Here is a 56359-nt window from a genome sequence, read left to right as displayed (position 1 = left end):
TCTCGGCCAGGTTGTCTTTTTTCGGGTCGCTGGCCACTTCATCAATCAGTACATCCGGCAGCAGCACGGCGAAGGGGTTGTCACCGATCAGCGGGCGGGCGCACAACACAGCGTGGCCCAGACCTTTGGCCTCACCCTGACGGACGTGCATGATGGTGACGTCTTTCGGGCAGATCTGTTGCACCTCTTCCAGCAGTTGACGCTTGACCCGCTTCTCGAGGGTCGCTTCCAGTTCGAAACTCTTGTCGAAGTGGTTTTCGATGGAGTTCTTGCTCGAGTGGGTGACCAGCACGATCTCTTTGATACCGGCGGCGATGGCTTCGCGCACTACGTACTGGATCAGCGGTTTGTCGACCACCGGCAACATCTCTTTCGGGATGGCCTTGGTGGCTGGCAGCATACGGGTACCCAGACCGGCTACCGGGAGCACGGCCTTACGAACAACAAGAGGAGTCTTTTTCATGGAAAACTATCCAGCGGGATTAAAGTGCGGCAATCATACCCCAAGAAAAATGGGGCAGCCACAGGCTGCCCCATTTGCAACTGATCCATTCGACTTTATTTGACTATTATCATGTCCCTGTTGGCTTCCAGCGTGGCCGGGCCAATGCCATTGACATCCGCCAGCTGATCGACCGAGGTGAACTTTCCCTGTTTTTCCCGATAGTCGACGATGGCTTGTGCCTTCTTGTCACCAATCCCTTTCAGGCTGGTGAGTTCGGCAAGGGTGGCGGTATTGATATTCAGCTTGCCGGACTCCTTGGCAACCGCGGTTGTGGTTGTTTGCTTGGGCGCTGCCTTATCTGCGGCCAACGCGGGTTGGCTGAACAGTGGCAAGCAGGTCAGCAGCATGACTGCAGAGAGCTTCTTCATCAGCATTTCCATTCCTCCATGATGTGGATATTGCCGAGTGGCACATTGATGAATAGCGTATCGAACGGGTCTTTTTCACTGTTATTTCTAACAGGTCAAATCCTCATGCCGATGGCGAAATATTTGCTATAAGCGCTTCACTATGAATGCCCTCATAAATCCAACCGTATGATCTTGAATCTATTTTAGATACATCTTTAAGGTGGCGGGCACGCTTTCCCGCGGCGCTACGCCCGAGACATTTCTGGCACATCACATGGCATTGTTCTGTGCAACACTGCGCTGATGGCATGTTTCACTGGTCTTCAAAAGAGAACCAATAGAAAAGGCTGCTCACCTGGGGTGAGCAGCCTTTGTGATCGGTTTTTTCAGACTAAAGCTGATTAGGCTTGTTCGTCAGCCTGGGCAGCCTGGATACCGGTCAGGGCGATGGTGTAGACGATGTCGTCAACCAGGGCGCCGCGGGAGAGGTCGTTGACCGGCTTGCGCATGCCTTGCAGCATCGGGCCGATGGAGACCAGGTCAGCGGAACGCTGCACCGCTTTGTAAGTGGTGTTACCCGTGTTCAGGTCAGGGAAGACGAACACGGTGGCTTTACCTGCAACCGGTGAGTTCGGTGCCTTGGACTTGGCCACGTTCTCCATGATGGCCGCGTCGTACTGCAGCGGGCCGTCGATGATGAGGTCGGGGCGCTTGGCCTTGGCCAGCTCGGTCGCTTCACGCACTTTCTCTACATCGGCACCGGCGCCAGAGGTACCGGTAGAGTAGGAGATCATGGCGACGCGCGGCTCGATGCCGAAAGCGGCAGCAGAGTCGGCGGACTGGATGGCGATCTCGGCCAGCTGCTCGGCAGTCGGATCCGGGTTGATCGCGCAGTCACCGTAGACCAGAACCTGGTCAGGCAGCAGCATGAAGAAGATGGAGGAGATCAGGGAAGAGCCCGGAGCGGTCTTGATGATCTGCATCGGCGGACGGATGGTGTTGGCAGTGGTGTGCACCGCGCCGGATACCAGGCCGTCAACTTCATTGCGCTCCAGCATCATGGTACCCAGTACCACGTTGTCTTCCAGCTGCTCGCGGGCAACCACTTCGGTCATGCCCTTGTTCTTGCGCAGCTCGACCAGACGCGGCACATAGCGCTCGCGCACAACGGCCGGATCGATGATTTCGACGCGATCGGTCAGTACCACACCCTGCTGTTCGGCAACGCGACGGATCTCTTCCGGATTACCCAGCAGTACCGGACGGGCAATGCCACGCTCGGCACAGATGGCGGCAGCCTTGATGGTGCGCGGCTCGTCGCCTTCCGGCAGCACGACACGCTTGTTGGCCTGACGGGCCAGCTCGGTCAGCTGATAACGGAATGCCGGCGGGCTCAGACGACGGGAACGGGTAGAGCTGACTGTCAGCGACTCGATCCAGTGCTTGTCGATGTGGCCAGCCACATAGTCCTGCACCAGCTCGATACGCTCGCGGTCATCTTCCGGAATATCGACGTTGAAGTTCTGCAGGCTGACGGCGGTCTGCCAGGTGTTGGTGCCGGTCATCATGATCGGCAGGCCGGTGGCCATGGCCTGTTGGCACAGCGCCATTACCTGCGGCTCCGGATGATAGTTACCGGTCAGCAGCAGGGCGCCCAGCTTGACGCCGTTCATGGCGGAGAGGCAGGCGGAGACGATGACGTCAGAGCGATCGCCGGAGGTGACCAGCAGGCTACCCGGACGGAAGTGCTCAACCATGTTGTGGATGGAGCGGGCGCAGAAGGTCACGGTCTGCAGGCGACGGCTGTCCAGCTCACCCTTGTGCAGGATCTTGGCAGCCAGATGCTTGGCAAGATCCTTGGCGCGCGGGGCGATCAGCTGGGTGTTCCAGGGGATGCAACCCAGGATGCGCAGCGGGCTCTTGCCGAATACTTGCAGCACTTCCAGGTTGTGAGCTGCGTCAGAAGCGTGGTGATGGGCTTCGAACATCTCGGTCAGGTCAGGGCGGGTTACGCCATGCTCGTCAACCGGCGCGCCAACCTTGTTGATCACGCAGCCAACGATACGGGGGTTGTTGACACCACCGAAGTTGGAGCAGGCCAGTTCGATGCGTTCTTTCAGCTTCTGGCTGGAGTCATGGCCCGGATGGGTCACGAATACCATGTCAGCGTCCAGCGCCTTGGCGACGTCGTAGTTCAGCTTGTTGGCAAAGGGCTGCTTGTCGGTCGGCACCATACCTTCGACAACCAGCACTTCGGCACCACTGGATTTCACGTGCTCTTCGAAGCGGGCAACGATCTCTTCCAGCAGGATGTCGGTGTTGCTGGAGCTGATCATGTTCTCGGCGTAGGAGAGGGTGAACGGCTCGGGCGGGTTGATGTTGGCAGCAGCGCGGATAACGGCGGTTGAGCGCTCGGCACCGGTTTCACCCGGACGCGGCTGGGCAACCGGTTTGAAGAAGCTGACATTGACACCGTGACGTTCCATGGCGCGAACAACGCCCAGACTCACGGAAGTTACGCCGACACCAGTGCCGACCGGGATAAGCATAATAGTGCGTGCCACTTTATACCCCTTGTTCATTTTTTGGGATCAGGAAAAGGCCGCCCTGGTGGGCGGCCTCGAGTTACTGCGTCAATTAAGCGCCGACCAGTTCCAGCGCGTCGTGGGCGATAACCCACTCTTCGTTGGTCGGGATTACCAGAGCCTTGGTAGAACCAGCCTTGGTGATCTCGCCACCCTTGCCGAAACGAGCCTTCAGGTTGGCGTCGTGATCGACGTCAAAGCCCAGCAGACCCAGCTTGTTCAGGGTGATTTCACGGATCGGGGCGGAGTTTTCACCGATACCACCGGTGAAAACAACGGCGTCCAGACGACCGTCCATGGCGGCAGCGTAGGCGCCGATGTACTTGGCCAGGCGATAGCAGTAAACGTCCATAGCACGCTTGGCTTCTTCTTTGCTGTCGTAGTTGTCTTCAACAAAACGGCAGTCGGAGGTGACTTCGGTCAGACCCTGCAGGCCGGACTCTTTGGTCAGCATGGTGTTGATATCAGCCACGCTCATGCCCAGCTTGTCGTGCAGGAAGAAGATGATGGCCGGGTCCAGATCACCGGAGCGGGTACCCATCACCAGGCCTTCCAGCGGGGTCAGACCCATGGAGGTATCAACAGATTTGCCGTTCTTGATGGCGCAGACGGAACCGCCGTTGCCCAGGTGGCAGTTGATGATGTTCAGTTCTTCAACCGGCTTGTTCAGCTGCTTGGCAGCCTCCAGGCTGATGTAGTAGTGGCTGGTGCCGTGAGCGCCGTAGCGACGGATGCCGTTCTCTTTGTAGAGCTTGTACGGCAGAGCGTACAGGAAGGCTTCTTCCGGCATGGTCTGGTGGAACGCGGTATCGAATACGGCCACGTTCTTGTCTGCCAGCGCCGGGAATACGCGGCGAGCTTCACGGATACCGATCAGGTGAGCCGGGTTGTGCAGCGGTGCGTACGGAACAGCAGCTTCGATGCCGGCGATCACGTCTTCGCAGATGACAACGGAAGAGGTGAAGCGCTCGCCACCGTGAACAACACGGTGACCGATGGCGATCAGGTTCTTGGACAGCTCCGGATTGAGCGGCAGGATCTTGTTGACGATGAAGTCCAGCGCTTCCTGGTGAGCGGCACCCGCGCCCAGATCGGCACTGCCTTTCTCGCCATTCAGTTTCCACTTGATGCGGGCGTCGTCGAGGTTGAAGCACTCGGCCAGGCCGGACAGCAGGTCATCACCGGTGGTTGCGTCAATGACGGCAAACTTCAGGGAAGAGCTGCCACAGTTAAGAACAAGAACCAGCTTACTCATGAATAAATCCTATCGCAGATTGGGTTGTGTAGGCGGATGCGTTGGACGCGGTGCGGCCAAAAACTTTCAACTTATCCTTATGAGGGTTGGCAATCTGTTGCTTGCCCCTTGTATAGTGATACAAGACCCGAAATCCAGACGTCCCTGACAGGTCAATAGCAAGAAGCTTTTGACGCAAAAATGGGCGTACAAAGGATAACCCGATTGTTGAAAAATAACAAAGTCATCCTCAACCTTTGTTACTTTGCATCAAATTTTGTCGAGGTTTTGCCGTTGGTACGTTCAAAAAGCGCTCGGAGGTAGTATGAGCATGAACATTTTTGGAACTAAGTTACAGCAAGGCCGCCATTATATGACGCTTTGGCCGCGCCGTCCCGAGCTCAATTCGATGTTTCCTGAAAATCGGGTGATCAAGGCGACCGAGTTCGCCCTCAAGGTGATCCCCGCGCTGGCGGTGTTGAGCGTGATGCTGCAGTTCCAGTTTGGCGAGCTGCACTACTGGCCTTCCGTCATCACTTCCGTGCTGTTTCTGCTCAGTTTGCCGTTGCAGGGTTACTACTGGCTCGGCCAGCGTGCCGACACCCGCTTGCCGCCGTCGCTGGCGAGCTGGTATCGGGAGATCAACGGCAAGATGAACGAGCAGGGTGGCCGTCGTCAGCTGGTTTCCCAGCCGCGCTATGAAGAGCTGGCCGATACCCTCAAGGCCGCCTTCCAGCAGCTCGATAAATCCTTTCTCTACGAATAACCCGTATCAGATGCAAAAAGGCGCCAGTGGCGCCTTTTTTGTTGCGGTCGGTGTGTGGATCAGGCCGCCAGTATCTTGCGGATCTCCTGGATGGAGAGCTTGTACTGACGAGGGCACTGACGCCATACAGTTAGCATCCGCTGGTATTTGTCGCGCATGGCGATGTCGCTGGATAGCTCATCGCACGGGCATTTTAGCTCGGGGAAGCGCTTGTCCACCTCCAGCAGGAAGCAGACGTAGTCGGCCAGCTCACGCTCCTGGCTGCGGCTGTAGCCGTTGAACTCCAGACGGCTGGCATTGATCTCGCCCTGATCGGCGGCATCCAGATTGCCCCATGAGATGGCCAGTGCGTGGTGCAGCTCCAGGGTGTCGATGACCTCCTGGCAGGTCGCCAGATCCAGATGGCCGAAGCTCTTCTCCAGCTCGAGGATCTGCAGGCAGTAGCCGCGCTCGATGATGGTGCTGGCGCGCTGGTAGATGTCCGCCTTCTCCGGGTTGAGTTTCGCCAGAATTTCGTACTGGTTGCTCAGGATCAAACGCTCAGTGTTGCTCATGTTCATGGGATATCTCGCTGGAAGATGATTCTGGGGTCACGTTAACCCATATATAAAATGAATTTTTTGATCTGGGCGGGGGAGTTGGTGAGAAAAATCCGCTGGCAAGGGGCGGCTGACCAGACAAAAAAGGCCTGCATAGCAGGCCTTTTAATGACGCAGGGGAGGATTATCCCTTGAGGAAATCCAGTACCACCTGATGGTGATCGCTGGTTTTGAACTTGTCGAAGTGGTGGGCAATCTTGCCCTCTTCGTCGATCAGGAAGCTCTGGCGGTGAATGCCGTCATACTCCTTGCCCATGAACTTCTTTGGGCCCCAGACGCCAAAGGCATCGGCGACGGCGTGGTCTTCATCGGCCAGCAGGGTGAAGTTGAGCAGGTCCCGCTCTTCGAACTTTTTCAGCCGTTTGGCCGGATCCGGGCTGATGCCAAGCACCACCACATTGAGGGCGGCCAACTCGGCGTTCACATCGCGCAGGCTGCAGGCCTGGGTGGTGCAGCCGGGGGTCATCGCCTTGGGATAGAAGTAGACCAGTACTTTTTTGCCGCGCAGGCCAGCAAGGCTGACCTGATTGCCATTCTGATCGGGCAGGGAGAAATCGGGGGCGGGGCTGCCAGCTTGTAATGGTTGCATGGGGTCTCCTCGGGTAAAACGCCCTCAGGCGTGTTTGCGATTGACGATAAACTCGAACGATTCGGCACCCAGTTGACGACAGAATTCGGCGAAGGCGGTTTGCGAACCTTCCACTTCACCCTCTCTGGCCAGATTGAGCTGAAAACTGATCTTCAGCAGGTTGAACGGCTGCTGCTCCAGGGTCATGGATTGCATCGCCTGAATGTTCCAGCCATGTTCGCTGAAGAACTGGGTGCACTGGCTTACGATGCCGGGCTCGTCGCGGATCAACAGATCGGCACTGGCGCGGACGTCATACTGCAGGGACTGGTGGCGCTCGGTGCGTTTCATCATGGTGATGAGATCCCACTCCTGACTACGCAGGGGCAGGCTGATTTCGAGTTGCATCATGCTGTTCCAGTCGCCCGAGAGCAGCATGATAAAGGTAAATTCATTGCCGAAGATGCCAAGGCGGCTGTCCACAATGTTGCAACCACAACCACTGACGTGGCGGGTCACTTCATTGACGATGCCAGGCCTGTCCGTGCCGATGGCCGTTACGACCAGGTAGTGAGTCATAAATCTTCTCTCGTCCGTTATTTCGTTGCGAAAGCCGCGCTGGCAAGCCAATCCTCCGGCCCTGATGACCACTCCCTGAGGGACGCTGCCGACTTTCGTCCATTACTTTTTGTTCCGGATGGTATCACGGCTTGCCCCCTCTCTCCCTTGTTTTTCAAAGGGGTCAGCTTTACCATTACGCCCCTGAAAATCGGGAGAAAAGTCCATGTTACGCGGTAGTATTGTTGCGCTCGTTACCCCCATGCTGGCTTCAGGTGAAGTCGATTGGGCCAGTCTGGCCAAGCTGGTCGACTATCATGTCAGCGCCGGGACCAGCGCCATTGTTGCGGTGGGCACCACAGGGGAATCGGTGACCCTGAGCGAGCAGGAGCATATCGCCGTCGTTGAAAAGACCGTTGAGTATGCCGCCGGACGTATTCCCGTCATCGCCGGTTGCGGCTCCAACAATACCGCTCACGCCATCGAACTGAGCAAACGCTTGGCCAAAACCGGGGTGGTGGCGGGTCTCTCGGTGACTCCTTACTACAACAAGCCCACTCAGGAAGGTCTCTATCGCCACTATTGTGCGATCGCCGAGGCTAGTGGTCTGCCCCAAATTCTTTATAATGTGCCCGGTCGCACCTGTTGCGATCTCAAACCGGAGACCGTGGCCCGTCTGGCCAAGGTTCCCGGCATTATCGGTTTGAAAGAGGCAACTGGCGATTTGAGCCGCACCCCGCTGCTGCGCGAGCTGTGCGGGCCGGAGTTTGCTCTCTACAGTGGCGACGATGCCACTGGTTGTGATTTTATGCTGCAAGGTGGCGATGGCGTGATTTCGGTCACCACCAATATTGCAGCGGCCCAGATGGCCGACATGTGTCGTGCTGCGCTGGCCGGTGATGCCGGGCAGGCGCATGACATCAACAATCTCTTGATGCCGTTGCACAAGACTCTGTTCTGCGAACCGAGCCCCACCCCGGTGAAATGGGCCTGTGCCCAACTGGGGTTGATTGCAACAGCCACCTTGCGCCTGCCGCTGGTTGACCTCACCCCCGAGGGCGAACAGCTGATGGCGCGAGCACTGACCACAGCGGAGTTGATGGCGAGTGTTTAAATCTAATGGAAAGGGAAATAGAGCCCGTCTGGTGCTGAGCGTTGCGACTGTGGCCGTCTTGGCCGGTTGCAGCACCCCCCAGGATCGCAAAATGGCCAACCGCGACTTCGGTTACGAAGATGCCCGCCTCGAGGGCCGCGCGTTCTTGATCCCCGCAGGATTGAGTGCCCCCACCTTCAACAGCCAGTACGATATTCCGCCGCTTCCCGAGAGCAGCCGTGAAGGTGCCCTCGGCGCCCAGGTCGATGTGCGCCCGCCAGCCCAGCTGCTGACCGTGGTACCGGGCAGTCAGGTGGTGCAGAGCGCAACCGAACCGACCGTTGCCTTCTATGCCCTGAGCACCAGCCAGAGCGTGGAGCGCGATACCTGGTCGTTCCTGATGAACTTCCTGGCCAAATACAAGGTCACCACCGAGAAGCTGGATCAGCAGGATGGCGTATTGCAGACCGGCTGGTTTGACAACACGGTCGCCCTCGATGGCTGGGGTGAAGATGACGAAGACTTCAAAATCCGTCAGCGTTACCAGTTCACCGTACGCAACGACGCCCAGCGCCACGCCGTCAACATGTCGGTCCGGGTGCTGGATCACGAAGAGACCATCGATGGCGAGACCAGTAACAAGCTGACCCCTGCCGATGCCCAGCGCTATGCTGCGCGAGTGCTGAACCAGTTCTCTCTCTATTACGACAGCCAGCTGAAAGCCCGCGAGCAGCACAAGTCCAACGATGGCATGGGTCTGCAACTGGGTCTGGACAACAACGAGCTGAGCGCCTGGATTGCCGAAGGCTCCTTTGATCAGGTGTGGCGTCGCCTCAATCAGGTACTGCCCGCTTACGGTTTCACCATCAAGGATACCCAGCAGTCACTGGGCTGGATCGACGTCGAGTACGAAGAGCCGGGTGCCGAGTTCTGGAAGGCGAAAGGGAGCGAGCCGTTCAAACTGGAGGAGGAGAAATACCGCTTCCAGCTTGGCGAAATGGCGGGAGGCAAGACCTCCATCACCCTGTTCGACAAGGACAAGAAGCCGGTATCGTCCGGGGTTATCTCCCAGATGTATATCAGCCTGTCCGAGGCGTTTGCCAAGGGGCTGGCCGATCAGGCAGCAGCAAAAGCAGAATAAATACAGGGGCCTTGTGCCCCTGTTTTGTTATCAAAATCCCCCTGAAAACGCGGGGATTCCGAGCGGTTTTCGATGATGCGAGCCCCCTTGCCAGCCCGTTGCAAACAGAGCGCGCAGGTGAGGGACTCGCGATGTTTACCCCCCACAAACAGGAAGTGTTATTAGCCATGAGTCTTGCAGATCAAGTATTGGCGGTGAATGACGATTTGCCGATCCGTACCGATAAACCTGTCCATTCCGGCAAAGTGCGCAGCGTCTACTGGTTGACCCCCGAAGACAGTGCCCGGCTCATAAAAGAGAAAGGCTATGATGTGCCGGCCGATGCGCCCCTCGCCCTCATGGTGATCAGCGATCGCATCTCGGCCTTCGATTGCATCTGGCAAGGTGTGGATGGCCTGAACGGCGTACCGGGCAAAGGGGCGGCGCTCAATGCCATCTCCAGCCACTGGTTCAAGCTGTTCAAGGAGAAGGGACTGGCTGACAGCCACATTCTGGATATTCCGCACCCCTTCGTCTGGATCGTGCAAAAAGCCCGTCCGGTGATGATCGAGGCGATTGCCCGCCAGTACATCACCGGCTCCATGTGGCGTGCCTACAAGGATGGCGAGCGCGAGTTCTGTGGCATCACCCTGCCGGAAGGGCTCAAAAAGGATCAGAAACTGCCGGAGATCCTTATCACCCCGTCCACCAAGGGTGTGCTGAAAGGGCTGGATGGCGTGCCGGAAGCTGATGACGTCAACGTTTCCCGTGCCGATATCGAGCGCCACTATAAGGGCTTCAACTTCAGCAAACCGGCTGACATCGACCGTTACGAAGTGCTGCTCAAAGAGGGCTTCAACGTCATCAGCGACGCGCTGGCCGCGCTGGATCAGATCTTCGTCGATACCAAGTTCGAGTTTGGTTACGTCCACGATGCCGCCGGCCACGAGAAGCTGATCTACATGGATGAAGTGGGCACCCCCGACAGCTCCCGTATCTGGGATGGCGCGGCCCTGCGCGACGGTCAGATTGTCGAGAAGTCCAAAGAGGGTTTCCGTCAGTGGCTGCTCAACCACTTCCCGGATCCGGACATCCTGCTCAACAAGAACCGCATGCCGGAACGTTTTGCCCTGGCCCGCGACAACAAGCTGCCGACCGAAGTGATGATGGATATCTCCAACACCTATGTCGGGATCGCCGAGAAGATCATCGGCCACAAGCTGGCGCGTTCTGCCAATCCCAAGCAGGAGATCATCGAGGTGCTGCGCGATCAGTACGGTCTGATCGACTAAGGGTTGCTCTCTTTTTTGTCGCCTAGAAACAAACGTTTGCTGGTGGCGAAAGATAGAAGCAAATAAACAGACGGGCCCCGCTATGGGGCCCATTTTTATTGCTGGTCTGGCGGCAAGCGAGCGGCGATCAGCCGTTCACTCTGAACACCTGACCGGTCTGGATGCCCAGCACCGACTTCTTGTAAGCCTGCGCTACCTTGGCGGCGGGCACCGGCACGAAGCCCGGGAAGAAGTTGGCGTATTTGTCCATCGACTCCGCCAGCACGGTCGGGCTTACCACGTTGATGCGCAGGCCCCTTGGCAGCTCGCAGGCGGCCGCTTTCACAAAGTGATCGATGGCGCCGTTGACTGTGCTGGCGCTCACCCCCCAGTTGATCGGCTCCTCGCTCAGAATACCGCTGATCAAAGTGATGGAACCCTTGTCAGTCAGATAGGGAATGGCGGCTCGGGTCAGGTTGATCTGGCCCATCAGCTTGCTCTCCAGTCCCACCTGCCACTGCTCGTCGGTCATCTCGGTCAGGCCGTTGAAGGCCACGCTGCCGCTGGCCACCACCAGCGCATCAAACTGGCCTACTTGGGCAAACAGCGCCTTGATGGAGGCGGGATCGCGCATGTCGACCGTGGCATCGCCACGGCTGTGGCCGACCCGGATCACCTGATGATCTTTGGCAAGCAGTTCACTGACCGCGGAGCCGACGGTGCCGGAGGCACCCACAATCACAATTTTCATCTGCATCACTCCTGGTTGGGATGTGTCGATTCTAGCGCAACAGAAAATGCGAAAAAGCGCGTAAAATAAACCCATTGTTTCCATATTGGAGCTAATGATGGATATCGCCCATCTGGCCAGCTTTTACGAGGTGGTGCTGCGCGGCAGTTTCTCGGCTGCGGCCGATACGCTGGGGGTCAGCAAGGGGATGCTGAGCCGCCATGTCAGCGCGCTGGAGACCTCCCTCAATGCACAACTGTTGCAGCGCACCACCCGCCGCCTCAGTCTGACCGAGGCGGGCAAGACCCTCTACCAGCAGGCGGGGGAGATCTTCGCGCTGGCTCGGCAGGCGGAGCAGGATATTCAGGCGCTGACCGAAGAGGATTGCGGACGACTGCGCTTTACCTGCCCGGTCAGCACCGGCGATCGCATGGTGAGCGAACTGCTGACCAGCTTTGCCGCGCTCTGCCCGGGAGTGGAGGTGGAACTCAATTTCACCAACCAGATGGTCGACATGAGTCAGGGGGAGAACGACATCGCCTTGCGCGCCATGAGCGAGGTGCCGGACAATCTGGTCGCGCTCCCCCTTGGCCGGCTTAAGGATGTGGTGGTGGCGAGCCCCGCGCTGGTGGCGCGAGAGGGGTATCCTGCCACTCCCTATGAGCTGAGCGGGCGCAGCTGCCTGTTGCAGGGGCACAATCCGGCCTGGGAGCAGTGGCACTTTATCCGTGAGGGGGAGGAGGCCCACATTCTGGTGCAGGGCAAGGTGCGGACCAACCATTACAGTACCGTGTTGCAATTGGCGCGTGCCGGTATGGGCTATGCCAAGTGCCCGCTGATGCTGGTGGAATCGCTGCTGACGGCAGGGGAGCTGGTGACCGTGCTAGATGAGTGGCAGAGCGGGCTGCATCAGCTTCATGTGCTGCATGCCCAGCAGCGGCGGGTGCCACGCAAGATCCGGCTGTTCAAGCAGGTGCTTGCCCAGTGGTTTGCCGAGCGACCCCACTACCTGCTCTGAGCGACGTTATTTTTCTGTCATCTTCGGCTGCTACCCTGCGCCCATCATCAGCATCAGGAAGATCAGCGGGAATGAAGATTAATAGAAGGTTGACCGGTTTTGTGCTGCTCTGTGCAGTCTTGGGGGCTGGCAGTGTGCAGGCCATGGTGGACGTGAAGGTTCCGGAGAATTTCCGCATTCTCGCGGTGAGCAACGGCACCTTGCTGGATGAGCAGCATGCCACCCTGGCTGATGGCGAGCAGCAACTGCTGGTGCGCTTCGAGGGGGTGATCCCCACTCGCAGCAGCAGCGAGAATGATCGGCAGGTACGCTCCGAGCCGCAGGTGGTGCGCTATCAGGGCAGTAATCAGCATTTGCAGCTGACGGCCAGCGTACCGGGAGACGAGCGGGGGATGCAGGCCTACGCCAAGGCTCCTGTGGTAGCGCTGCAGGAGAATGGCCGCGCGCTTGCCATCCAGCAGGATGTGCTGGTGACCAGCGGCATGCTGCTTGGGGTGGATTGGAACGGCAAACTGGCTGAATACAACCGCAGCGGCGGCAAGGCAGCGCTGACGGCCGTCGTTGTGACTACACAACCAACGGCTACGCTCTCCGGTGAGGCGCAACCTGTTGTGGCAGCCAGCGAGCTGGAAGGGCAGTTGCAGCAGCTGTTCCTCCAGGCCGATCCGGCCCTGCGCAAGCGCTTTATCAGTTGGGCCGTGCCGCAGCTTTAAGTTTTCCGCCCGTTGCAGTAACGTGGACACTCCTTTTTTCAGGCGCTCTGTTCATCGTACTCAACGAGGTTTTCATGTTTGAATTGCATTCACGCCTGCAGGCAGATACCCGGTGGCTCGGGGATCTGCCCCTCTGCCGTGTCTTGCTGGCCAAAGACAGCCAGTATCCTTGGCTCATTCTGGTACCGCGAGTAGCCAATCTGCGGGAAATTCACCATCTGGCGCCGGAGCAGCAGCAACAGCTGATGCAGGAGTCCTGCGCCGTCGCCGCCCTGATGGAGCAGGCCCTCAGCCCGGACAAGATCAACATCGGAGCGCTGGGCAATCTGGTGCCGCAACTCCACCTTCACCATGTCGCCCGCTTTGCGACGGATCGCGCCTGGCCAGGCCCCATCTGGGGCGCTCATCCGGTCGTGCCTTATGAGCCACAAGTTTTGGCCCAGCAGGCCGATATATGGCGTGCCCGGCTCGCCAAGCTGAGCGGTTTCACCCCTGTGGCTGCTGATAACGGAGTCAACTGAGAGGCGTGTCGCTATTTCAGTCTCCGGGCCGCGCCATCTGTTAGAGTTATGGTATAGATAAGCCCATTTTCGATGTTCAGGAAGGTCCCATGATAGTGACAAGATCCGATGACGATGCCGTATTGACCACAGAGGATGTGCTGCTCAGCCTGTGCAACTCGGTGACGGACGTTTTGAGTGCCGCGACCATGAGTCAGGTGCGGTTTTCCGGCATGGTGCAGCGGATCAGCAAGACCTGCCTCAAGCCGGATATCGGTTGTTTCGTGCTGTTCGATGGCGGTTTTTCCGGTCTGGTGGTGATCAACTTCTCCGCCGCCGCCGCCATGGAGCTGTACGAGAGCTACATGCTGAGCATGGGGCTCTCCAAGGAGGATCTCGCCATCTCCCACACCTCTGACGAGGTGAGCAACGTGATGGGCGAGCTGATGAACCAGATCGTCGGCAGCTTTACCGTCAAGGTGGGCCGGGATCTGCAGACCCACATCACCCAGAACCAGCCGAAGATGCTGGCCCTTAACAAGCAGGTGATGCTGAGCGTCGATACCAATCTCGACAGCCCGGAGTCCCGCCGCGTCACCTTCTTCACCGCCCGCAACAACATCTTCTATCTGGAGCTGGCGATGGACAAAACAGAGTTCATCCGCATCCACAATGAGGGGATGGAGCATGAAGAGCTGGATCCTGATGCGCTGATCGCCCAGGCCAAGCAGGATGCCGCCAAGCCGGCTCAGGCTGCGGCCCCGGTTGCCAACGATCACGACGATCTGCTCGATTCCCTGGGTATTTGAGGCAAACGCCGGATAGCAACAAGGCCACCTTCGGGTGGCCTTGTTGTATCGGTGCGTACAACCGTTATTAGAAGTTGTAGAGCAGGCCGGTGTTGAACATCACCGATTCAGAATCGTAGAAGTTGATGTCGGAATCGGACTTGGCGTAGCCAGCGGTAAAGGTTGCGGAGAGCGGTGCAATACCGAACAGGCGGTGCCAGAAGAAGGTACCGGTCAGGGCAAACTCGTCGGAGTCGGCGTTTTGGCCAAAGATCGGGTTGGCCTCATCATATTTGGTCTGGCCCAGATAGGCGTTGCTGACGAAAGACCACTGGGAAGCGCGCATGCCGTAGGTCAACTGGAGGCCATTGCTCTTGTAGCTCTGGGCGCTGCCATCCAGATCGGCTTGACGGTAGATAAAGGCTGGCTCCAGCATCTGACCGGGCGCCAGCTGCCATTTGTAGGAGAGGTCGAGGGCGTGGATTTTGCCGTTGCGATCCAGTTTGGCTGCTGTATCGGCGCCGTACTGGCTGCCGCTGCGCTCCTCATCCACCTCGATGTTGCGGGTGGTCAGGCTACCATTGAAGTTGCTACCCCAGATGCTGTCCCAGGCGAAGCGAACCCCTTTTGACTTGATATCGGTCGACTGACGGTCGACACCCACCGCGAAGGGATCGCTCCATTGCTCGGTCGGCATGGCATTAAAGACCACGGAGCCAGCTACGATGCCCTTGTCGCTCATTTCCTGACGGATACCGAGCTGCTGGGTGAAGTCGAAACGGATGGCATCCTGGATCAGGTTACCGAGGAAGACCTGGGTGCGTGTATCGGCAAAGGTGTAGCGGATATCGGCGTTGAGCAGCGGGGCAACGGCGGATCTGCTCTCGGCACTGCCCAGTCCGCTCAGGCGGCGGTTTTCATCATCACCACTATAAAAATTCGATTCGTAATTGATGACACTGACCCCGCCAAGCAGGAAACCGGACCAGCCAGACTCCTTGGGAATTTCACCCAAATCAGCATAAGCACTATTTGCGACCAGCAGGCCCAAGCCCAGCAAGGTGGTGTTGCGCATCGGATAACTCCTAAATTAAATGGTGGTGAATTTTTTCGGCCGGTGAGTATAAAGAAAAAACCTTAATGGCAACTGACTCAATATTGCCAATTATCCTAACCCACTCATTTCATTCGACGAATCGTTAATTAATTGTGCGAGATTAAGAAGAGTTCACTCGGTTGTGCTGGTATTCTGTACCGCGAATATCGGGGGAAAACAATAAGATGAAACAGATTAAATCCTGGGCGCAATATTATGTCGATCTGATGACCAAGCTGGGACTGGTGCGCTTCAGTATGTTCCTGGCGGCGGGCATTATCGTGCTGGCGGTCGCCATCCAGATGGGGGTGACCCTGTTCCTGCGCGGCAATATCGATGTGATCGACTTCGTTCGCTCGGTCTTCTTTGGCCTGCTGGTGACGCCCTGGGCGGTCTATTTTCTCTCCATCGTGGTGGATCAGTTGGAGGATTCCCGTCAGCGACTGAGCAGGATGGTGCGCAAGCTGCAAGATATGCGCGAGCGGGATCTGGAGCTCAATACCCAGCTGCAGGAGAACATCAGCCGCCTCAACGCCCAGATTGCCGAGACCAACCGGGCCGAGAGCCTGCGTCTGCAGGCCATCGAGGATCTCGAGAACGAGGTGTTCCAGCGAGAGAAAGCCCAGCTTCATCTGGGGGAGCGCACCGCTCTGCTGCGCTCCTTTATCGACTGCTCCCCCGATCTGGTCTACTACCGCAACGAGGATGAGCAGTTCTCCGGTTGCAACCGCGCCATGGAGGAGCTGACCGGCAAGGTGGAGGCCGAGCTGATCGGTCTGACCCCGTTCGATGTCTACAAGCAGGAGATCGCCAACAAGGTGGTGGAGACCGACAAGCAGGTTTTTGCCAGCAACGAGCCGCTCACCTACGAGCAGTGGCTGGAGTATCCCGATGGCCGTAAAGCCTACTTCGAGCTGCGCAAGGTGCCCTTCTTCGACCGCTTCGGCAAGCGACTCGGCCTGCTCGGCTTTGGCCGTGACATCACCGAGCGCAAGCAGTATCAGGACAAGCTGGAGAAGGCGAGCCGTGACAAGACCACCTTTATCTCCACCATCAGCCACGAGTTGCGCACCCCGCTCAACGGCATCGTGGGCTTAAGCCGGATGCTGATGGATACCCCCCTCGATCCCAAGCAGCATCAGCAGCTCAAGACCATTCACCTGAGTGCGGTGACCCTTGGCAATATCTTCAACGACATCATCGACTTGGACAAACTGGATCGCCGTCGTCTCGAAATTGCACCGACCCGTATCGACCTGCCTGCCTTCCTCGACGAGCTGGAGACCCTGTCGCGCATTCAGGCGGAGCAGAAGGGGCTCTATCTCCATTTCGATCGGGATGGCGACATGCCGCAATTTGTGATGGCTGACGGTACCCGCCTGCGTCAGGTGCTGTGGAATCTGGTGGGCAATGCGGTCAAGTTTACCGATGAGGGGGGCGTCACCGTGCGTTGCCTCTCCCATCCCGCCGACGTGCCGGGCAAGCTGGCCCTGCACTTCGAGGTGGAGGATACCGGTATCGGTATCCCTCGCGCCCAGCAGGAGAAGATCTTCGCCATGTACTATCAGGTGCAGGGCAAGAAACACGCCACCGGCACCGGCATTGGCCTCGCGGTCTCCCGTCAGCTGGTGCAGGCGATGGGCGGGCAGCTCTATGTGGACAGCGATCCGGGCGAAGGTTCCTGCTTTACCGCCGAGCTGGAGGTAGCTTGCGCCGAGCCTGTGTTGCCAGAGCAGGAGGAGGAGATGCCCCCCCTCGATATCCTGCTGGTGGAGGATGTGGAGCTTAACGTGACGGTGGCCTGCGCCCTGCTGGGCAAGCTGGGTCATCAGGTGCAGGTGGCACGGGACGGCACCCAGGCGTTGGCGATGGCCAACCCGGATGATTTCGACCTCATTTTGCTCGATATCCAGCTGCCGGACATGACCGGCTTCGATGTGGCGAAAACCCTGCTGGAGCGTTATGGCGACAGCCTGCCACCCATGGTGGCGCTCACCGCCAACTCCACCGGCGATCGCCAGTACTACCGGGATCACGGCATGCAGGATGTGATCAACAAGCCGCTTGGCTCCAAAGCGGTGCGGGAGGTGATTGGTCACCTGTTTGCCGATCTGGCCGAGGATGAAGCGGACGAGCAGGCTGATGCGGGCAATCAGGATGCCCTGCTGGATATCCCCTTCCTCACCGATTACGCCGATACCGTGGGCAAGCCGGTGCTGCTCTCCAGCGTCGATCTGTTCGAGAAGATGATGCCGGACTACATGGCAGTGCTCGACTCCAACATGATTGCCAAGGATCAAGCTGGGGTGGTGGAAGAGGCGCACAAGATAAAAGGGGCGGCAGGCTCCATTGGCCTGCGCCGTTTGCAGCAGACGGCTCAGCTGATCCAGAGCCCGGATCACCCCGCCTGGTGGGAGAACGTAGAGGACTGGATTGAGACGCTGCGCCGCGAATATCCCGGCGATATCGCCCGTCTGCGGCGCTGGTTGCTGTCTTGATGCTGGAGGTTGTCTTGAGTCTGATGGAAGTTGCTGGCAAGGAGCTGCGAGATGTATAGCCGTTTGATTACCCCCGCGCGCATCCACCCCTGGGGGGATGAGGAGCTGCTGGAGGCGACCGAGCAGGATCGCGCCCGTATCGTGCAGGCCGCGCCGGTGCGCCGGTTGCAGCAGAAGACCCAGGTCTTTCCGCTCGATGTGAAGGCCTCGGTGCGCAGTCGCCTCACCCACTCGCTGGAGGTGCAGGAGACCGGTCGCCAGATCAGCCGCCGCATTCTGGCTGCCTTGCCAGCAGGCACGGTCTGCGAGGGAGCCTTTATCAATCTGGTGGAGATGTCCTGCCTGCTCCATGACGTGGGTAACCCGCCGTTTGGCCACTTTGGCGAGCAGGTGATGAGCCAGTGGCTCGGCGAGATGCTCGATCCCCTCTATCAGCAGGCGCTGGCGCAGCCACCTTCAGCCCAGTGGGCTGAATTGCGTCAGGATCTGCAACTGTTTGATGGCAACGCCCAGAGTCTGCGGCTGGTGCACAGCTTGCACGAGCTCAACCTGACACTCGGACAACTGGCGGCGCTCTGCAAATACCCGCAGCAGCCCCAGCCCGGCGTGAGCTATGGTCAGCATCATGGCTGGAGCAGCAAGCGGGGCATCTTCTTTAGCGAGCAGCCGCTCTACCGGGCCCTCGGCCAGAGCCTGGGATTGGCCCCGGGCTGCCGTCATCCGCTGGTTTACATCATGGAGGCGGCCGATGACATCTCCTACTGCATCGCCGATCTGGAAGATGCGGTAGATCGGCGGATCCTGACTCAGGGTGAACTGCTGGCGGCGCTGCGAGCTGCTGACCAGAGTGACTACATGGGCACCTTACTGGATGACGCGCTTGCCAGTGGTCGGGGCTTTTTTCCCCATTTTCGCCAGCAACTGACCCGGGATCTGGTGGCGCTGGCGGCGCAGAGCTATGTCAGCGAACATCAGGCCATTTTGCAGGGCTCCTATCCGCAAGCGCTGCTGCACGGTCAGGAGCCGGCGGCGCGGGTGCTCGATATCCTCAAGCAGGTGGCCCGCGAGCTGGTCTTTATGCGCCCCGAAGTCGAGGCTCTCGAACTGGAAGGGTATGCGGCGCTGCGCGGGGTGCTGACCAGTTATGCCTGCCTGTTGTCGCTGCCAGCGCCACAGTTTACTCGCCTGCTGGCCGGGGAGGGGAGTCAGACGCTTTTCTTTGCGCGCCGCCTCTATCACCGCCTCTCGGCCCGCCATCTCAAGGCCTATCGATTGGCGATCGCCACCCCGGATCCGCGCTTTGCCTGCCAGAACGAGCAGGAGTGGTATTACCGGGTGCGGCTGCTGCTCGATTATGTCAGCGGCATGACGGATACCTACGTGCTGGAGGAGTACCGGCTGCTCTCGGGGATCTGATGCCCCAGGCTCCCCTTCGGGCAGCATAAAATGCCGTAAAAACGTTTAAAAAGGAGTCGCAAGAGGCTTGTTTTAAATTCGGATATTTTTTAGACTTCTGCAACCTGTTCAACTTTTACCCGGTAAGGAGACGAATATGCAACATCTGATGCTCAATATTGCATTCTCTCGCGGCACTGCGTGCGGCGTGAAATCTCGTGCTCTTTTACCGCGTGGCGTAAACAGGTAACCCCTGTCTTTTTATCACCCGCGGTTCGTCCCGCAGGGTGATATCCACTTTCTCCGGGAGAACCGCATGTTCAACTGGAGAATGTCATGTCTATCGAACTGGTTTTACTGCGCAGTGTTGAATCCCTGGTCCAGAGAAGGATTGCCCGGGTCGAGCGTCGTCTCGTGCAGGTCAATCTGTCGCCCGCCCTGCTCAGGGATATCGGGCTGGAAGGATATCAGGGTCAAATCGCCCTCGTTCGCGAGCGGGAGTATCAAACCGGCTTCCGCCTCGGGAATCGAATAACCTGATCGCGAAGGGGAGAATAAGATCCCCCTCGCTAGTGAAATGGCAGGCTGCATGCTTGCCATTTTTCCATCTTATGGTTGATTCCAGGTTCACATGTTGGTGACTCAGTATTATCCTCTCCGCCCTCTTTGTAACAGCTGTGATTGTTTTCTCGCCTTGCGTCGTCAGGATCTGCAAGATTAGAGGTGGCAGCCCTATCTGTTTTACTCATCAGGACAAGACCTTATGCCACTCCTTCGTCAGCTTTTTCTTCCCATGTTGCTGTTGTTTTCGGGCATGTTGGCTGTTGCGGCTCCCCAACCGCAAGATGAGAGCACAAGTAACGAGATTTCTGCACAAAAGGAGCTGCTGGTTGGGGTTCCCCGTGGCGGCTATCTCCCTTTCATCTATCAACTCCCCAACCTGCGTTATGCCGGTCCGCTCAAGGAGCTGGCCTCGCGCATTGCAGCCGAAATGGGCGTGTCATTGCGTTATATCCCCTACAACTCCTACGTGGATGCCCAGATTGCTCTCCAAGGCGGCCAGATCGATGCATTAATCGGAGTCGAACGTAATGCTCTTGAATTGAAGGGGATAAACCCTATTGGCAGTATCGGTTCTTATGCTCGCTCCATTTTAATGCATACCCCGGATCAGCGATTGACCCTGGAGCAGGCGCGCAAGTTACGCTGGGTCTGTATTCGCGGGTTTGGCAGTTGTAATGAATTGGCTCGTTTGGGGATCTCTGATGTAACTGAGCTGGAGAGCCGTACTGAGGCGACCTATATGGTCAAGCTGGGCGCTGTCGATGCATATCTTGATTTGGAACCCATTGTTTCCCTCAAGATGGAGAGAATGCCAGCGTCAATGGGGGTTGTCGCTCCAGGGTGGCTTTCTGGCAGCACGCTGACGATGGCGACCAGCTCCCGACAGCCAGAGCTGAGCGAGAAGCTTTGGCATGCATATCAACAGATACCCGTTGCAGACTCACGATTACGGTTGCATCAGAAAGATGAACGCGCCAACGCTGGCCTTTTGCTGGAACCAGATGAGGCTAGTTGGCTGAAGCAGAGAAACAAGGTGATCAAGTTCGCCGTTGCCCCCGGCTTTGCCGGCATCAGTGAAATCGATGACGAAGGTGAATTGCATGGCTATACGGCAGACCTGATGAAATTATTGAGTCTGCGCTCCGGGATCCGCTTTGAGCTGGCGTCGACAAATACCTGGCAGGAGTCACTAAAACTGCTGAAAGAGCACAAAGTGGACCTTATTCCCTTGATGACACCGCTCAAAGATCGTCAGTCTTTTGCCTCTTTTACCTCCTCCTATCTGAAGTTCGACAGCTATGTTGTAGCCAGACACGGTGCTCGCCCGCTGAAGTCGTTGGTCGAGCTGAAAGGGCGTCTGATTGGTGGTGTGACGGGCTCTTACGAAGCCTCTCTCATTCACGCGCTGGGCGCCAATATTATCGAAGTAGGCAAAGATGCCGATTTACTGACCTTGCTTGACACTGGGAGAGCCGAATATGTGCTGTTGACCATGACCAATCTGGGACAGCAGGCGATGAAGGGTTTCAATGATAAGTATCAGGTAGTGCTGAGCTCTCCCGAATTTTCCGTACCTATCAGTATGGCCGTCGACAATGCTCAGCCCGAGTTGCTCCGCATCATGGACAAGTTGCTGCTGACCATCACGGATGAGGAGTGGCAGCTGCTGGAGCGACGCTGGCTCAATGTGTCGGTCAATATCGAGTCTGATTACACCCTGATTTACAAGTGGTTGGCTATAGGGGGGGGCGCCTTGCTCGTCAGCGGTTTGCTGGTGATGCTCTGGGCTCGCAGTTTGCGTCGCCAGATTGCGCAGCGGAAAATCGCAGAGGACAAGCTGAACGAACAGTTGCTGTTTGTGCAGACCTTGCTCAACTCACTGCCAACCATGGTGGCGCTACGTGATAGCGAGCAGCGGATCACCTTGTGCAATCAGGCCTATCGCGATGCTTTCCTTGGTGCTGGCAGTAGCAGTGAGGAGCTGCAAAACATGCCAGAGACACTCAGAAACAGTGTGTTGGAAGAAGAGCGCCGGGTGTGGCAGACCGGACAGGATCTGGAGGGTGCAGGCAGTAACCTGCGAGCAGATGGCACGCCCTGCCATGTTATCTATGCCAAACGCCCTTATCGCGATCCCGATGGCAATATGCTGGGGGTGTTGACAGTACTGACCGATGTCAGCCGGATCAAGGAGGCGGAGGAGCGCGCCCGTCAGGCTGAAAATCGCCTTACCCAGATTACCGACAGCATGCCTGGGGTGGTCTATCAGTATTTGTGGCAAGGACCCGGCAAGGGGCGGTTTTTGTATGCCTCTCAGGGGGCCAGCGAGATCCTCGGGGCTTCCCGGCAGGACCTGTTCAATGCCGAATCGGGTGGTGAGGTGTTCGGCTTTACCGAAGAGGCGCTGCAGGATTTTGTCAGCAAGGTGGCCAATCATGCCGAGACTCTGGCGCCCCTCGATCTGGAGGTCAAGGTAGAGCGACCTGATGGAGATCGCTATCTGCAAGTGCGTGGCAACTTTGTCAGACAGGAGCAGCAGGCACTGATCCTTAACGGGGTGATTCAGGACATCACTGCCCTCAAGCAACAGGAATATGAGCTGCGCGAAGCTCGCGCCTATGCCGAGCAGGCGATGCAGGCTCGCAGCCGCTTTTTGGCAACCATGAGCCATGAGCTGCGCACTCCCATTTCAGGCATGCATGGCATGCTCGAATTGCTGCAAATGAGCGAGCTCAACGACGACCAGCGTTTTATGGTGCGCAATGTGGTCACCTCGACCAATAACCTGCTCTATCTGGTCAATGACATCCTCGATTTTTCCAAGATAGAAGCGGGTCAGTTGCAGTTGAATTACCAGAGCAGCCGCTTGCAAACGGTGGTCTGCGATGCCATTCGTGGCCACGCGGCACTGGCTCATAACAAGGGGCTCAATGTGGTGCTGGAGTGGGAGCATCATGTGCCGGATTGGGCCGACATCGATGGGGTGCGTATCGGTCAGGTCATCTCCAACCTGCTCAATAATGCGGTGAAGTTTACCGAACAAGGGGGGATTACTATCCAGGTCAGCTACCTGAGCGAGCAACTGACCATCAGTGTCAGTGACACCGGTATCGGGATCGCCGAAGAGAAGCAGGCGCTGCTGTTCACGCCTTTTGAGCAGGTGGAGTCAGATATCAACCGTCGTTTTGGTGGCACCGGCTTGGGGTTGGCAATCTGTGAGCAGCTGGTATGCAAAATGGGGGGGGCACTGACACTGACCAGCAAGGCAGGGGAGGGCTCCTGCTTCCGCTTCACCGTGCCGCTAACCAATCCGCAGTGGGATCCCCCAGCTCTGGCTGACACAGAATGGTGGTTTTTCAGCGATGACACCAACCTCGAAGCGGCCATGGTACGGCAGGGGGCCAAGCTCAGGTACTTGGGGGCCAATGAGCTCAGTCGCTCACTGGAAGGGTTGCTGTTGGCCGATCAACGGTGGCTTGAGCAAGCGCTGGGGGGGGAATGGCAAAGCTGGCTGCAACACTCTGCGCTGAAGGGGATCATAGCGTCACCCGATGAGGCGTTACGGGGTCGGATTGGTGAACAGAAATGGTGGCGCCTGGGTCTATCCCCTCTCTATCCGGATCTTCTGCTGGAGAGCTGCCACGAATTGCTACAGGAGCGGGTCACACCAATCCTCCCTGCGCTTGCAGAGAAGCTGGGTGGCAAAGTATTGGTGGCTGATGATCATCCGGTCAATCGTGCCTTGCTGGCACGGCAGTTGGCCATTCTTGGTATCGAGGCTCAGGTTGTGGAAGATGGCGAGAAGGCTCTGCGGGCCTGGCAGGGACAGCAATTCTCCCTGCTGTTGACTGATTGCCATATGCCGGTGATGGATGGTTATGCCCTGACCAAGGCGCTGCGGGCTGCGGGAGTGACGGCCCCCATCATAGGGGTAACGGCAGATACGTCGGAAGAGGCGAGTGATCGTATGGTAGAGGCTGGTATGAGTGACATGTTACTGAAGCCCTACCCACTGGATATCTTGCGCCAGATGCTGGCCCATTGGCTGGCAGAGAAGACGCCAACCAGAAGCGCGGTTGCGCCCGTTGTTGGGGCTACAGGCATGCAGGCTGAGCGCTGGTTAGCGTTGTTTGGTGACGAGCTGACCGCGCGAGCCATGGCGGTGGAGTATCTCGATTCCAACCGGCAGGATGGCGAGGCCATGATGGCCGCGCTGATTTGTCATGATGCCAGCGCTTTGGTAGAGACAGCCCACCGGATCAAGGGGGCTGCCCGAATGGTCGGGTTGGAGGAGCTTGCCAGCCAGGCTGCCATGCTGGAATCGGCAGCGCGATTGAAGCGGCTCGACGAGCTCGACGATCTGGTCAGCACAGTGCAGAGGTTGATGACGGCGATTGCCCACGACATTGGATTATGGCTCGATGAAAAAAGCACAACATGAGTTGGTCATCATGGTCGTGGAAGACCATGGATTTCAGCGCAAGGCGCTGCTGCACCAGATCCGCAGCCTGGGTTACCCGAATCTGCTGGAAGCGGTTGATGGTATCGAGGCGTTGGCGCTTAGCCAGCAACACAACGTCGATATCCTGTTTTGCGATCTGCGAATGCCCGGAATGGATGGCATGGCGCTGTTGCGCCGCCTGTCGCTAGGTGGTTTTCAGGGCGGCATTATCCTCTCCAGCGCACTTGAGGGGGATGTGGTGGAAGCTGTATTGCGTATGAGCACCGCTTATGGCTTGCAGGTGCTCGGTCGCATAGAGAAACCCTCAACGCCGCAGCAGCTCCAGCGGCTTATCCAGGCTTGGTCACCCCGGCAGGAACCCCTCAGGGAGGAAGAGGGGCACAGAATAGGACTCGATGAGTTGCGTCGGGCGATCGAACAAGATCAACTGCTGCCCTGGTATCAGCCCAAGGTGAGTTTTGCATCCGGCGAGTGGGTCGGGATGGAGGCGCTGGCCCGCTGGCAACACCCCGAGTTTGGCCTGATCCCGCCCGGGCGTTTTATTTCACTGGCGGAGCACAACGGGCTTATCGATCCGTTGACCGAGGTGATCATCAGCAAATCTCTGAGTGATGGCCATTTATGGGAGGAAACCGGGTTGTCACTCAATCTGTCGATGAACCTCTCCACCACCTCACTCATTGAAGGGGATCTTTGCAACTTATTGATTGATCAGTGCAAGCGCTGGAGTATCAATCCTGAGCTCATCACCCTGGAGGTGACCGAGAGCGCATTCGTACAGGATCTGGGCAAGTCTCTGGAGGTGCTGACCCGGCTAAGGATGCATGGTTTTGGCCTCTCCATCGATGATTTTGGTACCGGCTACTCCTCGATGCAGCAGCTGGCACTGTTGCCGTTCACCGAACTCAAGCTGGATCGCTCCTTTGTCGATCGCTGCCATGCCGATCCGTCACGTTTGGCTATCATCGAGTCCAGTATCGAGTTGGCCCGCAAGCTGGGGCTGAAGTCGGTGGCGGAAGGGGTAGAAGATGAGGCGACCTGGCGAGTGCTGGCCCAACTCGGTTGCGACCTTTGTCAGGGATTTTTCTCTGCCCGCCCGATGCCGCGCAGTGAATTGGCTAATTGGCACCGGACTTGGCAAGATAGATTGCCTACACTGATATCTATCTGATTCTGTTGGCTGGATCCCTCCGTTTGAACAAGGATGTTCATGAAAATCTCAAGCAAGTTGCTGCTCAGCTTCGGTTTTATCAACCTGCTGATCCTGCTCTCCTCCACGCTGGTCTATTACCGGCTGACCCAGATCAATCAGGCCCAACACACCCTGCTGGAGCAGGCGCTGCCCGCCCTGCAGCGGGATGAAACGAGCCAGAAGGCGCTGGTTGCCACCGTTTCTGCCTTGCGTGGCTATCTGATCCTCGGCAAGGATCCGGCTCAGGCTGCCCGTCTCAAGCAGGAGTGGGAGTCGGCCTGGCAGGCCATCGCCCATCAGGCCTTCAGTCCGGCGCTCGCCAAGTCTCTCGAGACCTTCAAAAGCAATCAGGATAAGGTGTGGACCATCGCCCAGAGTGAAGAGAATCTGCCCGCTCACACTCTGATGCTGCAGGAGGCGGGGCCGCTGGCGGAGGCTGCGCTCGATCAGCTGCAATCCTTTGCCAATGAAGAAGTTGGTACTCCGCAGGCTCAACTCTCCGGCGATCGCCGCATGCTGCTCAAACAGGTGGGGGATGCCTATAACAGCCTCGCCAACGCTCTCTCAGCCCTGCGGGATTTTCTCATCTCAGGTGACCCCGAATACCGCAGCAAGTATCAGGATTACTACCAGTTTCATCAGCAGCGTGTGGCTGAGGTTAAACAGCAAGCCGCGCTCTTTACTGACACCCAGCAGATCCTCTGGCTGCTGTTTGAAGAGATGGCGACCCCCTTCTCCGAGTTGGTGGGGCAGGTGATCGAGAAACGCCAGGCGCCGGATTGGGATCAGGCAAACTACCTGATGGCCACCGACATCGAGCCGATGCAGTCCAGCCTAAGCGAGCAGCTGGTCCAGCAGGTGGAGAAAACCCGTGCCGAGGTGGATCAGATTTCGGCGCAGATGACTGGAGCCGGGAGGGCCATCAACCAGACTCTGCTGTTGGCTACCGGCAGCGCCATCGTGCTTGGCATGGTGGTCGCATGGCTCTTTAGTCGCCGTCTGACCCGTGACATTGCCTGTCTGGTGACCCGGGCGGGGCAGGTTGCGGATGGTCGGCTGGCGGCCGAGTCCTTGCCAATCACAGGGCAGGATGAGTTGGGAGAATTGACTGGCTCCATCAACCGGATGTCTGCCCAGTTACATCATCTGGTCGGGGAGTTGCAGGGCGCAGTGGGGCAGGTCGAGGTGGCCTGTCTCGATGTGGGCAGCACCACCAGAGCCATAGTGGCGGATCTGACGGAGCAGGATCAGCGGGTCGATGCGGTGGCGGCGGCTATCGATCAGATGTCGGTGAGTGCTCGTGATGTGGCTGGCAACATTGCCTGTGTGGCGGATGGAGCCCATCAGGTGAAGCAGCAGACCCGTCAGGGAGAGGCCGCGCTGGCACGAATGAGCGATACCATGCAGCAGATTGCCGCCATGATTGAACAGGCCAACGAAGCCATGGGGCTGCTGGAGCATCAGAGTGAACAGGTGGGGCAGATCACCGAGGTGATCGCCACTATAGCCGAGCAGACCAATCTGCTGGCACTCAATGCGGCGATAGAAGCGGCGCGGGCAGGCGAGCAGGGGCGTGGTTTTGCGGTGGTGGCCGATGAGGTTCGCCAGCTGGCAACCCGCACCCATCAATCCACCGCCGAGATCAGCCAGACTATTGCGGCCATCTCCCAGCAGACTCGCCAGACGGTGAGTACCGTCAGCAGCGGTACCCGGTTGGTAGAGCAAGGCCGGGATGCTGTTGGATTGGTGACCGATACCCTGAGTGCCATGAACGAGCTGGTGCAGTCGCTGTCGGGCCAGCTGGAGGCCATTTCGGTGGCAACCGAGCAGCAGTCGCGGGTGGCCGCCGAGGTATCCGGGACGGTCGACGACATTGCCGCGCTCAGTCGGCAATCCTGTCAGCGTAGTCAGCAGGGGGAGGAGATCGTAGCCAGACTGGCTGGCGATACCGGCAAGCTGAAGGCGGTCATCGCCCGCTTTGATCGTGATGCGTGAGATGGCGGGAGCATCCCGCCATTGCTATTGCCATTCACCGGGCCGTCTGGCCCATGGGCTTAGTCCAGACGTCTGAAGGTGTGGTTGTCGAAGCTGCTGGTAGTCTCCCGGTTGAGCAGGCTGACCAGCAAAATCGCCCGTTTCTCTCCATCAGGCTCCATATAGATGGCTTCGAATCCAGCCAACGGCCCCTCTTCAATCAGCACCTTGTCGCCCGAGCAGGGCAGGCTGGCGTAGCTGGCTCTCGCCTCGTCGCTGTCATCGCGGCTCATCAGCTGATAGACCAGCTTGCTGCTGATGGGGGTCCATTCACTGCCAAAGTGGATGATCCGGCTGATGCCGCGGGTTGATTTCAGGGTGACCGGTGTTACCTCTTCCAAATCGACAAAGATAAACAGGTAGTTGGGGAACATGGGTTCCCGTACCGGAACTCGTTTGCCCCGGCGCAGCTTCTCGATCTCCACCATGGGGTAATAGGATTCGATACCCTGGGCATCGAGGTGGGCGCGGGCGCGGGCCTCTTCTTTTGGCTTGCAGTAGGCCAGATACCATTTTTTCATGTTATGAGTATGTTCGTGTTGCCGTGCTCGCGGATATGATAGCGGCGCCAATAAAAAAGGCCACGCATTGCGTGGCCTTTTTTGCCGAGTGAGCAATTACCAACCTTTTACCAGGCCGCCTTTGAACAGCTCGAGACCTTTCTTGTAGACATCATCGGTCTGGAAAGCTTGTACGAACTGTTTGACCTTCTCGTCATCCTTGTTGTTGTCACGGGCGACGATCAGGTTGACGTAGGGGGACTCTTTGTCCTCAACAAACAGGCCGTTCTCGGTCGGGGTCAGACCAATCTGACCGGCGAAGGTGTTGTTGATGATAGCCAAGTCCACGTCTTCCAGCGAGCGTGGCAGCTGGGCTGCTTCCAGCTCGACAATCTTGAAGTTGCGCGGGTTGCTGGCGATATCCAGCACGGTGGCTTCCAGACCGGCGCCATCCTTCAGGGTGATCAGACCCTGTTTGGCCAGCAGGATCAGGGAGCGACCCAGGTTGGTCGGATCGTTCGGTACCGCGATCTGGGCGCCATCTTGCAGTTCGCTCAGCGCCTTGATCTTCTTGGAGTAACCGGCAATCGGGTAGACGAAGGTGTTGCCAACCGGCACCAGCTTGAAGCCGCGATCACGCACTTGTGCATCCAGATAGGGTTTGTGCTGGAAAGCGTTGACGTCGATGCTGCCATCGTTCAGCGCTACGTTCGGGGTGACGTAGTCGGAGAAGTTGACCACCTCGACTGTCAGACCGTATTTCTCTTTGGCTACCTTGGCAGCCACTTCAACCAGTTCGGTCTCCGGGCCGGCAATAGCGCCCACTTTCAGAACCTTGCTCTCTTCTTTTTGACCGCAACCGGCCAGAACCAGACCAGCCAGCAGGGCAGCCGCAACGGATTTGATGCCAAATTTCATAAAACCTCCTGTCAGAAATCGACGATTAACGATGATCACATTTGTTGACCAGGCGCTCACCCGCGCTCTGGATAAGTTGAACCAGTACTACCAGGATAACCACGGTTACCAGCATGACGGTCGGGTCAAAGCGCTGATAACCATAACGAATACCCACATCCCCCAGACCACCGCCACCGATGGCCCCGGCCATGGCCGAGTAGTTCACCAGCGTGACGAGGGTGATGGTGACGCTGTTGAGGATGCCGGGCAGAGCCTCGGGCAGCAGCACCTTGGTGATGATTTGCAGCGGCTTGGCGCCCATCGCCTTGGCCGCTTCCAGCAGGCCGTCCGGCACTTCCATCAGGGCCCCTTCCACCAGACGGGCGATGAAGGGGATGCAACCGACAGTCAGCGGCACGATGGCAGCGATGGTGCCGATACTGGTGCCGACAATCAGCCGTGTTAGCGGAATGATGGCGACCAGCAGGATGATAAAGGGCACCGAGCGACCCACGTTGACCACCATACCCAGAGTACGGTTGAGCAAGGGGTTTGCCAGGATCTGGCCCGCCTTGGTCACATGCAGCGCCACGCCGAGTGGCAGGCCGAGCAGGCAGCCGAACAGGGCGGAGGCAAACACCATGATCAGGGTGTCGCCCAGGGCCGTGATGAGCAGATTAATCATGGCTTCGGACATAACCCATTACCTCCAGCTGAATGTGGTTGTCGATAAGGAACTGCTGAGTCGCCTCGCACTGGGCCTCATCCCCGAACAGCTCGGCCAGCAGGAAACCGAATTTGACGCCACCGGCGTACTCGATGTCTGCGCTCAGAATGCTGATGTCGATATTGAAACGGCGGCTCGCCTCGGAGATCAGCGGCGTATCGACCGTGCTGCCGGTAAAGCCAAGCTTCACCAGCGGGTAGCTGCCCGGCACCCGCTCACTGCTCATCCGATCCTGATACTCCTGCGGTACCTCCAGATGGATGGTGGAGTGGATGAAGTCACGGGCCAGCTGGGTCTTGGCGTTGCTGAAGAACCAGGCCACTTCGCCCTGTTCGATCAGACGGCCGTCGCTGATGATGGCCACTTCGTCACAGATCCCCTTCACCACGTCCATCTCGTGGGTGATGAGCAGGATGGTGAGCCCCAGCTTGACGTTGATCTCCTTGAGCAGGGTCAGGATCGAGCGGGTGGTCTGCGGGTCGAGGGCCGAGGTGGCCTCGTCACAGAGCAGTACCTTGGGGGCCGGTGCCAGTGCGCGGGCAATGGCGACGCGCTGTTTCTGACCGCCGGAAAGCTCGGACGGATAGGCGTGGGCACGGGCTTCCAGCCCGACCAGCGCCAGCAGCTCGGCAACCCGTTGCTGGATCTTCTCTTTGCTCCAGCCTGCCAGCTCCAGCGGAAAGGCGATGTTGGCAAACACGGTGCGGGAGGCAAGCAGGTTGAAGTGCTGGAAAATCATCCCGATCTGGCGGCGAGCCTGGGTCAGATCCCGTTCGCTCAGGGCGACCAGATCCTGGCCATCAACGATGACTTGACCCTCTGTCGGGCGCTCCAGCAGGTTGACACAACGAATGAGGGTACTCTTGCCGGCACCGGAGGCACCGATCACCCCGAAAATTTTGCCTTGGGGTACATGCAGACTCACATCACGCAGGGCGTGCACGGCGTCACTGCCTGTACCGTAGACTTTGTTGAGACCGATCAACTTAATCATGGATTCTTCCGTGCTAACAGCCTTAAAGCACAGGGCGCTACAGGCGGGGAAATTGGGCAGAGGTTCCACTGGGTTACTCTGTCATCATGGAGGATGATGCTAAGATGTCTGGATGGCCATGTCAACGCATGTTTTTACGTCTAGACGTCTAAAAAAGTGATAAGGATTTCTGTCAGGCGGATAACGATCAGGATGGTATTGTTGCTCTTCCAGATCCTGTTTCGTCCCTACGGGATATGACCGAATTAAAGATGGTTTATATCGGGTATATGATGGTTTTATTAGTGTGCCAGCCCGTTTCTGTTCACATCTGCTGTCGAGCTTAATGCTCCTCCATCGTTACACAAATTGCTGCACAAAGCGTTCCCTATTCTCGACCGGATCACCTGACCGTCACTTTGTCGGCGTCAACCTTGATGCAGCGCAAGGGGGGCTCGGATAGGGATTGGGTCGGTGGCGCCGTTTTTTTATACTGATGTTGTCGACAAACATGGAGGGCAGTGCGATGAGATTCCAACAGATCAAAGAGTTGCTGCACTATCTTGAGCAGGTTCATCACCAGCTCGGACTCTGTTACGGGCGTTTGACCAGTCAGGTGGACAGCGAACGCAGCCGGATGTTGCTGGTCTATCTGCAAGGGCGTGAGGATGCGGCCAGTGCCCATCTGCACGAATATACCGCTCAGCTGGGAGATGCGGTCAGGGAGACTTGGCTGAACCAGAGTTTCAGCGAGGATATGCTGCCTGCCATTACCCGCTTCGAGCTGCCGGCATCAGTCCAGACTCAGGATATCGTCACTCAGGTATGCCGCTGGGAAGAGCAGCTGGTGGGCGAGCTGAGTCATCTGGCCCGGGAGTGCCCGACACCAGCCACCACCGCTTTGCTCGAGAATCTGGCCGGGCTGGAGCAGACCCGCCTGACCCGACTGGTGCACGGAGTGCACCGACTCGACGACATGTAACGGGTGATAAGCACCAAACACGCAAGATGACCGCAAAACAAAAGGGCCCGGCAGCAGTGCCGGGCCCTTTCAATTGGTATCTGCTGACTTGCAGTGAGCGTCGGTCAGCCCTGCTGCTCGGCCGCGTAGAGGGCGGCCCCGATAATGCCCGCCTGATTGAGGCTGGCCGCCGGAATAAGCGGTGCCCGGGTCTCGATGCGATCGACAAACTTATCCAGCTTGGCTGCGCTGCCGCCCCCCAGAATGAAGAGGTCGGGGGAGAAGAGAAACTCAAGGCGCGCCAGATACTTGTTGAAGCGCTTGCCCCAGCGGTTCCAGGAGAGATCCTCCCGTTTGCGCGCCGCATCGGAGCAGTAGTGCTCGGCGACCATTCCTTCCAGCATCAGATGGCCCAGCTCGGTGTTGGGCAGCAGATGGCCGTTGACGAAGATGGCGGTGCCGATGCCGGTGCCGACCGTGATGAGGATGATGACCCCCTTGCGATCCTTGCCAGCGCCAAAGCGCATCTCGGCCAGACCGGCGGCATCGGCATCATTCAGCACATAGCAGGGCTTGCCGGTGACATCGGCAAACAGATGCTCGGCATCGGTTTCGATCCAGCTTTTGTCGATATTGGCGGCACTCTTGGCAACCCCGTTGTGAATAGTGGCAGGAAAACCGCAGCCCACCGGTCCTTTCCAGTCGAAGTGTTCGACCAGCGCCTTGAGGGTATGGGCGATGGCGGCCGGGGTGGCCGGTTGCGGTGTGGCAATGCGATGGCGCTCGCCAATCAATTCGCCGGTTTTGGTATCGACCAGACAGCCCTTGATCCCTGAGCCTCCAATATCCACTCCCAACATATGCATCTGTGTTGTCCTTGTTGTGTGCCGACCAGTTTGCAGTGACCACGCTGTTATGGGCACTGCAGGTCGGCAGAGCATGAAAAAAGTGCTGCAATCCGGCAAGGGGCAGATCACTTATGCGTGATCCGACAGACCTTTTTCGATGCAGCGGATCAGCAAACGGGTCTTCTTGTTCTCTTCATCCTGACGCCGGGCAAGGGTGGTCAGCGCCCATTCGATATGGTCGGCCACCATGGGCTCGGCGGTGGTCAGCCCCAGTTGCAGGGCCGCGATCACCTCGGGGGTCGCCGGGCCATTGCCAAGGGCGACTGCCAGATTGCGGCGCCAGCGTTGATAGCCGATGCGGCGGATCGGGCTCCCTTCGGTTTGTTTGAGGAAATCGCTCTCGCTCCAGCACCACAGCGCCAGCAGGGGCGGGCGGTGCAGGCTGGGGCGGGGGCTAAAATCGGGTTCCGGGCTGGCATCTGCGTAGCGATTCCAGGGGCAGATAAGCTGGCAGTCGTCGCAGCCGTAGATGCGGTTGCCCATCAAGGGCCTGAACTCTTCCGGAATAGGGCCGTCATTCTCGATGGTGAGATAGGAGATGCAGCGGCGGCCATCTACCACATAGGGGGCGACAATGGCGCCGGTCGGGCAGATGTTGATGCAGGCGACACACTTGCCGCACTGCTCCTTCTCCACTGGCTGGTCGAGCGGCAGCGGCAGGTTGAGCAACAGCTCACCGAGAAAGAAGAAGGAGCCGGCCGATTCGTTGAGCAGCAGTGAGTGTTTGCCAACCCAGCCTAGGCCCGCCTTGGCTGCCAGTGGCCGCTCGAGGATGGGGGCGGAGTCGACGAAGGGGCGCCACTCACCCAAGGTCTCTTCAGTGCCTTGAAACAGCTCGGCGCAGCGCGCTTCAATGCGATCACCCAGCTGTTTGAGCCGGTTGCGCAGCACCTTGTGGTAGTCACGGCCGAGGGCATAGCGGCTGATATAGCCGAGGGTCGGATCGCGCAGGGTGGCAGCAAAGCCCGCCTCGAACGGCAGGTAGTTCATCCGCACCGACAACACCCGCACCGTGCCCGGCAGCAGCTCGTGGGGGCGCGCCCGCATCATGCCGTGGCGCGCCATGTAATCCATGCTGCCGTGATAGCCCGCATCCAGCCAGGCCTGCAATCTAGGCTCTTCGATACGCAGGTCGGTGTCGGTGATGCCCGCCTGGTCAAATCCTAGCTCCCGTGCCCAGAGCTTGATATCGTGGGCCAGCTGGTGGAAGTCAGGAGCGCTCATGCGGCTTGGCCTGGCTGGCGTTTGCTGGCGTGGGTCGATTGATAAGAGGCGGGAGCCGTCATGGTAGAGATCATCAGGGGCGCGTTGGGTACAAAAGAGGGGGGCAGTTTACCACAGGGGCTGTGGCAGACTGAACAGATCCGCGCACTGGAGCTCAACTGGGCCGCGCGTGAGGGGCAACCTCTCTATGCCCTGATGGAGCGAGCAGGTGCTGCGTTGCGCACCTATGCCACCCTGCATTGGCCCGACAGTCGCTGCTGGTGGATCTTCGTCGGCCCCGGTAATAACGGCGGTGATGGCTATGTGCTGGCCCGCCTTGCCCGCCAGATTGGCATCGAGGTGGTGGTGATTGCCGCCAGAGCACCGGACCAACTGAAGGGGGATGCCAGACGGGCCGCCGATGAGTGGCTGGCGGCCGGTGGCCGGGTCTGGCTGGCCGAGCAGTTTGATAAGGACCAGCACTCCGCCCCGGATCTGGTGGTCGATGCCCTGCTTGGCACCGGCGTCAACACGCTCCTCTCGCCACTACTGACAAAGATCGTCGCAACAATCAATGGCTTGGCTGTGCCCGTGCTGGCGGTGGATCTCCCCTCCGGCCTCAACGGCGATACCGGCCGTGCCATGGGGGCCGTGGTGCAGGCCACTCGCACCCTCACCTTTATCGGTATCAAGCAGGGGATGCTCACCGGCGACGGGGTGGATTGTGTCGGCCAGCTCGACTGTGATCCCCTTGGCGTCACGCCTGATGACACTATGTTGCCCGCCGCCTGGCGTATCGATTATCCGCAGCTGAGCACACAGCTGACCCCGCGCCCGCGCGCTTCCCACAAGGGCTCTTATGGCAAGGTGCTGCTGGTGGGGGGAAATCGCGGCATGCAGGGGGCCATCGTGCTGGCGGCCCGCGCCTGCCTGCGGGCGGGGGCCGGGCTGGTGCGGGTGTGTCAGCATCCGGAGCATCCGCCGGTCAGCCTCTATCAACCCGAGCTGATGAGTCTCACTACCGCTGATGACGAGGGGTGGGCGTCGGTGCGGGTCATCGGCCCCGGCCTCGGTCAGGATGAGTGGGGAAGAGCACAAATCGCCCGTTATCTCACCGATCGGCTGCCACTGGTTTTGGACGCCGATGGATTGAATTGGCTGGCGCAATCTCCCCGCCATCAGGATAATTGGGTGCTCACGCCCCATCCCGGCGAAGCGGCGCGCCTGCTGGGATGCACCATTGCCGAGATTGAAACCGACCGGTTTGCCGCCGTGCAGGCGCTGCAGCGGCGTTATGGCGGTGTGGTGTTGTTAAAAGGGGCGGGAACACTTATTTATGACGGTGAGCGGGTAGCTCTCTGTTGTGAAGGCAATCCCGGCATGGCAAGTGGCGGCATGGGTGATCTGTTATCTGGTATAATCGCCGCCCTTTTGGCCCAGGGCTGGTCTGCCACCATGGCAAGCTGGCTGGGCGCCGTGATCCACGGCGAGGCTGCAGATCAGGCCGCCTCTGACGGCGAGCGGGGCATGCTGGCTTCAGATCTGCTGCCGCTGATCCGCAAACTGGTTAATCCCGACACCATTACAAGTTAAAAAGAAGAACATGGCAAAACAGTTGATGATGACACTGCCGGACGAGGCAGCAACAGTGGCACTGGGTGGCCGTCTGGCACAGGCTTGCCAGCAGGCGACCACAGTGTTTTTGCATGGCACGCTTGGCGCCGGTAAAACCACCCTGACCCGTGGCTGGGTGCAGGGCCTTGGCCATCAGGGCAAGGTAAAAAGCCCGACTTACACCCTGGTCGAACCCTACGAGCTCGATGGCTGGCAGGTCTACCATTTTGATCTCTATCGCCTGGCTGATCCGGAAGAGCTGGAATTCATGGGCATTCGGGACTATTTTGCCGCCAACACTCTCTGTCTGGTGGAGTGGTCCGAGAAGGGCGAGGGCTGGTTACCGGCTCCCGACCTGGAAATTACCCTCACCTATGTAGGCGAGCAGCGCGAGGTTCTGATAGAGGCTCGCACTGCTATTGGCGAAGCCATTCTGGAACGGTTGTCATCTACGTGCGCTTGATCCTTGTTATTGCTCTCTCTTTGATGGCGTTACCCTCTTGGGCGAATCAGCTCAAGAGTGTACGAATCTGGCCATCACCGGATAACACCCGGGTGGTGCTCGATATGAGCAGCGCCCCCAATTACAACTACTTCACCCTCACCGGCCCGGATCGGCTGGTAATCGATCTGAAAGGGGCGAGCAACGCCGCCAATCTGGCCCGGATCGAGAACAACAGCGAACTGGTGCGCAAGATCCGCCAGAGCACTCCGCTGGAGAAGGGGGGTCTGCGGCTGGTGATGGATCTCAGCTCCGCCATCAAGCCGGTGGTCTTCCCGCTGGCGCCAGCCGGACCCTATGGCCACCGTCTGGTCATCGACCTGCCTTATGAAGAGAAGCGCTCGGCGGCTGCGGTGCAAGCCACGCCTGTCGGTGGCAAGGGCAAGGGGGTGGTGATTGCTATCGACCCGGGCCACGGCGGGGAAGACCCGGGCTCCATCGGCCCGCGCCGCACCTACGAGAAGCGGGTCACGCTGGCGGTCTCCCAGAAGCTGGCGGCACTGATCGACCGCGAGCCGGGGATGCGCGCCGTGATGACTCGTCGTGGCGACTACTTCGTCGATCTCAACAAGCGCTCCGAGATTGCCCGCAAGGCCAAGGCGGATCTGCTGGTTTCTATCCATGCAGACAGTTTTCATAACTCGACCCCGCGCGGTGCCTCGGTCTGGGTCTTGTCGACCAACCGTGCCAACCGCGAGATGGGTAGCTGGCTGGAGAAGCAAGAGAAGCAGGGCGAGCTGCTGGGCGGTGTCGGCAAGGTGTTGGCGGAATCCGATCCCAACCCCTATCTGGCGCAGACCTTCCTCGACCTCTCCATGGACAAGTCCCGTGCCGAAGGGTATGACGTCAGCCGCCAGATCCTGCGTTCCATGGGTAAGGTTGCCCGACTGCACAAGAAGGCGCCGGAGCACGCCAGTCTGGCGGTACTGAAAGCGCCGGATATTCCCTCGGTGCTGGTGGAGACCGGTTTTATCTCCAACCATGCGGAGGAGAAGCTGCTGGCCACCGCCAGCTATCAGGACCAGCTGGCCCGCGCCATCTTCGAGGGGATCCGCAACTACTACCGCGCCCACCCGACCAAGGGGGCCATGCTGACCGGCAAGGGGCAGGTCAGTCAACCTGCTGCTACTCGCCCTGCACCGGTAGCCCGGCAGCCGGTGAGCCAGCCCAGGCAGACACAGTCGCAGCCGGTAGTGACCAACAAGATGCCCGCCACCGTCCGTGACGGCGGTGCTGGGAGCGGCTCTGGCGCCGGGGTGATCAAGCCTTACTCGGCGGCAGCGCAGGAGAGCGGTGCACCGGTCAGCAGTGTGGGGGACTATGACAAATCGCGGATGCTCCGCCATGTGGTCAAACGTGGCGAGAGTCTCTCTCGCCTTGCCGAGAAGCATGGAGTGAGTCAATCCACTTTGGTAGAGATCAACCAGCTGCGCAGCCGGGATATTCAGATTGGTCAGACCATCTATATTCCCCAGCAGGGGCAGAGCCGCGCTGCCGCCCCCGTTCGCAGTGATGACAAGTCGCAGATGATCCGCCATGTGGTCAAGCGGGGGGAGAGTCTCTCCCGCCTTGCCGAGAAGCATGGGGTGAGTCAGGCGCGACTGGTAGAGATCAACAAGCTCAAATCGCGGAATATTCAGGTAGGGCAGGTGCTCTACATTCCGCAAAACTGACGCGCGGGAGCGGGTGATACCGCTCTCGCTGTTAGCCAATACCATCAGCAAGATTGAAATTCAGGAGCAAGTGATGCCGATCCGTATATTGCCCCCTATCTTGGCCAACCAGATTCCGGTTGGTGGAGAGGTGGTGGAACGGCTCTCTATCCGCAAGATTGAAATTCAGGAGTAAATGATGCCGATCCGTATTTTGCCACCCATTCTGGCCAACCAGATTGCAGCCGGAGAGGTGGTGGAGCGGCCTTCTTCTGTGGTGAAAGAGCTGGTGGAAAACAGCCTGGATGCGGGGGCCGACCGGGTCGAGATCGACATCGACAAGGGGGGCGCCAAGCTGATCCGCATCCGTGACAACGGCTGCGGTGTCGCCAAAGATGAGCTGGTACTTGCGCTGTCGCGTCATGCAACCTCCAAGGTGGCCACGCTGGATGATCTGGAAGGGATCAACAGCCTCGGTTTTCGTGGCGAGGCGCTCGCCTCCATCAGCTCTGTCTCCCGTCTCACCTTCACCTCCCGCACCGCCGAGCAGTCCGAAGCCTGGCAAGCCCAGGCGGAAGGGCGCGAGATGAGCGTCACCATCAAGCCTGCGGCCCATCCGGTGGGCACCACGGTGGAGGTCGTGGATCTCTTCTTTAATACACCCGCGCGGCGCAAATTCATGCGCAGCGAAAAGACCGAGTTTGCCCATATTGACGAGCTGGTGCGCCGCATCGCGCTCTCCCGCTTCGATGCCACCCTGATCCTGCGCCACAATGGCAAGGTGGTGCGCCAGTACAAGGCCGCCAATACCGTGCCGGAGCAGGAGCGACGTCTCGCCGCCGTTTGCGGCACCCCCTTCATGCACCATGCGCTGGCGGTGGAGAGCGAGCATAGCGACGTGCGGTTGTGGGGCTGGCTGGCGACCCCGGAGGGGGCAAGACCGCAGAACGACCTGCAATACACCTATGTCAACGGCCGGATGATGCGCGACAAGCTCATCAACCACGCCATCCGTCAGGCCTATGACGAGTTGCTGCCTCCCGATCGCTTCGCTGCTTATGTGCTCTATATCGAGCTGGATCCCCGTCAGGTGGATGTCAACGTCCACCCGGCCAAGCATGAGGTGCGCTTCCATCAGGCGCGACTGATCCACGACTTTATCTTTCAGGCGCTGTTTACTGCGCTGCGCCGCGAAGGGGTGAGCACCGCTCATCAGGACACTCCGCTGGCCGAAACTCTGGTCGAGTTGCCGGTCAGTCCGCAGATTGAATATCCCGGTCAGGCGCCACGCCCGGAGTGGTACGGTGCCGAGCACAGCTACCGGGCACCTGCACAGGTGCGGGAGGGGGGCGCTGGGGCTGGCCGAGCCAGCAATTATCAAGCGCCCGAGCCCCCAAGTCGGGAGGCGATGCGCGGCATGGGCGCTCTGCTCACTACGCTGCCTATCGCAGCAGAGGCAGCTCCTGCGCAGCCCACTGATCCAGTGCCGTCACCCAAACAGGGGGGATGTCGCGCCCTGACACTGGTGGATCAGGCCTACCTGTTGATAGAGCGGGATAATCAGCTGGCGCTGCTCTCGCTGGTGCGCGCCGAGCGGGTGCTGCTGCGCCACTGGCTGCTGGAGACCTGGGGTCAGGGGCTGGCGGCCCAGCCACTGTTGCTGCCGGTCTCCTTCAAATTGCCGAAGAATTTGATCGCGCTGGTGACCGAGCAGGAACGTTTGCTGAAACGGATGGGGCTGGAGTTGAAAAGCGGGGGACGCGACACCATGATCCTGACTCGGGTGCCGGCTCTGCTGCGCCAGACCGATCTGGTTCGTCTGTTACCCGAATTGCTGCAAATTATCGAGGGCGGATCTGACAGTGATGCTGGTCAGCAGGCTGAAGTATTATGCCAATGGCTGGTGGAGCAGGGTATAAGCCGCGAGAAGATATACGATTTTTCAACTGCCAGTCGTCTGCTGACGGAACTTGTGACCGATTTCAGTGACCAACTGGCAGACATTCGCATGGTGCGCCCCCTTTCGCTGGCGACCGTGCTGGAGGAGTTTGAACATGGCGAGTGACTTGCCGACCGCAATTTTTCTGATGGGGCCGACGGCCTCCGGCAAGACGGATCTCGCCATTGAACTGTGTCAGGCACTGCCTTGCGACATCATCAGCGTCGATTCTGCACTGATCTATCGCGGCATGGATATCGGTACGGCCAAGCCGACTGCCGATGAGCTGGCGCGGGCCCCGCACCGGCTGATCAATATCCTCGATCCCGCTGTGAGCTATTCGGCAGCCGATTTTTGCAAGGATGCCCTGCGGGAGATGAAAGAGATCGCCGACCGTGGCCGCATTCCGCTGCTGGTGGGCGGTACCATGCTCTATTTTAAGGCGCTGCTGGAGGGATTGTCCCCATTGCCCTCCGCCGATCCCGCCATTCGAGCCGGGATTGAGGAAGAGGCTGCCCGCCTCGGTTGGCAGGCGCTGCACGATGAGCTGGTGCGCATTGACCCGGTGGCCGGTGCGCGGATCCACCCCAATGACCCGCAACGACTCTCCCGGGCGCTGGAGGTCTACCGCATCAGCGGCAAGACCCTTACCGAGCTGACGCAGGTGCAGGGGGAGGGCTTGCCCTATCGGGTGCAGCAGTTTGCCATCGCCCCGAGCGATCGCGCCGTGCTACATCAGCGGATCGAACTGCGCTTTGACAAGATGCTGCAAGGCGGCTTTGAACAGGAGGTTCGTGCGCTGATGGCGCGCGGCGATCTGCACCCAGATCTCCCCTCCATTCGCTGTGTGGGTTATCGCCAAATGTGGGACTACCTGTGCGGTGAAGTGGGGTATGATGAGATGCGTTATCGTGGCATTGTTGCCACACGCCAATTGGCAAAACGACAGTTGACCTGGTTGCGCGGCTGGCCCGATGTGACCTGGTTGGAATCCGGTGAGTCTGGCAATCTCGACCGCGTGCTTGCTCGCGCTGGTGCGGCTTGACACTCTCTGTATAATCAGGTTGTTATATTGATATTCGGTGTTTAAAAACAACAAACTATAAGGAAAAGAAAAATGGCTAAGGGGCAATCTCTCCAAGACCCGTTTTTGAATGCGCTGCGCCGTGAGCGGATTCCTGTTTCTATCTATTTGGTGAACGGCATCAAACTGCAAGGTCAGATCGAGTCTTTTGACCAGTTTGTTATCCTGCTGAAAAACACCGTGAGCCAGATGGTTTACAAGCACGCCATCTCGACTGTCGTACCGGCCCGTGCCGTCAATCATCACCAGCCCACTCCGGGTGGCGCGGCTGATGAACAGGGTGATGCCGAGGCGTGATATCCCTGGGCGAGTCGACTCGCCAACTCAGATTCATCATGATTCCTGTTAAGGAGCAAGCGCTTGTTTGACCGTTATGAAGCTGGCGAACAGGCCGTTCTGGTGCATGTCAACTTCAGTGATGAGGGTGAGCGGGAGGATCTGGAAGAGCTCAAGATGTTGGTGAGCTCGGCCGGAGTCAATGCGCTGGGGGTTATTACCACCAGTCGCAGTGCGCCCAGTGCCAAATTTTTTGTCGGCAGTGGCAAGGCTGAAGAGATCGCGTCCCAAGTCCAGATGCTGGATGCCGACGTCGTCATCTTCAACCATGCCCTGACCCCTGCCCAGGAGCGCAACCTGGAGCGTCTGTTCCAGTGCCGGGTGGTGGACCGAACCGGCCTGATCCTCGATATCTTTGCCCAGCGCGCCCGAACCCACGAAGGTAAACTGCAGGTCGAACTGGCCCAGTTGCGCCATCTTTCCACTCGTCTGGTGCGAGGCTGGACCCACCTTGAGCGTCAAAAGGGCGGGATCGGTCTGCGTGGCCCGGGTGAAACCCAGCTTGAGACTGACCGACGTCTGCTGCGGGAACGCATCAAGGCGATTTTGCGTCGGCTCGACAAGGTGGCCAAGCAGCGGGAGCAGGGACGCCGTGCCCGCAACCGCAACGAAGTGCCGACGGTGTCACTGGTTGGTTATACCAACGCCGGAAAGTCCACTTTGTTCAACCAACTTACAGCTGCCAGCGTGTATGCTGCCGACCAATTGTTCGCAACTCTGGATCCCACCCTGCGTAAACTGGTGATCCGGGATGTGGGTGATGTGATTTTGGCGGATACAGTTGGATTTATTCGACACTTGCCCCATGATCTGGTCGCGGCCTTCAAGGCGACCCTGCAGGAGACCCGTGAAGCGGATCTGCTGCTGCATGTGGTGGACTGTGCCGATGAGCAGATGCAGGAGAATATCGACTCCGTGCAGCAGGTATTGGCCGAGATTGAAGCCGATGACAGGCCCCAGCTGATGATCTGCAACAAGATAGACAAGCTGGCGGATCGTCCGGCAGGTCTGGAGCGAGATGACGAAGGGCGCCCGTTGCGCGTCTGGCTGTCGGCCCAGACTGGTGAAGGTTGTGAGCATCTGTTTACGGCGCTGACCGAATTGCTGGCTGGCTCCATGGTGCATCACACCCTGCAGTTGCCTCCTTCTGCCGCGAGATTGCGCAGTGCGCTCTATCAGCTGAAAGGGATTGAGCAGGAAGGTTTTAGCGAGGAGGGTGATTTCGTGCTGGAAGTCCGCTTGCAAGTGGCCGACTGGAACCGCCTCGTGAAACAGGAAGGTGAGAGTTTACAACGCTTTATCAGGCATTGATTCGTTGATGAAGATGAACCCTTAGGGGCTTCTCAACGTATGACGGCCCGATAGAGATGATATCCATCCGCATGTATTAATGGAGACGCTGATGGCTTGGAATGAGCCTGGTAACAACGGCAAAGACCGTGACCCTTGGGGGAATAACGGCAAGAATCAGGGACCCCCTGATCTGGATGAAATGCTGCGCAAAGTGAGTCGCCGTTTCGGTGGCTTGTTTGGTGGCGGCAAATCTGGCGGCGATGTAGGTCGCTTTGGTATCTCCATCGCGCTGGTTGTGGCTGTGGTGGTGTGGGTCGTCAGCGGCTTCTACACCATTCGCGAAGCGGAGCGTGGTGCCGTGCTGCGGTTTGGCAAGTTTTCCCATATTGTCGAGCCGGGCCTGCGCTGGAAGCCGACCTTTATCGATCAGGTGATCCCGGTGGACGTCGAGTCTGTGCGTTCCCTGCCTGCCTCCGGTTTCATGCTGACTCAGGATGAGAACGTGGTACGGGTCGAGATGGACGTGCAGTACCGTGTGGTCAATCCCGAGCAATATCTGTTCAGCGTGACCAATGCCGACGAGAGTCTGGGTCAGGCCACCGATAGCGCCCTGCGCTATGTAGTGGGTCATACCCGGATGGATGACGTCCTGACTACCGGTCGTGAGAAGGTGCGTCAGGAGACCTGGCAGGTGATCGATGGCATCATCGAGCCCTACCAGATGGGTCTGCAGATCGTCGACGTCAACTTCCTGCCGGCGCGTCCGCCGGAAGAGGTGAAAGACGCGTTTGATGACGCCATCTCCGCTCAGGAAGATGAACAGCGTTTCATTCGTGAAGCAGAAGCCTATGCTCGTGAAGTGGAGCCCAAGGCCCGTGGCCAGGTGAAGCGTCTGGAGCAGGAAGCGGAAGCTTACAAGTCCCAGATCGTGTTGAAAGCCCAGGGTGAAGTTGCTCGCTTCAACGAGCTGCTGCCCCAGTATCTGGCTGCCCCCGAGCTGACCCGTGAGCGTATCTATCTGGAAACCATGGAAGAGCTCTATCAGCAGGCCAACAAGGTGGTGGTCGACATGCCGGCTGGCAACAACAGCATGATCTACCTGCCGCTCGACAAGCTGTCTGGCAAGCCGAAGGCTGCCCAGTCTGATCGTGCCACTGTCGCCCCGGTCACAGAGCAGGTCCCCGTTTCCAACGAGGGTGCCAACTCTACCCCGACAATGCCGCTGCGTAGCGGTGACCGCTTCAGCTCAGGGAGAAACTGATAGATGAAAAAGCTAGCTATTGGTGCAATCGCTGTCGCGGCCATGGTCTGCTTCTCCTCTGTCTTTATCGTTGATGAAGGTCAGAAGGGGATTGTGGTGCAGTTTGGCAAGGTGAAGCGGGTTGACTCCGGTGAACCCCGCCTCTATGAGCCGGGCCTGCATTTCAAGGTGCCGCTCATCGACCAGGTTCGCAAGATGGATGCCCGCATCCAGACCATTGACAGCCAGGCCGACCGTTTTGTCACCTCCGAGAAGAAAGACCTGATCATCGACTCCTACGTGAAGTGGAAGATCGAGGACTTCTCCAAGTACTATCTGGCAACCGGTGGTGGCAACAAGCTGCAGGCTGAAGATCTGCTCAAACGCAAGATCAATAACGGTCTGCGTTCCGAGATCGGTAACCGCACCATCAAGGACATCGTCTCCGGTGAGCGCAGTACCGTGATGGAAGATGCCCTGAAGAAGATGGCGCGCTCCTCCGAGCTCGGTATCAAGGTGGTGGATGTGCGGATCAAGCAGATCAACCTGCCGGTGGAAGTCTCCAACTCCATCTACCAGCGGATGCGCGCCGAGCGTACCGCCGTCGCCCGTGAGCACCGCTCTCAGGGTCGCGAGAAGGCTGAAATCCTGCGTGCCGATATCGACCGCAAGGTGACCGTCATGATCGCCGACGCCGAGAGTAACGCTCGCCAGCTGCGTGGTGAAGGGGATGCGGAAGCCGCCAAGATCTATGCCGACAGCTACAAGAAAGACCCCGAGTTTTTCAGCTTCGTGCGTAGCATGGAGGCCTATCGCAAGAGCTTTGCCGGTGGCAACGACCTGATGGTGCTCAAGCCGGACAGCGAGTTCTTCCGTTACCTCAAGTCTCCTCACGGCACCAAGCAGTAATCGCCACGAGGTCACATTCAAAGGGTCTGCATTGTCAGACCCTTTTGTTTTTCCAGCCGTCGACCCGGGGGGCTGGTTGCATTCAAGGAGGTCGGATGCTGACATCCATGCTGATGGGGTTGGGATTGCTGTTGTTGTTCGAGGGACTCGGCCCGTTGTTGATGCCCAGGGCATGGCAGCAGATGTTGCGGCTGCTGAGCGATCAGCCACCGGAGCAGTTGCGCCGTATCGGCGGCTCGCTAGTGGTGGCAGGTAGCGTGATCCTCTGGATGCTGAGTCGCTGAGTCTGGTGCAATGCACTGTCCAGCAGATAGCAGACAATAAAAAAGAGGCCGAAGGCCTCTTTTTTCATGCATGTCGTTTACTCAGGCACTGCGCTGCACGGCCATGTGGGCCAGTGTTTCCAGCGCGTGCTTGTGCGGGGAGTCCGGCAGGATGGCGAGGGCGGCAATGGCCTTGTCGGCCTCTTCCCTGGCTCGCATGCGGGAGTACTCCAGCGCGCCGGTACGGTCGAGAATGCCGAGGATCTGCTCAAGATGCTCCATGCCGTTGCGGTGCTCGATGGCATCGCGCACCAGCTGGCGCTCTTCCGGCGTGCCCACTTCCATGGCGCGCAGCAGCGGCAGGGTCGGTTTGCCTTCGGCCAGATCGTCTCCGACGTTCTTACCCATCTCTTCGCTCTGGGAGCAGTAGTCCATCACGTCATCAATGATCTGGAACGCGGTGCCCAGATACTTGCCGTAATCGGTCATGGCCTGTTCGACGGGCTCGGGCTGATGAGTCAGCACGGCTGCAAGGCGAGTGGCGGCCTCGAACAGCTTGGCGGTCTTGCAGTAGATGACCGTCATGTAGCTCTCTTCGGTGGTATCCGGGTCGTTGCAGTTCATCAGCTGCAACACTTCTCCTTCGGCGATGGTGTTGGTGGCATCCGAGAGGATCTCCATCACCCGCAGGTTGGAGAGTTCGGCCATCATCTGGAAGGAGCGGCTATAGAGGTAGTCACCGACCAGCACGCTGGCGGCATTGCCAAACATGGCGTTGGCGGTCTCCCTGCCACGGCGCAGGTCGGATTCGTCGACCACGTCGTCATGCAGCAGGGTAGAGGTGTGAATGAATTCGATGATGGCGGCCAGTTTCAGGTGATCCTCACCCTCATAGCCCAGCGCACGCGCAGCCATCACGGTCAGCATGGGGCGCATCCGTTTCCCGCCGGCGCTGACAATGTAGAAACCCAGCTGATTAATCAGACTAACGTCGGACTGGAGTCGGGCCAGGATCAGTTCATTGACCGCCGTCATGTCGGCGGCACAGAGCGCACGGATAGTCTGTTGGTCCATAAGTCTCGTAACGTGACAGCAGCAATAACTGCGATTTTAGTAATGGCAGGGATTCTACACGATTTCACAATGGGTTACAGTTAGGCGTTTATCCACGGCGGCAGATATGCGCACAAAATAAACTTTTTGCTAAATTGGCCTTGCCTGAGCAGATCGATTTGCGTAGAATGCCCGCCCATTGTTATAGGTTTTTGCGCATGTCTAGCCTTGAGCAAAAGACATGCCTTTACGGAGTTAATCAAATGTACGCGGTATTCCAAAGCGGCGGAAAACAACACCGTGTGGCCGAAGGTCAAATCGTTCGTCTGGAAAAGCTGAACGTTGAGACTGGCGCTACCATCGACTTCAACGAAGTTCTGATGGTTGCTGCAGGCGACACTTTTAAAGTAGGTGCTCCTTTCGTTGAAGGTGGCAAGGTTGTAGCTGAAGTTGTGGCTCACGGCCGTGGCGAGAAAGTGACTATCGTCAAGTTCCGTCGTCGTAAGCACCATCGTAAGCAAGCGGGCCACCGTCAGTGGTTCACTGAAGTCAAAATCACTGGCATCAGCGCTTAATTAGAGGAGTCCGATAAATGGCACACAAAAAAGCTGGCGGTTCATCCCGCAACGGTCGCGATTCTGAAGCTAAACGCCTGGGCGTGAAGCGTTTCGGCGGCGAAACAGTTCTGGCTGGCAGCATCATCGTTCGTCAACGTGGTACCAAGTTCCACGCTGGCACCAACGTTGGTCTGGGCAAGGATCACACCCTGTTCGCAACCGCGACTGGTAAAATCCTGTTCGAAGTTAAAGGTCCGCTGAATCGTAAGTACGTTAGCATCGTTGCTGAGTAATTACGGACCGCAAGGATCCGAAGCCCCGCCAACAGGCGGGGCTTTTGTTTTTCTGACGTCTTTCTGATGTCGTTGACGAAAAAACGGAACGCAGCTGACTTTGGCTCTGACGGGCATGATTGGCAAGATGCGTATCGCCCGCAGGGGTCTGTACCACTATAATTGCGTATCGGTTTTTCGAATTAAGGTGACGGTTACCTATGAAGTTTGTTGATGAAGTCCAGATTCGAGTCGATGCCGGTGACGGTGGTAACGGTTGTGTAAGCTTTCGCCGTGAAAAATATATTCCCAACGGTGGTCCGGACGGCGGTGACGGCGGTGACGGTGGCGACGTATATCTGATCGCCGACGAGAACCTCAATACCCTGATCGACTACCGTTTCGAGCGTTTCCATGCTGCCGAGCGCGGTGAGAATGGCCAGAGCGCCAACTGTACCGGTCGCCGCGGCAAGGACAAGATCCTGCGTGTGCCGGTCGGTACCCGGGCGACCGATGAGGATACCGGTGAACTGCTGGGGGATCTGACCCACCACGAGCAGAAGCTGCTGGTTGCCAAAGGTGGTTTCCACGGTCTGGGCAACACCCGCTTCAAGAGCTCCGTCAACCGTGCTCCCCGCCAGAAGAGTAATGGTACTCCGGGTGAAGTGCGTACCCTGAAGCTGGAGCTGCTGCTGCTGGCCGATGTCGGCATGCTGGGTCTGCCCAACGCAGGCAAGTCTACCTTTATTCGCGCCGTTTCTGCGGCTCGCCCGAAAGTAGCTGATTACCCCTTCACTACTCTGGTACCGAACCTGGGTGTGGTGCGTGGCGAGAACTCCCGCTCCTTCGTGATCGCCGATATCCCGGGTCTGATCGAAGGTGCTGCCGAAGGTGCAGGTTTGGGTATCCGCTTCCTGAAACACCTCGAGCGCTGCCGCGTGCTGATCCACCTGGTGGATATCTGCCCGGTTGATGGCTCCGATCCTGCTGAAAATGCCGTGACCATCGTCAAGGAGCTGGAGAAGTACAGCCCGGAACTGGCTGGCAAGCCGCGCTGGTTGGTGTTCAACAAGATGGATCTGATCCTGGAAGAGGAAGCCCAGGAGGTGATGGATCGCGTCAAGGCGGCCCTGAACCACGAAGGTCCGGTCTATGCCATCACTGCCATCAGCAAGGAAGGCACCAAGAAGGTCTGCTACGACATTCTGGATCTGCTGGATACCATGCCCCGTCAGCTGGCGGAAGATGCCAAAGACGCCATCGAGAAGGTGGAGTTCAAGTGGGACGACTACCACAAGAACCAGCTGGCCAAGGCTGAAGCGGAAGCACTGGCTGCCTCTCTTGCCTTCGATGAAGGGCTTGATGATGACGATTGGGATGACGACGAAGATGATGGCGTTGAAGTCATCTACGTCCGTGACTGATCCCCGTCACTCTCATTGAAAACCGGAGCCTGAACAGGCTCCGGTTTTTTTATGTCTATCGAGCAGCAACTCATTAGGTATATTTGTGATGTCACTTATTGCCTGCTACTGATAACTGATTATACTGCCCACCAAAATTAACAATAACGAAACAATCATCTGGCGATGTCGATTGAATCGATATGCGCCGCTGTATCTTATTGTTTTAATGGAAGGTTTACCTGTGCAAATATTTATGCGCAGATTTCTGCCTTAAGGGCTTGTTTGTGCATTTTTTTAGAGTATTCTTGCGCCCGTTTTGCCGGTTAATGCATGAATACGCAGGTTGGCCGGGCTAGGGAAAAGTAACATTAGGGCAGTCATATCATGTTGGAAAAGAGTCTCGAAGCACCTGCGGTCAATACTCGCCGTAACTTGTTGATGTTTCTGGTTCCGTCACTTATCGGGATCCTGTTGTTCATGACGCCGGTCGTCTATGACGGTAACGTCACCATCCCGGTGGCCGTGCTGGCCAAGCTGGTGCAGCGTGTTTTTGCCGATTATCTGGTCGCCATGGTCAGTGCGGTGATCACCACCACCATGCTGATGACGGTGATTGCCTGGTTTTTCAAGCCGGCGATTCTGGTGCGTCGTCCTTTCCTCAACAGTTTGTTCAATGTCTCCCCTTTCTGGGCCTGCGTGCGGGTATTGGGCGGTATCTTCGTGCTGCTGACCTTCTTCCAGGTGGGGCCAGAGGTGCTTTACTCCGGCGCAACCGGTGGACTGGTGCTCAACGATCTGCTGCCGGTGCTGTTTTCGGTCTTTATTTTTGCCGGCCTGTTGCTGCCGTTGCTGCTTGATTTCGGGCTGCTGGAATTTGTCGGCACCATGATGACCCGCATCATGCGTCCGGTGTTCCGGTTGCCGGGTCGCTCCGCAGTGGACTGCTTTGCCTCCTGGCTTGGCGATGGCAGCGTTGGCATCCTGCTGACCAGCAAGCAGTATGAAGGTAAGTTCTATACCCAGCGTGAAGCCGCGGTGATTGGCACCACCTTCTCTGCGGTCTCCATCACCTTCTGTCTGGTGGTGATCTCCCAGGTGAAGCTGGAGCACATGTTTGTCCCCTTCTACCTGACCGTCTGTCTGGCGGGTGTGGTCGCGGCCATCGTGGTGCCGCGTCTGCCACCGCTCTGCTGGAAGAAGGACATCTATGCCGATGGCACTCCCCTGTGCCGCAAGCAGGAAGCCGTGCCGTACCAGCACAGCGTGATGAGCTATGGTTTCGAGCGTGCGCTGACCAAGGCTGACAGCATGACTGATCTCGGCGCCGTCGCGCGGGAAGGGGTGAAGAATGCACTGGATATGGTGTTTGGCGTGCTGCCGGTGGTGATGGCGATCGGTACCTGTGCCCTGATGCTGGCCGAACATACCCCTATCTTCAACTGGCTTGGCGCCCCATTCGTCCCCTTGCTGGAGCTGCTGCAACTGCCGGAGGCTGAAGCGGCGTCCAAGACCATCATGGTCGGTTTTGCCGACATGTTTATTCCGGCGGTGCTGGCCTCGACCATCGAGAGCGATATGACCCGCTTCGTGATTGCCGCCATGTCGGTAACCCAGCTGATCTATATGTCGGAAGTGGGCGCCCTGCTGCTGGGCAGCAAGATCCCGGTCAAGCTGTGGGAGCTGTTCGTTATCTTCCTGCTGCGCACCCTGGTTACCCTGCCGGTGATTGCCGGTGTAGCGCATCTGCTGTTCTAAGGGCGCAGCGCAGTGAAAAACGGTCAACCTCGGTTGACCGTTTTTTTATGGCTTTTCCTCTTTTCTCCGGGCTTGATGGATTACGCGGGTTATTCGCAAAACGTCCTGCCTTGCAAGGTGTGGGTCATTCGCCGTGGGCTGAGTGTGGGTAACAAGAGAGAAGGGCCTGCGGGCCCTTGCTCATCAGTGTCCCTGCGGGTGGGGCTGTGCCGGCTTGCGGGGACACTGCACCAGCAGGGTATGGATGGTGTAGGTGCTGATCTGGGGGAAGCTCGGGCTAAATCCCCTCATCGGGTCGGTGCCCCCCATGCTCATCTGAACCTTGGTGAAGGTGTGCTGGCTGCGATCGGTTTCCTGATAGCCCTGCGGACAGCTCAAGCTTGCCTGTTGCTGGCAATCATCCGGCGCACTGCACTCGATCTGGAATCGTTGCAGCGAGGAATCTGCGGAGGTGAGCTCAGTGACAGTGGCGGGGGCGCAACCGGACAGCGTCAGCGCGCCCAGCAGAACGAGATATTTTGACATAGATAACCTGAACAGTGTGGTGTGACAAAGAGTGAGGGGGAGTCTATTGCTCCCCCTTCGCTATAGGGGCACCGTTATAACCAGCCGGGGGCGCTCAGGCCAGCCCGCAAATGTAAGAAAATATGACGCCCCCTGGGCATGCGCGGCCAGCAGGATGAGCGTTCAAACAATACTTGCCTGAGATTTGTTCCGTTCGATTGCTGCCGCTTGGCAGGCAGAGTGTGGCAGGAGATAGTGATTCATTCAGGTATCCCGTGCTACATTGCCCCACTTGTTACTGGTGTGTAAATCAATGGAGTGACCAATGTCTGCCATCCCCTATTCCGTGCTCGATCTGGTGCCTGTTGCCGAGGGTTCCGTGCCTGCCGAGTCGTTTCGCCGTTCACGGGATCTTGCCTGCCATGCCGAGGGTTGGGGTTACCAGCGCTACTGGCTGGCCGAACATCACAACATGCCGGGCATTGCCAGTGCCGCCACCTCGGTGCTGATCGGTCATCTGGCCGAAGCCACCACCACTCTGCGGATCGGGGCGGGTGGCATCATGCTGCCGAACCACTCGCCGCTGGTGATTGCCGAGCAGTTTGGCACCTTGGCTTCGCTCTATCCCGACCGCATCGATTTGGGCCTTGGTCGCGCCCCCGGGACCGATCAGCGCACCATGCGGGCGCTGCGACGTATGCGCAGCGGTGAGGTGGATGATTTCCCAGCCGATGTGCGCGAGCTGATGAGCTATTTTGGCGATGAGATCGGCGCGGTGCAGGCGGTGCCCGGCCAGGGGCTGCATCTGCCAGTCTGGCTGCTGGGCTCCAGCCTCTACAGCGCACAACTGGCGGCGGCAATGGGCTTGCCGTTCGGTTTTGCCTCCCATTTCGCGCCCGCCATGCTGCTGCAGGCGCTGGAGATCTACCGCAGCCAGTATCGCCCCTCTGCGCGCTGGCCCAAGCCCCATGCGGTGGTCTGCATCAACATGATCGCCGCCGATAGCGAGCGGGAGGCCCGCTTCCAGTTCACTACCGTGCAGCAGCAGTTCTTGCGCCTTCATCGCGGTGATGTGGGCAAGCTGCCCGCGCCGGTCGTCCAGCTTGGCGACGAGTGGGCGCCCCGTGAGCTGATTGCGATGGAGCAGACCTTGGCCCGCTCGCTAGTGGGCAACCCGGAGCAGGTTCGTCATGGCCTCAAGGCGCTGCTGGCGGAAACCCGCGCCGATGAGCTGATGTTCAATGGGCCCATCGTCGATCATCAGGCCCGGCTGCGCTCCTTTGAAATTGCCGCCGAGCTGATGCAGAGCCTGTAAGCCATGACGAACCCTACTGTCGCGGTGGATGAGGTGTATTGGAATCCCATGGTACCAGAGCTGTCGGTTACCAATCTGGCTCGATCTCTGGTTTTCTATACCGGTTTGTTGGGCTTCTCGGTCCGCTATCGGCGCGATGACCCTCCTTTTGCTTATCTTGAACAGCAACAGGTACAACTGATGCTGGAGCAGGTACATCCGGCGGGTTGGCAGGTCGGGGCGCTGGAGCCACCGTTCGGTAGGGGGATCAATCTGCAGATGGAGCTGACCGAGATCCAGCCGCTACTCGACCGATTGCAGGCCGCCGAGATTGCACTTTTCCGGCAGCCCACAGAGGTCTGGTATCCAGTGGGCGAGATGCTGGCCGGGCAGCGCGAATTTTTGCTGCAGGATCCCGATGGTTATCTGTTACGGTTTGTGCAATCTCTGGGGGAACGAGCGGCTGGCTGACAAGATCAAAATCTTAACCATCTGATTTTAAAGGACTGTCAGATGTATGTCGGCTATCTGTCGTGTCACCTTTCGCGGTGTAAGCCCTATGCTGGCCCTGTCAATTACCACAAGGAGTTCGAGATGATCGTCAGGAAGTTGAGATTGCAACGGGGTTGGTCTCAGGATCAGTTGGCAACGTTGACTGGTTTGAGTGTCCGCACTATCCAGCGGATCGAGCAGGGGCAGCAACCCGGACTGGAATCTCTCAAGGCCCTGGCCGCCGTCTTTGAACTCGATGTGGCTCAACTGGATGGGTCAGAGCAACAGGAGCGCGAGATGAGAGGAAGTGACACTATGGGGCAGGATGCGGTGCAGGTATCGGCAGAGGAGCGGGCGGCAATGCGCTATGTGGAGGCGCTCAAGGGCTTCTATCACCATGTTGCCAGCTACGTGGTGGTGATCTGCGGGCTGTTTGTCATCAACTACCTGAGCAATCCGGAGTACATCTGGGCCTGGTGGCCGGCGCTGGGGTGGGGACTGGGGTTGGCGTCCCATGCTGTTCGGGTGTTTCAGCCCTTCAAACTGTTTGGCCCGGAGTGGGAGCGGCGCCAGATCGAGAAGCGGCTGGGGCGCAAGTTGTAACTTCATTCGCCGGAAAACAGGGAACCTAAAACAGAAAGCCCGGCAGATTGCCGGGCTTTGTTATTGGAGCGGGTTGTAGCCATCCGTGCGGCAGCGATCGCGACCGCCTGATTGCCGTGCTACCCCTAGCTGGCGTGAACCGGGCAGGGGGTGGTGATCAGGGCATCATCCTCGTAGCGCCACAGGGTCAGGCTGTTGCCCCAGACACAGCCGGTATCGAGTGCCTTGATGTCGCTCTTGCCGGTGTTGCCCATCAGGGCCGCCCAGTGGCCGAACACCAGAATGGGGTCATCCACGTGATGCTCGCGCTGCTCGAACCAGGGGCGCAGGCCCGGGGTCGACTCCTTGGGACCCTTCTTGCATTTGAAGTCGAGACGACCGTCGAAATAGCAGAAGCGCATCCGGGTGAAGGTGTTGATGATGTAGCGGTAGCGGTCGATCCCGACCAGATCATCTTTCCAGCCATCGGGCTGGTCGCCGTACATGTTGTGCAGCAGCCAGCTGTACTGGTCGCCGCGCAGCAGGCTCTCTACCTCGCGGGCGCAGTTGCGCGCGGTGCGGACATCCCATGCGGGGGAGATCCCGGCATGCACCATCATGATGGGCAGATCCGGATGTTCGGCCAGTAGCGGGCGGTGGCGCAGCCACTCCAGCAGTTCATCCCGATCAGGGGCATCCATCAGGCTTTGCAGCTTGTCTTTCTTCTTGAGCGGTGCAACGCCATCGGCGACCGCCAGCAGGTGCAGGTCGTGGTTGCCGAGCACGGTAACGGCGCGGTTGCCCAGCCCTTTGACAAAACGCAGGGTATTGAGGGAGTCCGGGCCGCGGGCGACCAGATCGCCGCAGAGCCAGAGCACGTCTTGGTCGGGATCGAACGCGGCAAGATCCAGCAGACGGCGCAAGTCGTCGTAACAGCCCTGGATGTCACCGACAAAACAGTTCGCCATGAAACCTCAGTTGATAATATTGGGGATGGCCAGCGTGAAGGGGGCGATGGGCGCCTCAAACTGCTGACCAGAGCCATCTTGCAGGGTATAGCTCCCTTCCATCACCCCAAGCGGGGTCGCCAGCGGCACGCCGCTCTGGTAGCGGTAGGTCTCACCTTCGGCAATGACGGGTTGTTCCCCGACCACGCCCGGGCCTGCCACTTCCTGCATCTTGCCATTGGCATCGGTGATGAGCCAGCGCCGATGCAGCAGTTGCACCGGGCCGGGCCCCAGATTCTCAATCTCGATCAGATAGTGAAACTGGTTAGGGTCTTTGGAGCCCGCCACATACACGGGGTATGGGCGGATCTCGATGTGCGGGAGTGCCACCGGATCAGGCCTGTTGCTGATCCGCCAGCCAGTTGGCGATCATGACAAACTGCTCGAGGGAGAGATTCTCCGGGCGCAGGTTGCCATCGATACCAAGCTCGGTCAGCTGGGCGTCGGTGATGAAGTTGGAGAAGCTGTTGCGGATGGTCTTGCGACGCTGGCCAAAGCCTTCGGTACAGACGCGATTCAGACAACGAATGTCTTTTGCGACTATGGTCGGGTTCTTGTGCGGGATCAGGCGAACTACGGCAGAGTCCACTTTCGGCGCCGGTTTGAAGGCGCCTGGGCCCACTTCCAGCACCGGCACCACCTGGCAGTAGTACTGGGTCATCACGCTCAGACGGCCATAAGCCTTGCTGCCCGGGCCAGCGGCCAGACGCAACACCACTTCCTTTTGCAGCATGAAGTGCATGTCTTCAACCCGGTCGGCAAATTCGCACAGGTGGAAGATGAGCGGGGTGGAGATGTTGTAGGGCAGGTTGCCGAAGATGCGCAGCGGCCCCTTGCCTTCACCCATCAGGGTACTGAAGTCGAAACGCATGGCGTCCGCTTCGATGACGGTCAGCTTGTCTTTGAGGGTTGGGTGCTCGCGCAGGCGAGCTGCCAGGTCCCGGTCAAGCTCGACCACGGTCATTTTGTCCATCTGGGCGGCGACCGGCTCGGTCAGCGCGGCCAGACCCGGACCGATCTCCACCAGATTCTGACCCGGCTGCGGGTTGATGGCGGCGACGATCTGATCGATCACATACCGGTCGTGCAAGAAGTTCTGACCGAAACGCTTACGGGCCGTGTGGCCCATGTGCACCTTACTGCTCATATCTTTTTTTCTCTACCATCTTGATGGCGTGGTTAATCGCGGTGACAAGGCTACCCGGATCGGCCAGGCCCTTGCCTGCCAGATCCAGCGCGGTGCCGTGATCCACCGAAGTGCGGATGAAGGGAAGCCCCAGGGTGATATTGACCGAACTGCCGAAGCCCTTGTATTTGAGCACAGGCAGCCCCTGGTCGTGGTACATGGCGAGTACCGCATCCGCATCCTTGAGGTATTTCTCCTGGAACAGGGTGTCGGCCGGCAACGGGCCGACCAGATCGATCCCTTCCTGGCGCAGGGTGGCCAGGGCGGGTTCGATCACGTCAATCTCTTCACGTCCAAGATGGCCACCTTCCCCCGCATGGGGGTTGAGGCCGCAGACGTAAATACGGGGTTTGGCGATGCCAAACTTGGTGGCGAGATCCTCATTGAGGATCCGGATCACCTTGCCGAGGCGATCCTCGGTGATGGCCATCGCCACATAGGCCAGCGGAATATGGGTGGTTGCCAGTGCGACCCGCAGCCCCTCGGTTGCCAGCATCATCACCACATCGGCGGTGTTGGATTGCTGGGCAAAGAACTCGGTGTGGCCACTGAACGAGACCCCGGCCTGGTTGATGATCCCCTTGTGCACCGGCCCGGTCACCACGGCGGCAAATTCGCCGCTCATGTTGCCATCGCAGGCACGCTGCAGGGTCGCCAGCACATAGGCGCCATTGCCTTCGTTCAGCTCGCCCGGCACCACGGCGGTACCGAGGGAGACCGGACAGACGGTCAGAGTGCCCGCCCGCTGCGGATGAGCAGGGGCGGCGGCATCGTAGGGTTCAAGCTCGATGCTGAGCCCAAGCTGAGCTGCCCGCTCGCACAGCAGCGCCGGATCGGCGATCACCACCAACTGGTGGGGCCAATCCTGCCGGGAAATCTGCAGCACCAGATCCGGGCCGATCCCGGCCGGTTCGCCCGGGGTAACGGCAAGGCGACGGCAGCTCATCAGCTACCGGCTCCTTCGATCTGGATGTAGGCCTCGTCACGCAGCTCATCCAGCCACGCCTGGGACTCTTCCACGAAGCGGCGATTGTAGATCAGCTGGTAGGCGCGCTGCTCCTGAGCCTTGTCGGTCGCATCCTGGCTGCGGCGATCTTCCACCTGCACGATGTGCCAGCCGTGGCTGGTACGGAACGGGGCACTGATCTGGCCCGGTTGCAGACGGTTGACCATGTCGCGGAACTCGGGGACATAGACGTTGGGATCAGACCAGCCCAGTTCGCCACCCTGCACCGCAGAGCCCGGATCTTCGGAGTACTTCTCCGCCATGCTGGCGAAGCTTGCCTTGCCGCTCTTGATGTCGTGCAGAATGCCATCCAGCATCCCCTTGGCTTTCTCTTCGCTCAGGATGATGGAGGGCTTGATCAGGATATGACGGGCCTTCACCTCGGTCTGCATCACTTGCTGCTGACCCTTGGTGTCGAACACCTTGACGATGTGCAGGCCTGCACCGGAGCGCAGCGGGCCGACGATATCGCCCTTCTTGGCACCCTGTACCGCTTCCGCCATCAGGGTCGGCATCTCTTGCGGGCTCATCCAGCCCCAGTCGCCCCCTTCCAGCGCCTTGGGACCGTTACTCTCGGCAATGGCCAGTTTGCGGAAGTCGGC

General features: G+C 58.6%; 55 protein-coding genes (2 of these 55 cut by a window edge). 33 read left to right on the top strand and 22 right to left on the bottom strand.

What is annotated here, in order from left to right:
* The 4 genes from galU to WBR25_RS17345 form a co-directional block, all read right to left on the bottom strand.
* On the bottom strand, positions 1-463 hold the 5' portion of the coding sequence (gene galU / locus WBR25_RS17360; RefSeq protein WP_111900684.1) for a UTP--glucose-1-phosphate uridylyltransferase GalU. The gene continues 449 nt to the left of window position 1, outside the view; only the first 463 of its 912 coding nucleotides appear in the window; it begins with the start codon at positions 461-463; the stop codon falls past the left edge of the window.
* 95 nt (positions 464-558) lie between these two features.
* The gene (locus tag WBR25_RS17355; RefSeq protein WP_199415538.1) at positions 559-879 is read right to left on the bottom strand and encodes a ComEA family DNA-binding protein; all 321 of its coding nucleotides are present in this window, start codon (positions 877-879) and stop codon (positions 559-561) included.
* A gap of 377 nt (positions 880-1256) precedes the next feature.
* A complete protein-coding gene (pta, locus tag WBR25_RS17350) occupies positions 1257-3437 on the bottom strand; it encodes a phosphate acetyltransferase (RefSeq protein WP_005339119.1) in 2181 nt (726 codons plus the stop codon).
* Between the two features lie 55 nt (positions 3438-3492).
* Positions 3493-4695: an acetate kinase gene (locus WBR25_RS17345; protein ID WP_005349210.1), complete on the bottom strand. Its 1203-nt coding sequence runs from the start codon at positions 4693-4695 to the stop codon at positions 3493-3495.
* A gap of 304 nt (positions 4696-4999) precedes the next feature.
* Here WBR25_RS17345 and yfbV point away from each other — a divergent pair, with 304 nt between their 5' ends.
* Positions 5000-5440, top strand: a complete 441-nt coding sequence (yfbV, locus tag WBR25_RS17340; RefSeq protein WP_005339116.1) for a terminus macrodomain insulation protein YfbV — start codon at positions 5000-5002, stop codon at positions 5438-5440.
* A 59-nt stretch (positions 5441-5499) separates the two neighbouring features.
* Here yfbV and WBR25_RS17335 read toward each other — a convergent pair whose 3' ends face one another.
* From WBR25_RS17335 to WBR25_RS17325, 3 genes are all read right to left on the bottom strand, one after another.
* Complete coding sequence (locus WBR25_RS17335) at positions 5500-6000, bottom strand: YfbU family protein (RefSeq protein WP_252656834.1); 501 nt, start codon at positions 5998-6000, stop codon at positions 5500-5502.
* Between the two features lie 163 nt (positions 6001-6163).
* Positions 6164-6628 (bottom strand): thioredoxin-dependent thiol peroxidase, encoded by a 465-nt coding sequence (gene bcp, locus WBR25_RS17330; protein WP_335818140.1) that lies wholly within the window; start codon positions 6626-6628, stop codon positions 6164-6166.
* Positions 6629-6652: 24 nt separating this feature from the next.
* Positions 6653-7186, bottom strand: a complete 534-nt coding sequence (locus WBR25_RS17325; RefSeq protein ID WP_005349229.1) for a glycine cleavage system transcriptional repressor — start codon at positions 7184-7186, stop codon at positions 6653-6655.
* A gap of 205 nt (positions 7187-7391) precedes the next feature.
* On the opposite strand from WBR25_RS17325, the gene dapA reads away from it, so the two are divergent.
* The 3 genes from dapA (at position 7392) to WBR25_RS17310 (ending at position 10670) form a co-directional block, all read left to right on the top strand.
* Positions 7392-8279, top strand: coding sequence for a 4-hydroxy-tetrahydrodipicolinate synthase (dapA, locus tag WBR25_RS17320; RefSeq protein WP_042080540.1), 888 nt, complete (start codon positions 7392-7394; stop codon positions 8277-8279).
* Positions 8272-9399: an outer membrane protein assembly factor BamC gene (bamC, locus tag WBR25_RS17315; RefSeq protein WP_005349235.1), complete on the top strand. Its 1128-nt coding sequence runs from the start codon at positions 8272-8274 to the stop codon at positions 9397-9399. Before dapA ends, bamC begins: the two co-directional genes overlap by 8 nt.
* Before the next feature lie 167 nt (positions 9400-9566).
* Entirely contained in the window at positions 9567-10670 is a 1104-nt protein-coding gene (locus WBR25_RS17310; protein ID WP_421337125.1) for a phosphoribosylaminoimidazolesuccinocarboxamide synthase, read from the top strand.
* Between the two features lie 127 nt (positions 10671-10797).
* Here the strand turns inward: WBR25_RS17310 and WBR25_RS17305 are convergent, their stop codons facing one another.
* Positions 10798-11400, bottom strand: a complete 603-nt coding sequence (locus WBR25_RS17305; protein WP_374808442.1) for a short chain dehydrogenase — start codon at positions 11398-11400, stop codon at positions 10798-10800.
* A 97-nt stretch (positions 11401-11497) separates the two neighbouring features.
* Here WBR25_RS17305 and WBR25_RS17300 point away from each other — a divergent pair, with 97 nt between their 5' ends.
* From WBR25_RS17300 to WBR25_RS17285, 4 genes are all read left to right on the top strand, one after another.
* Positions 11498-12397, top strand: coding sequence for a LysR family transcriptional regulator (locus tag WBR25_RS17300; RefSeq protein ID WP_479749916.1), 900 nt, complete (start codon positions 11498-11500; stop codon positions 12395-12397).
* 71 nt (positions 12398-12468) lie between these two features.
* Positions 12469-13110 carry a DUF2057 domain-containing protein gene (locus tag WBR25_RS17295; protein ID WP_479748730.1) on the top strand — a complete coding sequence of 214 codons (642 nt, stop codon included), beginning with the start codon at positions 12469-12471 and terminating at the stop codon, positions 13108-13110.
* Positions 13111-13184: 74 nt separating this feature from the next.
* Complete coding sequence (locus WBR25_RS17290; protein ID WP_005358267.1) at positions 13185-13631, top strand: HIT domain-containing protein; 447 nt, start codon at positions 13185-13187, stop codon at positions 13629-13631.
* 89 nt (positions 13632-13720) lie between these two features.
* The gene (locus WBR25_RS17285; protein WP_005339098.1) at positions 13721-14419 is read left to right on the top strand and encodes a DUF3334 family protein; all 699 of its coding nucleotides are present in this window, start codon (positions 13721-13723) and stop codon (positions 14417-14419) included.
* Between the two features lie 67 nt (positions 14420-14486).
* Here the strand turns inward: WBR25_RS17285 and WBR25_RS17280 are convergent, their stop codons facing one another.
* On the bottom strand, positions 14487-15473 hold the full coding sequence (locus WBR25_RS17280; RefSeq protein ID WP_479748729.1) for a DUF2860 family protein: 987 nt from the start codon (positions 15471-15473) through the stop codon (positions 14487-14489).
* Positions 15474-15679: 206 nt separating this feature from the next.
* Here WBR25_RS17280 and arcB point away from each other — a divergent pair, with 206 nt between their 5' ends.
* The 6 genes from arcB to WBR25_RS17250 all read left to right on the top strand — a co-directional run bounded on the left by arcB (position 15680) and on the right by WBR25_RS17250 (position 27600).
* Positions 15680-17992 carry an aerobic respiration two-component sensor histidine kinase ArcB gene (arcB, locus tag WBR25_RS17275; protein WP_213387409.1) on the top strand — a complete coding sequence of 771 codons (2313 nt, stop codon included), beginning with the start codon at positions 15680-15682 and terminating at the stop codon, positions 17990-17992.
* Positions 17993-18043: 51 nt separating this feature from the next.
* Positions 18044-19408, top strand: coding sequence for a dGTPase (gene dgt / locus WBR25_RS17270; RefSeq protein WP_479748728.1), 1365 nt, complete (start codon positions 18044-18046; stop codon positions 19406-19408).
* Between the two features lie 315 nt (positions 19409-19723).
* Positions 19724-19927, top strand: a complete 204-nt coding sequence (locus tag WBR25_RS17265; protein WP_005349248.1) for a hypothetical protein — start codon at positions 19724-19726, stop codon at positions 19925-19927.
* A 223-nt stretch (positions 19928-20150) separates the two neighbouring features.
* Positions 20151-24392, top strand: a complete 4242-nt coding sequence (locus WBR25_RS17260; protein ID WP_479748727.1) for an ATP-binding protein — start codon at positions 20151-20153, stop codon at positions 24390-24392.
* A complete protein-coding gene (locus WBR25_RS17255) occupies positions 24373-25584 on the top strand; it encodes an EAL domain-containing response regulator (RefSeq protein ID WP_236353034.1) in 1212 nt (403 codons plus the stop codon). The genes WBR25_RS17260 and WBR25_RS17255 overlap by 20 nt, the downstream gene beginning before the upstream one ends.
* A 39-nt stretch (positions 25585-25623) precedes the next feature.
* Positions 25624-27600: a HAMP domain-containing methyl-accepting chemotaxis protein gene (locus tag WBR25_RS17250; RefSeq protein ID WP_479748725.1), complete on the top strand. Its 1977-nt coding sequence runs from the start codon at positions 25624-25626 to the stop codon at positions 27598-27600.
* 59 nt (positions 27601-27659) lie between these two features.
* Here WBR25_RS17250 and rfaH read toward each other — a convergent pair whose 3' ends face one another.
* From rfaH to metN, 4 genes are all read right to left on the bottom strand, one after another.
* Entirely contained in the window at positions 27660-28160 is a 501-nt protein-coding gene (rfaH, locus tag WBR25_RS17245; RefSeq protein ID WP_005339074.1) for a transcription/translation regulatory transformer protein RfaH, read from the bottom strand.
* 96 nt (positions 28161-28256) lie between these two features.
* Positions 28257-29057: a methionine ABC transporter substrate-binding lipoprotein MetQ gene (metQ, locus tag WBR25_RS17240; RefSeq protein ID WP_005339072.1), complete on the bottom strand. Its 801-nt coding sequence runs from the start codon at positions 29055-29057 to the stop codon at positions 28257-28259.
* Positions 29058-29082: 25 nt separating this feature from the next.
* Positions 29083-29736 carry a methionine ABC transporter permease gene (locus WBR25_RS17235; protein WP_005339070.1) on the bottom strand — a complete coding sequence of 218 codons (654 nt, stop codon included), beginning with the start codon at positions 29734-29736 and terminating at the stop codon, positions 29083-29085.
* Positions 29717-30760, bottom strand: a complete 1044-nt coding sequence (gene metN / locus WBR25_RS17230) for a methionine ABC transporter ATP-binding protein MetN (RefSeq protein WP_042080560.1) — start codon at positions 30758-30760, stop codon at positions 29717-29719. Before metN ends, WBR25_RS17235 begins: the two co-directional genes overlap by 20 nt.
* A gap of 505 nt (positions 30761-31265) precedes the next feature.
* On the opposite strand from metN, the gene WBR25_RS17225 reads away from it, so the two are divergent.
* Positions 31266-31721 (top strand): hypothetical protein, encoded by a 456-nt coding sequence (locus WBR25_RS17225; RefSeq protein WP_201938481.1) that lies wholly within the window; start codon positions 31266-31268, stop codon positions 31719-31721.
* Positions 31722-31825: 104 nt separating this feature from the next.
* Here WBR25_RS17225 and ppgK read toward each other — a convergent pair whose 3' ends face one another.
* Positions 31826-32566 (bottom strand): polyphosphate--glucose phosphotransferase, encoded by a 741-nt coding sequence (gene ppgK / locus WBR25_RS17220; RefSeq protein ID WP_005339062.1) that lies wholly within the window; start codon positions 32564-32566, stop codon positions 31826-31828.
* Positions 32567-32677: 111 nt separating this feature from the next.
* Positions 32678-33832: a tRNA epoxyqueuosine(34) reductase QueG gene (gene queG, locus WBR25_RS17215; RefSeq protein ID WP_479748722.1), complete on the bottom strand. Its 1155-nt coding sequence runs from the start codon at positions 33830-33832 to the stop codon at positions 32678-32680.
* A gap of 60 nt (positions 33833-33892) precedes the next feature.
* Between queG and WBR25_RS17210 the strand changes: the two genes are divergently transcribed.
* The 11 genes from WBR25_RS17210 (at position 33893) to WBR25_RS17160 (ending at position 44664) form a co-directional block, all read left to right on the top strand.
* Positions 33893-35404 carry an NAD(P)H-hydrate dehydratase gene (locus WBR25_RS17210; protein WP_479748720.1) on the top strand — a complete coding sequence of 504 codons (1512 nt, stop codon included), beginning with the start codon at positions 33893-33895 and terminating at the stop codon, positions 35402-35404.
* A gap of 10 nt (positions 35405-35414) precedes the next feature.
* Complete coding sequence (gene tsaE, locus WBR25_RS17205) at positions 35415-35888, top strand: tRNA (adenosine(37)-N6)-threonylcarbamoyltransferase complex ATPase subunit type 1 TsaE (protein ID WP_005339056.1); 474 nt, start codon at positions 35415-35417, stop codon at positions 35886-35888.
* A gap of 23 nt (positions 35889-35911) precedes the next feature.
* On the top strand, positions 35912-37600 hold the full coding sequence (locus WBR25_RS17200; protein ID WP_479748718.1) for an N-acetylmuramoyl-L-alanine amidase: 1689 nt from the start codon (positions 35912-35914) through the stop codon (positions 37598-37600).
* A gap of 13 nt (positions 37601-37613) precedes the next feature.
* Positions 37614-37775 (top strand): hypothetical protein, encoded by a 162-nt coding sequence (locus tag WBR25_RS17195; protein WP_323913175.1) that lies wholly within the window; start codon positions 37614-37616, stop codon positions 37773-37775.
* A 3-nt stretch (positions 37776-37778) separates the two neighbouring features.
* Positions 37779-39644, top strand: coding sequence for a DNA mismatch repair endonuclease MutL (mutL, locus tag WBR25_RS17190; RefSeq protein ID WP_479749915.1), 1866 nt, complete (start codon positions 37779-37781; stop codon positions 39642-39644).
* A complete protein-coding gene (gene miaA / locus WBR25_RS17185; protein WP_429146047.1) occupies positions 39634-40563 on the top strand; it encodes a tRNA (adenosine(37)-N6)-dimethylallyltransferase MiaA in 930 nt (309 codons plus the stop codon). The genes mutL and miaA overlap by 11 nt, the downstream gene beginning before the upstream one ends.
* Before the next feature lie 72 nt (positions 40564-40635).
* Positions 40636-40899: an RNA chaperone Hfq gene (gene hfq, locus WBR25_RS17180; protein WP_005339045.1), complete on the top strand. Its 264-nt coding sequence runs from the start codon at positions 40636-40638 to the stop codon at positions 40897-40899.
* A 63-nt stretch (positions 40900-40962) separates the two neighbouring features.
* The gene (gene hflX, locus WBR25_RS17175; RefSeq protein ID WP_005339043.1) at positions 40963-42249 is read left to right on the top strand and encodes a ribosome rescue GTPase HflX; all 1287 of its coding nucleotides are present in this window, start codon (positions 40963-40965) and stop codon (positions 42247-42249) included.
* A 91-nt stretch (positions 42250-42340) separates the two neighbouring features.
* Entirely contained in the window at positions 42341-43492 is a 1152-nt protein-coding gene (hflK, locus tag WBR25_RS17170; protein WP_005339041.1) for an FtsH protease activity modulator HflK, read from the top strand.
* Positions 43493-43495: 3 nt separating this feature from the next.
* Positions 43496-44380, top strand: coding sequence for a protease modulator HflC (gene hflC, locus WBR25_RS17165; RefSeq protein ID WP_005339038.1), 885 nt, complete (start codon positions 43496-43498; stop codon positions 44378-44380).
* A 95-nt stretch (positions 44381-44475) separates the two neighbouring features.
* The gene (locus WBR25_RS17160) at positions 44476-44664 is read left to right on the top strand and encodes a DUF2065 domain-containing protein (RefSeq protein WP_005339036.1); all 189 of its coding nucleotides are present in this window, start codon (positions 44476-44478) and stop codon (positions 44662-44664) included.
* An 81-nt stretch (positions 44665-44745) separates the two neighbouring features.
* On the opposite strand, the gene ispB is transcribed toward WBR25_RS17160, so the two are convergent.
* Positions 44746-45717, bottom strand: a complete 972-nt coding sequence (ispB, locus tag WBR25_RS17155) for an octaprenyl diphosphate synthase (RefSeq protein WP_005339034.1) — start codon at positions 45715-45717, stop codon at positions 44746-44748.
* A gap of 242 nt (positions 45718-45959) precedes the next feature.
* Here ispB and rplU point away from each other — a divergent pair, with 242 nt between their 5' ends.
* The 4 genes from rplU to WBR25_RS17135 all read left to right on the top strand — a co-directional run bounded on the left by rplU (position 45960) and on the right by WBR25_RS17135 (position 49686).
* On the top strand, positions 45960-46271 hold the full coding sequence (gene rplU / locus WBR25_RS17150; RefSeq protein WP_005304210.1) for a 50S ribosomal protein L21: 312 nt from the start codon (positions 45960-45962) through the stop codon (positions 46269-46271).
* A gap of 17 nt (positions 46272-46288) precedes the next feature.
* Positions 46289-46546, top strand: a complete 258-nt coding sequence (gene rpmA / locus WBR25_RS17145; protein WP_005339028.1) for a 50S ribosomal protein L27 — start codon at positions 46289-46291, stop codon at positions 46544-46546.
* Between the two features lie 200 nt (positions 46547-46746).
* Positions 46747-47949, top strand: a complete 1203-nt coding sequence (cgtA, locus tag WBR25_RS17140; RefSeq protein ID WP_005339026.1) for an Obg family GTPase CgtA — start codon at positions 46747-46749, stop codon at positions 47947-47949.
* Positions 47950-48315: 366 nt separating this feature from the next.
* Positions 48316-49686: a YjiH family protein gene (locus tag WBR25_RS17135; protein WP_479748713.1), complete on the top strand. Its 1371-nt coding sequence runs from the start codon at positions 48316-48318 to the stop codon at positions 49684-49686.
* A 183-nt stretch (positions 49687-49869) separates the two neighbouring features.
* Here the strand turns inward: WBR25_RS17135 and WBR25_RS17130 are convergent, their stop codons facing one another.
* Positions 49870-50211, bottom strand: coding sequence for a hypothetical protein (locus tag WBR25_RS17130; RefSeq protein ID WP_129504672.1), 342 nt, complete (start codon positions 50209-50211; stop codon positions 49870-49872).
* Between the two features lie 304 nt (positions 50212-50515).
* Between WBR25_RS17130 and WBR25_RS17125 the strand changes: the two genes are divergently transcribed.
* From WBR25_RS17125 to WBR25_RS17115, 3 genes are all read left to right on the top strand, one after another.
* Entirely contained in the window at positions 50516-51505 is a 990-nt protein-coding gene (locus WBR25_RS17125; protein WP_479748710.1) for a luciferase-like monooxygenase, read from the top strand.
* Positions 51506-51508: 3 nt separating this feature from the next.
* The gene (locus tag WBR25_RS17120; RefSeq protein WP_479748708.1) at positions 51509-51955 is read left to right on the top strand and encodes a bleomycin resistance protein; all 447 of its coding nucleotides are present in this window, start codon (positions 51509-51511) and stop codon (positions 51953-51955) included.
* 123 nt (positions 51956-52078) lie between these two features.
* Positions 52079-52579: a 2TM domain-containing protein gene (locus WBR25_RS17115; RefSeq protein ID WP_201945831.1), complete on the top strand. Its 501-nt coding sequence runs from the start codon at positions 52079-52081 to the stop codon at positions 52577-52579.
* Between the two features lie 125 nt (positions 52580-52704).
* Here the strand turns inward: WBR25_RS17115 and WBR25_RS17110 are convergent, their stop codons facing one another.
* The 5 genes in view from WBR25_RS17110 to surA are tightly spaced (at most 6 nt apart) and all read right to left on the bottom strand, a layout consistent with a single transcriptional unit that may run on beyond the window.
* On the bottom strand, positions 52705-53526 hold the full coding sequence (locus tag WBR25_RS17110; RefSeq protein WP_069555848.1) for a symmetrical bis(5'-nucleosyl)-tetraphosphatase: 822 nt from the start codon (positions 53524-53526) through the stop codon (positions 52705-52707).
* Positions 53527-53532: 6 nt separating this feature from the next.
* Positions 53533-53895 (bottom strand): Co2+/Mg2+ efflux protein ApaG, encoded by a 363-nt coding sequence (gene apaG / locus WBR25_RS17105; protein WP_479748705.1) that lies wholly within the window; start codon positions 53893-53895, stop codon positions 53533-53535.
* A 4-nt stretch (positions 53896-53899) separates the two neighbouring features.
* Complete coding sequence (gene rsmA, locus WBR25_RS17100; protein WP_040065075.1) at positions 53900-54712, bottom strand: 16S rRNA (adenine(1518)-N(6)/adenine(1519)-N(6))-dimethyltransferase RsmA; 813 nt, start codon at positions 54710-54712, stop codon at positions 53900-53902.
* Complete coding sequence (gene pdxA / locus WBR25_RS17095; RefSeq protein WP_320545380.1) at positions 54702-55697, bottom strand: 4-hydroxythreonine-4-phosphate dehydrogenase PdxA; 996 nt, start codon at positions 55695-55697, stop codon at positions 54702-54704. The genes rsmA and pdxA overlap by 11 nt, the downstream gene beginning before the upstream one ends.
* On the bottom strand, positions 55697-56359 hold the 3' portion of the coding sequence (gene surA, locus WBR25_RS17090) for a peptidylprolyl isomerase SurA (RefSeq protein ID WP_005349338.1). 636 nt of this gene lie beyond the right edge of the window; the window shows 663 of its 1299 coding nt (coding positions 637-1299); its start codon lies beyond the right edge, outside the window — the gene reads right to left on this strand; its stop codon occupies positions 55697-55699. Before surA ends, pdxA begins: the two co-directional genes overlap by 1 nt.

Source organism: Aeromonas sp. MTB (genome assembly GCF_056632455.1).
The sequence above is the reverse complement of the archived record's forward strand: the minus strand, read 5'-3'. Positions and strand labels throughout refer to the sequence as shown.

Coding starts and splice junctions, on each gene's coding strand:
- WBR25_RS17355 (WP_199415538.1), bottom strand. CDS start 879: ATGCTGATGAAGAAGCTCTCTGCAGTCATGCTGCTGACCTGCTTGCCA.
- pta (WP_005339119.1), bottom strand. CDS start 3,437: ATGAACAAGGGGTATAAAGTGGCACGCACTATTATGCTTATCCCGGTC.
- WBR25_RS17345 (WP_005349210.1), bottom strand. CDS start 4,695: ATGAGTAAGCTGGTTCTTGTTCTTAACTGTGGCAGCTCTTCCCTGAAG.
- yfbV (WP_005339116.1), top strand. CDS start 5,000: ATGAGCATGAACATTTTTGGAACTAAGTTACAGCAAGGCCGCCATTAT.
- WBR25_RS17335 (WP_252656834.1), bottom strand. CDS start 6,000: ATGAACATGAGCAACACTGAGCGTTTGATCCTGAGCAACCAGTACGAA.
- bcp (WP_335818140.1), bottom strand. CDS start 6,628: ATGCAACCATTACAAGCTGGCAGCCCCGCCCCCGATTTCTCCCTGCCC.
- WBR25_RS17325 (WP_005349229.1), bottom strand. CDS start 7,186: ATGACTCACTACCTGGTCGTAACGGCCATCGGCACGGACAGGCCTGGC.
- dapA (WP_042080540.1), top strand. CDS start 7,392: ATGTTACGCGGTAGTATTGTTGCGCTCGTTACCCCCATGCTGGCTTCA.
- WBR25_RS17310 (WP_421337125.1), top strand. CDS start 9,567: ATGAGTCTTGCAGATCAAGTATTGGCGGTGAATGACGATTTGCCGATC.
- WBR25_RS17305 (WP_374808442.1), bottom strand. CDS start 11,400: ATGAAAATTGTGATTGTGGGTGCCTCCGGCACCGTCGGCTCCGCGGTC.
- WBR25_RS17300 (WP_479749916.1), top strand. CDS start 11,498: ATGGATATCGCCCATCTGGCCAGCTTTTACGAGGTGGTGCTGCGCGGC.
- WBR25_RS17295 (WP_479748730.1), top strand. CDS start 12,469: ATGAAGATTAATAGAAGGTTGACCGGTTTTGTGCTGCTCTGTGCAGTC.
- WBR25_RS17290 (WP_005358267.1), top strand. CDS start 13,185: ATGTTTGAATTGCATTCACGCCTGCAGGCAGATACCCGGTGGCTCGGG.
- WBR25_RS17285 (WP_005339098.1), top strand. CDS start 13,721: ATGATAGTGACAAGATCCGATGACGATGCCGTATTGACCACAGAGGAT.
- WBR25_RS17280 (WP_479748729.1), bottom strand. CDS start 15,473: ATGCGCAACACCACCTTGCTGGGCTTGGGCCTGCTGGTCGCAAATAGT.
- arcB (WP_213387409.1), top strand. CDS start 15,680: ATGAAACAGATTAAATCCTGGGCGCAATATTATGTCGATCTGATGACC.
- dgt (WP_479748728.1), top strand. CDS start 18,044: ATGTATAGCCGTTTGATTACCCCCGCGCGCATCCACCCCTGGGGGGAT.
- WBR25_RS17265 (WP_005349248.1), top strand. CDS start 19,724: ATGTCTATCGAACTGGTTTTACTGCGCAGTGTTGAATCCCTGGTCCAG.
- WBR25_RS17260 (WP_479748727.1), top strand. CDS start 20,151: ATGCCACTCCTTCGTCAGCTTTTTCTTCCCATGTTGCTGTTGTTTTCG.
- WBR25_RS17255 (WP_236353034.1), top strand. CDS start 24,373: ATGAAAAAAGCACAACATGAGTTGGTCATCATGGTCGTGGAAGACCAT.
- WBR25_RS17250 (WP_479748725.1), top strand. CDS start 25,624: ATGAAAATCTCAAGCAAGTTGCTGCTCAGCTTCGGTTTTATCAACCTG.
- rfaH (WP_005339074.1), bottom strand. CDS start 28,160: ATGAAAAAATGGTATCTGGCCTACTGCAAGCCAAAAGAAGAGGCCCGC.
- metQ (WP_005339072.1), bottom strand. CDS start 29,057: ATGAAATTTGGCATCAAATCCGTTGCGGCTGCCCTGCTGGCTGGTCTG.
- WBR25_RS17235 (WP_005339070.1), bottom strand. CDS start 29,736: ATGTCCGAAGCCATGATTAATCTGCTCATCACGGCCCTGGGCGACACC.
- metN (WP_042080560.1), bottom strand. CDS start 30,760: ATGATTAAGTTGATCGGTCTCAACAAAGTCTACGGTACAGGCAGTGAC.
- WBR25_RS17225 (WP_201938481.1), top strand. CDS start 31,266: ATGAGATTCCAACAGATCAAAGAGTTGCTGCACTATCTTGAGCAGGTT.
- ppgK (WP_005339062.1), bottom strand. CDS start 32,566: ATGCATATGTTGGGAGTGGATATTGGAGGCTCAGGGATCAAGGGCTGT.
- queG (WP_479748722.1), bottom strand. CDS start 33,832: ATGAGCGCTCCTGACTTCCACCAGCTGGCCCACGATATCAAGCTCTGG.
- WBR25_RS17210 (WP_479748720.1), top strand. CDS start 33,893: ATGGTAGAGATCATCAGGGGCGCGTTGGGTACAAAAGAGGGGGGCAGT.
- tsaE (WP_005339056.1), top strand. CDS start 35,415: ATGGCAAAACAGTTGATGATGACACTGCCGGACGAGGCAGCAACAGTG.
- WBR25_RS17200 (WP_479748718.1), top strand. CDS start 35,912: ATGGCGTTACCCTCTTGGGCGAATCAGCTCAAGAGTGTACGAATCTGG.
- mutL (WP_479749915.1), top strand. CDS start 37,779: ATGCCGATCCGTATTTTGCCACCCATTCTGGCCAACCAGATTGCAGCC.
- miaA (WP_429146047.1), top strand. CDS start 39,634: ATGGCGAGTGACTTGCCGACCGCAATTTTTCTGATGGGGCCGACGGCC.
- hfq (WP_005339045.1), top strand. CDS start 40,636: ATGGCTAAGGGGCAATCTCTCCAAGACCCGTTTTTGAATGCGCTGCGC.
- hflK (WP_005339041.1), top strand. CDS start 42,341: ATGGCTTGGAATGAGCCTGGTAACAACGGCAAAGACCGTGACCCTTGG.
- hflC (WP_005339038.1), top strand. CDS start 43,496: ATGAAAAAGCTAGCTATTGGTGCAATCGCTGTCGCGGCCATGGTCTGC.
- WBR25_RS17160 (WP_005339036.1), top strand. CDS start 44,476: ATGCTGACATCCATGCTGATGGGGTTGGGATTGCTGTTGTTGTTCGAG.
- ispB (WP_005339034.1), bottom strand. CDS start 45,717: ATGGACCAACAGACTATCCGTGCGCTCTGTGCCGCCGACATGACGGCG.
- rplU (WP_005304210.1), top strand. CDS start 45,960: ATGTACGCGGTATTCCAAAGCGGCGGAAAACAACACCGTGTGGCCGAA.
- rpmA (WP_005339028.1), top strand. CDS start 46,289: ATGGCACACAAAAAAGCTGGCGGTTCATCCCGCAACGGTCGCGATTCT.
- cgtA (WP_005339026.1), top strand. CDS start 46,747: ATGAAGTTTGTTGATGAAGTCCAGATTCGAGTCGATGCCGGTGACGGT.
- WBR25_RS17135 (WP_479748713.1), top strand. CDS start 48,316: ATGTTGGAAAAGAGTCTCGAAGCACCTGCGGTCAATACTCGCCGTAAC.
- WBR25_RS17130 (WP_129504672.1), bottom strand. CDS start 50,211: ATGTCAAAATATCTCGTTCTGCTGGGCGCGCTGACGCTGTCCGGTTGC.
- WBR25_RS17125 (WP_479748710.1), top strand. CDS start 50,516: ATGTCTGCCATCCCCTATTCCGTGCTCGATCTGGTGCCTGTTGCCGAG.
- WBR25_RS17120 (WP_479748708.1), top strand. CDS start 51,509: ATGACGAACCCTACTGTCGCGGTGGATGAGGTGTATTGGAATCCCATG.
- WBR25_RS17115 (WP_201945831.1), top strand. CDS start 52,079: ATGATCGTCAGGAAGTTGAGATTGCAACGGGGTTGGTCTCAGGATCAG.
- WBR25_RS17110 (WP_069555848.1), bottom strand. CDS start 53,526: ATGGCGAACTGTTTTGTCGGTGACATCCAGGGCTGTTACGACGACTTG.
- rsmA (WP_040065075.1), bottom strand. CDS start 54,712: ATGAGCAGTAAGGTGCACATGGGCCACACGGCCCGTAAGCGTTTCGGT.
- pdxA (WP_320545380.1), bottom strand. CDS start 55,697: ATGAGCTGCCGTCGCCTTGCCGTTACCCCGGGCGAACCGGCCGGGATC.